At 71.4% G+C, this 55,359-nt stretch carries 47 protein-coding genes and 2 pseudogenes; 31 read left to right on the top strand and 18 right to left on the bottom strand.

All coding sequences use genetic code 11. The annotated features are described in order from the left end of the window. Positions 1 to 140: 140 nt before the first annotated feature. Positions 141 to 668 carry a PH domain-containing protein gene (locus tag AB0M26_RS25960; protein WP_365264421.1) on the top strand — a complete coding sequence of 176 codons (528 nt, stop codon included), beginning with the start codon at positions 141 to 143 and terminating at the stop codon, positions 666 to 668. Positions 669 to 721: 53 nt separating this feature from the next. Beyond that, a complete protein-coding gene (locus AB0M26_RS25955; RefSeq protein ID WP_365264419.1) occupies positions 722 to 2,254 on the top strand; it encodes a PH domain-containing protein in 1,533 nt (510 codons plus the stop codon). Here AB0M26_RS25955 and AB0M26_RS25950 read toward each other — a convergent pair. Continuing rightward, the gene (locus tag AB0M26_RS25950; protein WP_365264416.1) at positions 2,241 to 3,467 is read right to left on the bottom strand and encodes an SAM-dependent methyltransferase; all 1,227 of its coding nucleotides are present in this window, start codon (positions 3,465 to 3,467) and stop codon (positions 2,241 to 2,243) included. The genes AB0M26_RS25955 and AB0M26_RS25950 overlap by 14 nt on opposite strands. Before the next feature lie 131 nt (positions 3,468 to 3,598). Here AB0M26_RS25950 and AB0M26_RS25945 point away from each other — a divergent pair, with 131 nt between their 5' ends. Both AB0M26_RS25945 and AB0M26_RS25940 read left to right on the top strand, forming a co-directional pair. Then, on the top strand, positions 3,599 to 4,780 hold the full coding sequence (locus AB0M26_RS25945; RefSeq protein WP_365264413.1) for a sensor histidine kinase: 1,182 nt from the start codon (positions 3,599 to 3,601) through the stop codon (positions 4,778 to 4,780). 187 nt (positions 4,781 to 4,967) lie between these two features. Further along, positions 4,968 to 5,726 carry a response regulator transcription factor gene (locus tag AB0M26_RS25940; protein ID WP_365264410.1) on the top strand — a complete coding sequence of 253 codons (759 nt, stop codon included), beginning with the start codon at positions 4,968 to 4,970 and terminating at the stop codon, positions 5,724 to 5,726. 96 nt (positions 5,727 to 5,822) lie between these two features. Here the strand turns inward: AB0M26_RS25940 and AB0M26_RS25935 are convergent, their stop codons facing one another. Beyond that, positions 5,823 to 7,103, bottom strand: a complete 1,281-nt coding sequence (locus AB0M26_RS25935) for a beta-eliminating lyase-related protein (protein WP_365264430.1) — start codon at positions 7,101 to 7,103, stop codon at positions 5,823 to 5,825. Between the two features lie 307 nt (positions 7,104 to 7,410). On the opposite strand from AB0M26_RS25935, the gene AB0M26_RS25930 reads away from it, so the two are divergent. From AB0M26_RS25930 to AB0M26_RS25885, 10 genes are all read left to right on the top strand, one after another. Beyond that, positions 7,411 to 8,388: a DUF2520 domain-containing protein gene (locus AB0M26_RS25930; RefSeq protein WP_365264407.1), complete on the top strand. Its 978-nt coding sequence runs from the start codon at positions 7,411 to 7,413 to the stop codon at positions 8,386 to 8,388. After that, on the top strand, positions 8,385 to 9,290 hold the full coding sequence (gene panC, locus AB0M26_RS25925; protein ID WP_365264404.1) for a pantoate--beta-alanine ligase: 906 nt from the start codon (positions 8,385 to 8,387) through the stop codon (positions 9,288 to 9,290). The genes AB0M26_RS25930 and panC overlap by 4 nt, the downstream gene beginning before the upstream one ends. Before the next feature lie 277 nt (positions 9,291 to 9,567). Continuing rightward, entirely contained in the window at positions 9,568 to 11,649 is a 2,082-nt protein-coding gene (locus AB0M26_RS25920; RefSeq protein ID WP_365264403.1) for an L-aspartate oxidase, read from the top strand. Beyond that, on the top strand, positions 11,636 to 12,712 hold the full coding sequence (gene nadC, locus AB0M26_RS25915) for a carboxylating nicotinate-nucleotide diphosphorylase (RefSeq protein ID WP_365264401.1): 1,077 nt from the start codon (positions 11,636 to 11,638) through the stop codon (positions 12,710 to 12,712). Before AB0M26_RS25920 ends, nadC begins: the two co-directional genes overlap by 14 nt. After that, on the top strand, positions 12,712 to 13,509 hold the full coding sequence (locus AB0M26_RS25910) for a type III pantothenate kinase (RefSeq protein ID WP_365264399.1): 798 nt from the start codon (positions 12,712 to 12,714) through the stop codon (positions 13,507 to 13,509). Before nadC ends, AB0M26_RS25910 begins: the two co-directional genes overlap by 1 nt. Before the next feature lie 734 nt (positions 13,510 to 14,243). Then, on the top strand, positions 14,244 to 15,053 hold the full coding sequence (locus tag AB0M26_RS25905; protein WP_365264397.1) for a hypothetical protein: 810 nt from the start codon (positions 14,244 to 14,246) through the stop codon (positions 15,051 to 15,053). Between the two features lie 17 nt (positions 15,054 to 15,070). Beyond that, positions 15,071 to 15,244: a hypothetical protein gene (locus AB0M26_RS25900; RefSeq protein WP_365264394.1), complete on the top strand. Its 174-nt coding sequence runs from the start codon at positions 15,071 to 15,073 to the stop codon at positions 15,242 to 15,244. 167 nt (positions 15,245 to 15,411) lie between these two features. Further along, positions 15,412 to 15,807 (top strand): BlaI/MecI/CopY family transcriptional regulator, encoded by a 396-nt coding sequence (locus AB0M26_RS25895; RefSeq protein WP_365264391.1) that lies wholly within the window; start codon positions 15,412 to 15,414, stop codon positions 15,805 to 15,807. After that, positions 15,779 to 16,336, top strand: a complete 558-nt coding sequence (locus AB0M26_RS25890; protein WP_365264389.1) for an amino-acid N-acetyltransferase — start codon at positions 15,779 to 15,781, stop codon at positions 16,334 to 16,336. The genes AB0M26_RS25895 and AB0M26_RS25890 overlap by 29 nt, the downstream gene beginning before the upstream one ends. A gap of 193 nt (positions 16,337 to 16,529) precedes the next feature. Then, complete coding sequence (locus AB0M26_RS25885; protein ID WP_360847201.1) at positions 16,530 to 16,865, top strand: Lsr2 family protein; 336 nt, start codon at positions 16,530 to 16,532, stop codon at positions 16,863 to 16,865. On the opposite strand, the gene AB0M26_RS25880 is transcribed toward AB0M26_RS25885, so the two are convergent. Continuing rightward, positions 16,796 to 17,497: an SCO3374 family protein gene (locus tag AB0M26_RS25880; RefSeq protein ID WP_365264387.1), complete on the bottom strand. Its 702-nt coding sequence runs from the start codon at positions 17,495 to 17,497 to the stop codon at positions 16,796 to 16,798. The genes AB0M26_RS25885 and AB0M26_RS25880 overlap by 70 nt on opposite strands. A gap of 429 nt (positions 17,498 to 17,926) precedes the next feature. Here AB0M26_RS25880 and AB0M26_RS25875 point away from each other — a divergent pair, with 429 nt between their 5' ends. Further along, the gene (locus tag AB0M26_RS25875) at positions 17,927 to 20,452 is read left to right on the top strand and encodes an ATP-dependent Clp protease ATP-binding subunit (RefSeq protein ID WP_365264384.1); all 2,526 of its coding nucleotides are present in this window, start codon (positions 17,927 to 17,929) and stop codon (positions 20,450 to 20,452) included. 182 nt (positions 20,453 to 20,634) lie between these two features. Here AB0M26_RS25875 and AB0M26_RS25870 read toward each other — a convergent pair whose 3' ends face one another. Next, a complete protein-coding gene (locus AB0M26_RS25870; protein WP_365264381.1) occupies positions 20,635 to 21,030 on the bottom strand; it encodes a hypothetical protein in 396 nt (131 codons plus the stop codon). A 125-nt stretch (positions 21,031 to 21,155) separates the two neighbouring features. Here AB0M26_RS25870 and AB0M26_RS25865 point away from each other — a divergent pair, with 125 nt between their 5' ends. Together AB0M26_RS25865 and AB0M26_RS25860 are read left to right on the top strand one after the other, a co-directional pair. Continuing rightward, complete coding sequence (locus tag AB0M26_RS25865; RefSeq protein ID WP_365264378.1) at positions 21,156 to 21,632, top strand: hypothetical protein; 477 nt, start codon at positions 21,156 to 21,158, stop codon at positions 21,630 to 21,632. Between the two features lie 579 nt (positions 21,633 to 22,211). After that, complete coding sequence (locus AB0M26_RS25860) at positions 22,212 to 23,015, top strand: M23 family metallopeptidase (protein ID WP_365264375.1); 804 nt, start codon at positions 22,212 to 22,214, stop codon at positions 23,013 to 23,015. A gap of 15 nt (positions 23,016 to 23,030) precedes the next feature. On the opposite strand, the gene AB0M26_RS25855 is transcribed toward AB0M26_RS25860, so the two are convergent. Further along, positions 23,031 to 23,609, bottom strand: a complete 579-nt coding sequence (locus tag AB0M26_RS25855; RefSeq protein ID WP_365264373.1) for a helix-turn-helix domain-containing protein — start codon at positions 23,607 to 23,609, stop codon at positions 23,031 to 23,033. A gap of 134 nt (positions 23,610 to 23,743) precedes the next feature. Between AB0M26_RS25855 and AB0M26_RS25850 the strand changes: the two genes are divergently transcribed. The 3 genes and pseudogenes from AB0M26_RS25850 (at position 23,744) to AB0M26_RS25840 (ending at position 26,602) form a co-directional block, all read left to right on the top strand. After that, positions 23,744 to 25,462 carry an MDR family MFS transporter gene (locus AB0M26_RS25850; RefSeq protein ID WP_365264370.1) on the top strand — a complete coding sequence of 573 codons (1,719 nt, stop codon included), beginning with the start codon at positions 23,744 to 23,746 and terminating at the stop codon, positions 25,460 to 25,462. Positions 25,463 to 25,554: 92 nt separating this feature from the next. After that, positions 25,555 to 25,896 (top strand): annotated as a pseudogene (locus tag AB0M26_RS25845) (helix-turn-helix transcriptional regulator); the annotation flags it as partial. A gap of 262 nt (positions 25,897 to 26,158) precedes the next feature. Then, the gene (locus AB0M26_RS25840) at positions 26,159 to 26,602 is read left to right on the top strand and encodes a VOC family protein (RefSeq protein ID WP_365264368.1); all 444 of its coding nucleotides are present in this window, start codon (positions 26,159 to 26,161) and stop codon (positions 26,600 to 26,602) included. A 68-nt stretch (positions 26,603 to 26,670) separates the two neighbouring features. Here the strand turns inward: AB0M26_RS25840 and cseC are convergent, their stop codons facing one another. The 6 genes and pseudogenes from cseC to AB0M26_RS25810 form a co-directional block, all read right to left on the bottom strand. Next, a complete protein-coding gene (gene cseC / locus AB0M26_RS25835) occupies positions 26,671 to 28,008 on the bottom strand; it encodes a two-component system sensor histidine kinase CseC (RefSeq protein ID WP_365264366.1) in 1,338 nt (445 codons plus the stop codon). Between the two features lie 11 nt (positions 28,009 to 28,019). After that, positions 28,020 to 28,730 (bottom strand): two-component system response regulator CseB, encoded by a 711-nt coding sequence (gene cseB, locus AB0M26_RS25830; RefSeq protein ID WP_365264364.1) that lies wholly within the window; start codon positions 28,728 to 28,730, stop codon positions 28,020 to 28,022. An 8-nt stretch (positions 28,731 to 28,738) separates the two neighbouring features. Continuing rightward, complete coding sequence (locus AB0M26_RS25825) at positions 28,739 to 29,371, bottom strand: hypothetical protein (protein ID WP_365264362.1); 633 nt, start codon at positions 29,369 to 29,371, stop codon at positions 28,739 to 28,741. Beyond that, positions 29,359 to 29,916, bottom strand: coding sequence for a SigE family RNA polymerase sigma factor (locus tag AB0M26_RS25820; RefSeq protein ID WP_365264428.1), 558 nt, complete (start codon positions 29,914 to 29,916; stop codon positions 29,359 to 29,361). Before AB0M26_RS25820 ends, AB0M26_RS25825 begins: the two co-directional genes overlap by 13 nt. A 607-nt stretch (positions 29,917 to 30,523) precedes the next feature. Next, positions 30,524 to 31,456 carry an A/G-specific adenine glycosylase gene (locus tag AB0M26_RS25815; RefSeq protein WP_365264360.1) on the bottom strand — a complete coding sequence of 311 codons (933 nt, stop codon included), beginning with the start codon at positions 31,454 to 31,456 and terminating at the stop codon, positions 30,524 to 30,526. A 494-nt stretch (positions 31,457 to 31,950) separates the two neighbouring features. After that, a pseudogene (locus tag AB0M26_RS25810) lies at positions 31,951 to 32,634 on the bottom strand (ATP-binding protein). A gap of 343 nt (positions 32,635 to 32,977) precedes the next feature. Between AB0M26_RS25810 and AB0M26_RS25805 the strand changes: the two are divergent. Beyond that, a complete protein-coding gene (locus tag AB0M26_RS25805) occupies positions 32,978 to 33,703 on the top strand; it encodes a hypothetical protein (protein ID WP_365264358.1) in 726 nt (241 codons plus the stop codon). Positions 33,704 to 33,721: 18 nt separating this feature from the next. On the opposite strand, the gene disA is transcribed toward AB0M26_RS25805, so the two are convergent. Then, positions 33,722 to 34,837, bottom strand: a complete 1,116-nt coding sequence (gene disA / locus AB0M26_RS25800; RefSeq protein WP_365264356.1) for a DNA integrity scanning diadenylate cyclase DisA — start codon at positions 34,835 to 34,837, stop codon at positions 33,722 to 33,724. A gap of 82 nt (positions 34,838 to 34,919) precedes the next feature. Beyond that, entirely contained in the window at positions 34,920 to 36,335 is a 1,416-nt protein-coding gene (gene radA, locus AB0M26_RS25795; RefSeq protein ID WP_365264353.1) for a DNA repair protein RadA, read from the bottom strand. A 234-nt stretch (positions 36,336 to 36,569) separates the two neighbouring features. Between radA and AB0M26_RS25790 the strand changes: the two genes are divergently transcribed. Next, positions 36,570 to 38,213 (top strand): sigma-70 family RNA polymerase sigma factor, encoded by a 1,644-nt coding sequence (locus AB0M26_RS25790; protein WP_365264350.1) that lies wholly within the window; start codon positions 36,570 to 36,572, stop codon positions 38,211 to 38,213. Positions 38,214 to 38,843: 630 nt separating this feature from the next. Here AB0M26_RS25790 and AB0M26_RS25785 read toward each other — a convergent pair. Next, positions 38,844 to 39,578, bottom strand: a complete 735-nt coding sequence (locus AB0M26_RS25785) for a hypothetical protein (RefSeq protein WP_365264348.1) — start codon at positions 39,576 to 39,578, stop codon at positions 38,844 to 38,846. A gap of 535 nt (positions 39,579 to 40,113) precedes the next feature. Between AB0M26_RS25785 and AB0M26_RS25780 the strand changes: the two genes are divergently transcribed. From AB0M26_RS25780 to ilvD, 4 genes are all read left to right on the top strand, one after another. Continuing rightward, a complete protein-coding gene (locus AB0M26_RS25780; RefSeq protein ID WP_365264346.1) occupies positions 40,114 to 41,046 on the top strand; it encodes a Ppx/GppA phosphatase family protein in 933 nt (310 codons plus the stop codon). Positions 41,047 to 41,139: 93 nt separating this feature from the next. After that, on the top strand, positions 41,140 to 41,964 hold the full coding sequence (locus tag AB0M26_RS25775) for a sugar phosphate isomerase/epimerase (protein WP_365264344.1): 825 nt from the start codon (positions 41,140 to 41,142) through the stop codon (positions 41,962 to 41,964). A gap of 5 nt (positions 41,965 to 41,969) precedes the next feature. Beyond that, complete coding sequence (locus AB0M26_RS25770; protein ID WP_365264342.1) at positions 41,970 to 42,581, top strand: TetR family transcriptional regulator; 612 nt, start codon at positions 41,970 to 41,972, stop codon at positions 42,579 to 42,581. Between the two features lie 287 nt (positions 42,582 to 42,868). Beyond that, complete coding sequence (gene ilvD, locus AB0M26_RS25765) at positions 42,869 to 44,710, top strand: dihydroxy-acid dehydratase (RefSeq protein ID WP_365264340.1); 1,842 nt, start codon at positions 42,869 to 42,871, stop codon at positions 44,708 to 44,710. 227 nt (positions 44,711 to 44,937) lie between these two features. Here ilvD and AB0M26_RS25760 read toward each other — a convergent pair whose 3' ends face one another. Next, positions 44,938 to 47,415 carry a PQQ-binding-like beta-propeller repeat protein gene (locus AB0M26_RS25760; RefSeq protein ID WP_365264338.1) on the bottom strand — a complete coding sequence of 826 codons (2,478 nt, stop codon included), beginning with the start codon at positions 47,413 to 47,415 and terminating at the stop codon, positions 44,938 to 44,940. A gap of 301 nt (positions 47,416 to 47,716) precedes the next feature. On the opposite strand from AB0M26_RS25760, the gene AB0M26_RS25755 reads away from it, so the two are divergent. Beyond that, a complete protein-coding gene (locus AB0M26_RS25755) occupies positions 47,717 to 48,001 on the top strand; it encodes an SH3 domain-containing protein (protein ID WP_365264426.1) in 285 nt (94 codons plus the stop codon). A gap of 172 nt (positions 48,002 to 48,173) precedes the next feature. Here AB0M26_RS25755 and AB0M26_RS25750 read toward each other — a convergent pair whose 3' ends face one another. Then, positions 48,174 to 48,554 carry a PQQ-binding-like beta-propeller repeat protein gene (locus tag AB0M26_RS25750; RefSeq protein WP_365264335.1) on the bottom strand — a complete coding sequence of 127 codons (381 nt, stop codon included), beginning with the start codon at positions 48,552 to 48,554 and terminating at the stop codon, positions 48,174 to 48,176. Between the two features lie 351 nt (positions 48,555 to 48,905). Here AB0M26_RS25750 and AB0M26_RS25745 point away from each other — a divergent pair, with 351 nt between their 5' ends. Then, positions 48,906 to 49,433: a hypothetical protein gene (locus AB0M26_RS25745; protein WP_365264333.1), complete on the top strand. Its 528-nt coding sequence runs from the start codon at positions 48,906 to 48,908 to the stop codon at positions 49,431 to 49,433. Positions 49,434 to 49,551: 118 nt separating this feature from the next. On the opposite strand, the gene AB0M26_RS25740 is transcribed toward AB0M26_RS25745, so the two are convergent. Further along, positions 49,552 to 51,069 (bottom strand): M1 family metallopeptidase, encoded by a 1,518-nt coding sequence (locus AB0M26_RS25740; RefSeq protein ID WP_365264331.1) that lies wholly within the window; start codon positions 51,067 to 51,069, stop codon positions 49,552 to 49,554. An 85-nt stretch (positions 51,070 to 51,154) separates the two neighbouring features. Between AB0M26_RS25740 and AB0M26_RS25735 the strand changes: the two genes are divergently transcribed. The 3 genes from AB0M26_RS25735 (at position 51,155) to proC (ending at position 53,786) form a co-directional block, all read left to right on the top strand. Next, entirely contained in the window at positions 51,155 to 51,973 is an 819-nt protein-coding gene (locus AB0M26_RS25735; protein WP_365264423.1) for an ABC transporter ATP-binding protein, read from the top strand. After that, the gene (locus AB0M26_RS25730; protein ID WP_365264329.1) at positions 51,970 to 52,707 is read left to right on the top strand and encodes an ABC transporter permease; all 738 of its coding nucleotides are present in this window, start codon (positions 51,970 to 51,972) and stop codon (positions 52,705 to 52,707) included. The genes AB0M26_RS25735 and AB0M26_RS25730 overlap by 4 nt, the downstream gene beginning before the upstream one ends. Positions 52,708 to 52,976: 269 nt before the next feature. Next, positions 52,977 to 53,786 carry a pyrroline-5-carboxylate reductase gene (gene proC, locus AB0M26_RS25725; protein ID WP_365264327.1) on the top strand — a complete coding sequence of 270 codons (810 nt, stop codon included), beginning with the start codon at positions 52,977 to 52,979 and terminating at the stop codon, positions 53,784 to 53,786. A gap of 40 nt (positions 53,787 to 53,826) precedes the next feature. Here the strand turns inward: proC and trpS are convergent, their stop codons facing one another. Continuing rightward, a complete protein-coding gene (trpS, locus tag AB0M26_RS25720; RefSeq protein ID WP_365264325.1) occupies positions 53,827 to 54,840 on the bottom strand; it encodes a tryptophan--tRNA ligase in 1,014 nt (337 codons plus the stop codon). Between the last annotated feature and the right edge of the window lie 519 nt (positions 54,841 to 55,359).

Here is a 55,359-nt window from a genome sequence, read left to right as displayed (position 1 = left end):
CAGGTAGGGCTCGATGAACTCCCATTCCACGTCCGTAAGTTGCACCTGCGTCATGCATGACGATCTACAGGAACCCGCCCCGCTGCGGGAGCGGATCCCGCAGATTGATCACAACTGGATACGCCCCCTAGTCTGGTGGCATGCACACGGGGACAGGGAAGGGAACGGGCTCCGGCGACGGCGGAGTCGCGGAAGCCGGTGACGACACCGTCTGGACGGGCCTGCCGGGGGGACTGCTGCGGATGCGCCGCATGCTCCTCGTGACGATCCTGCCGTTGCTCACCGTGGCCGCCGCGGCGGTGCTGTGGCCGCTCGCCGGGCCGGGCTGGGCCGCGCTCGCCGCGCTGCCGCTGCTGGCGCTGACCGGCTGGGGCTGGTGGTTGATCGAGCGCAACTGGCGTTCGTGGCGGTACGCGGAGCGCGCCGACGACCTCCTGATCAGTCGCGGAGTCCTGTGGCACGAGCTGACGGTCGTGCCCTACGGGCGGATGCAGCTCGTCGAGGTCACCTCGGGGCCGATCGAGCGGCACTTCGGGCTGGCGAGCGTCCAACTGCACACCGCGGCCGCTGCCAGCGACGCCCGGATTCCCGGGCTGCTGCCGGAGGAGGCGGCGCGGCTGCGTGAACGTCTAACGGAGCTCGGCCAGGCCCGATCGGCGGGACTGTGACGGCGCCGGGGCCCGGGCCGGAAGAACGAGGGCGGCCGAGGTCCGCGGAGCCGGTGTTCCCCGAGCCCGAGCCCGAGCCGCTGTCCGCACCGCCGGAGGCGGTGCCGGAACTCGCTGTCGCGGACATGCCCGAGGCTTCCTCCACCGGTCGGGACACGACCGGCGGGCACTGCACCGGCCGGGACACCACCGCCGGGGACTTCACCGCCGGGGACTTCAGCGGCCGGGACCTCACGGGCGCGGCCCCCGGCGCCGCCGTTCCAACGGACGCGGATGTCCCCGCGGACGTCGTGGAGCGGCGGTTGCATCCCGTGACCCCGCTGCGTCGCGCATGGGCGCCCATCGCCGTCGGCGCCGGTGTGATCGTCCATGACCTGGGCCAGGCGCAGAAGTGGTTCGCCGAACTGTCCGCGGGCGTCGTGCTGCTGGGCCTTGCCGTGCTCATACCAGCGGCGGGCGCGTACGGCTTTCTCTCCTGGTGGTTCACCCACTTCTCGGTCACGAGCACCGAACTGCGGATCCGCACCGGACTGGTCTTCCGCCGGACCGCGCACATCCGCCTCGACCGCCTCCAGGCCGTCGACGTCACCCAGCCCCTCTTCGCCCGCTTCCTCGGGGTCGCCAAGCTCAAGCTGGATGTCGTCGGTGCGAACGAAAAGGATGAACTGTCCTATCTCGCTGAGTGCGAGGCCCGTGCCCTGCGCGCGGAACTCCTGGCACGGGCGGCGGGCATCGCCCCCGAGTCCGCGCAGGAGGCGGGCGAGGCGCCGGTGCGGGAGTTGGCGCGCGTCGCGCCCAAGGACCTCGCCGTGTCCCTGCTGCTGATGGCGAGCGTCTGGAGCGCCCTGGTCATCGCCCTCGCCGCGCCGCCGCTGATGTGGATGCTGACCGGGAGCTTCTGGGCGTCCCTCGCGGTCGGGCTGCCGTTCCTCGGCGGCGTGTGGGCCGGCAGCGCGGGCCGCTTCGTCGCCGAGTACGACTGGAGGCTCGGTGAGTCCCCGGACGGTCTCCGCCTGGACCACGGGCTGCTCGACCGCGAGCACGAGACGGTGCCGCCGGGGCGCGTGCAGACCGTACGGATCGTTGAGCCGCTGCTGTGGCGGCGGCGCGGCTGGGTGCGGGTGGAGCTCGATGTGGCGGGGTCGAAGAACGACGTCCTGCTGCCGGTCGCCGAAGGGACCGTCGCCCAGGGGATCATCGGCCGTGTCCTGCCCGGCGTCGACCTGGGCGCGGTGACGGCGGCCCTTCAGGCGCCGCCGCGTCGAGCGCGCTGGTGCCTTCCTCTCTGGTGGCGCGGCCAGCTCTTCGCCGCGGACGGGCTCGTCTTCGCCGCCCGGCACGGACTGCTGGGACGGACACTGTCCCTCGTCCCGCACGCGAAGGTGCAGAGCGTGCGGCGGACGCAGGGGCCGTGGCAGCGGCGTATGGGTCTGGCGGACGTGCATGTGGACACGGGCGCGGGAAAGAGCGTGCAGGCGGGGTTGCGGGACGCGGCCGAGGCGAGCCGTATCGTCGCCGCCCAGGCGGACCGGTCCCGTACGGGCCGCCACGAGGCCCTCCCGGACCGCTGGCTCACGCGGGGCTGACGCCCCGCCGCGGGGCCCGCTCCCCGCTCGGACCGCCGCTCGCGGTGGCGCGGCCGGTCGGGGCGCGGCCCGCAGAGGCGAGTCCCGTCGCGTCGACAGCCGGTGCGGGGAGCCGCACCGGTTGAACGAGCCATGTGAAGCCGCCAAGCCCCGCGGGGTCGGTGAGCTCCGCCGCGTCCCCGGCCGCACTCAACGCCCGTACGTACGCGGCGGGATCGCTCGACGCGAGGGTCAGCGGTGGGCGCGAGCCCGTAACCCCCAGCGCCCGTAGCGCGTCGCGTTGCGGCAGCAGGAACGGGGCGGGGCCCTCTGCCTGTTCCGTCGCCGCGCCCTGATCAGTCCCCTCGGCCTGTTCGGTCCGCTCGGCCTGTTCCGTCGCCGCGGCCCTTCCCGTCTGCTGCGCAGGGCCCGGCCCCGCCTGCCCCCGGGCCGCCGACGCGCACGCGTCCAGGGCCACATGCGCCGTGATGTCGCACGAGCCGTCCGGGATCGGACGGACCTCCCGGCCCTCGCGGAATCCGGTCAGGGTGCCGAAGCGCGGACGGGTCTCGCGGGTGTGCGCGTAGTCGACGGCAACGGCCAGCCCTCGCGCCAGGGACCGTACGGCGTGGGCCCACGCCTCGTCCCGCGGGCGGCCGATCTCGGCGCGCAGCCCCGGCTCGCCGTGCCGCAGCGGCCACCACCGCTCCAGCCAGTCGGCGTCGGGGCCCGTGACGGCGCCGCCGGGCCGCTCCGAGCCGTCCGCGTCGACGAGGACCGTACGGGGTTCGCCGTCGGGGCCGTTCTCGACGACGTCGACCGGCACGTTGTCGAGCCACTCGTTGGCGAACACGAGGCCGGTGACGGATTCCGCTTCCGGGAAGTCCGGCAGCCAGTCGATGCGCGGATCGAGGTCCCCGGGCCGGGGCGCGCGCTCCACGGCGCACAGCCGCAGCCGCGCGGCCAGGTCCGGTGGCACCACCCGCAGTACGTCCGTCAGCAGCTCACCCCGCCCGGCACCCACGTCCACCAGTGCCAGCGCGCCGGGCCGCTCCAGGGCTCGGTCCAGCCGCCCCAGCAGTTCGGCGACAGCACCGGCGAAGAGCCGGGACGCGTGCACTGACGTGCGGAAATGCCCCGCCGGTCGCTCCCGTACGAAGAAGCCCCCCGACCCGTACAGCGCTTGCTCGGCCGCTTCGCGCCACCCCCGCCGGGGCACTGTGTCCTTACTCACGCCCCCACCGTACGGGCGGGCCGCCGAGGGCCGGCCACGGGCATCGTCCACCTTGCGGAGTACGTGTGCGGCGCCGGGATCGGCCCTCCGGTTGACCCCGGCACGTGCGTGACCTACCTACGCTGGGTGACGTGCAGCGCCTATACGACTTCCTCCGCCGGCACCCGACAGGGGTCGACACCTTCTGGGCCGTCATCCTGTTGGGGCCCGCCGGGCTGTGGGTCGTCCAGGAGCAGCGGCTGACGGCGCTGGTCGTCGTCGTGCTGCTGTGCACCGTTGTCGCGTTGCGCCGCAAGGCCCCCGGGCCGATGCTGCTGCTCGCCGCCGGGACGGGCGTCCTGCAGCTCATCACGGACACGCCGCCCAACCCGGGCAACTTCGCGATGCTCGTGATCATCTACACCAATGCCGCGAGCGGGCCCGTCTGGTCCTCCAGATTCGCCCTCGTCGGCGGTCTCGCGGCCTCTCCGATCGCGAACACCCGGTGGTCGGACGACTACGCGTCGGGGTTCGACACCATCGCGGCCACCGTCCTCATGACCGTCCCGTTCGCTCTGGCCTGGGTCCTCGGCGACTCCATCCGCACCCGCCGCGCGTACTACGCCCAGCTCGAGGAGCGGGCCGCCCGCCTGGAGAAGGAGCGCGAGGCGCAGTCCAAGATGGCCGTGGCCGCCGAGCGGGCGCGGATAGCCCGCGAACTGCACGACGTCGTCGCCCACAACGTCTCGGTGATGGTGGTGCAGGCCGACGGCGCCGCCTATGTCCTCGATGCCGCGCCCGAGCAGGCCAAGCAGGCCCTGGAGACGATCTCCGGCACGGGCCGCCAGGCGCTGGCCGAGATGCGCAGGCTCCTCGGTGTGCTGCGCACCGGTGAGCCGGGGGAGGCGGGCGACTATGTGCCGCAGCCCGATGTGGGGCAGCTCGACGACCTCATCGAACAGGTCCGGGGGGCCGGACTCCCCGTGCACTTCACGGTCGAGGGGAGTCCGCGCCCGCTGCCCAGCGGCGTCGAGCTGACCGCATACCGCATCGTGCAGGAGGCGCTCACCAACACCCGTAAGCACGGCGGCCCCGACGCGGGCGCGACCGTCCGGCTGACGTACGGCGACAGCGAGCTCGACCTGCTCGTCGAGGACGACGGGCGCGGCGCGCGGCACGAGCTGTACGAGGACGGCGGGGCGGACGGTCTCGGGCAGGGGCTCATCGGGATGCGCGAGCGGATCGGCATGGTCGGCGGGCGACTCGACGCGGGTCCGCGGCCGGGCGGCGGCTTCCGGATCAGTGCGGTGCTGCCGCTGAAACAGGCGGGCTGAGGGACGGCTGATGGAAGTGTCGAACGGACCGGGGGACGGCCGCAGGAACGGCCCGGGCAACAACTGAGGAACGGTCTGACGAACGGGCAACAACTGAGGAACGGTCTGACGAAGGGGATGGGCTGCTGAGGGCGGGGCGGCCGTCCACCCGTACCATCCAGCAGACCAGGGAAGGGAAAGTGCGCAGATGGCGATCCGCGTGATGCTCGTCGACGACCAGGTGCTGCTCCGCACCGGATTCCGCATGGTGCTGCAGGCCCAGCCCGACATGGAGATCGTGGCCGAGGCGGGGGACGGGGTGGAGGCCGTCGAGGCGCTGCGTTCGACGAAGGTCGACGTGGTCCTCATGGACGTCCGCATGCCGCGGATGGACGGGGTGGAGGCCACCCGACGCATCTGCTCGCCGGGAGGCGCCGGGGCGCAGGGGCTCGCGGGGGGCGATACGGCTTCCGGTGACGGTTCGGACTCTCCCCGGGTGCTGATCCTCACGACCTTCGACCTCGACGAGTACGCCTTCTCCGCCCTGAAGGCCGGTGCGAGCGGCTTCATGCTCAAGGACGTGCCACCGGGCGAACTGCTCACGGCGATCCGGGCGGTGCACAGCGGCGACGCGGTGGTCGCGCCGACCACGACCCGGCGTCTGCTGAACCGCTTCGCCCCGATGCTGCCGAGCAGCGCCGCCCAGCCCTCGGACTCCCAGCTCAAGCGGCTCACCGACCGCGAGCGCGAGGTGTTGCTGCTGGTCGCCCAGGGCATGTCGAACGGCGAGATCGCGGGCCGGCTCTTTCTGTCCGAGGCCACGGTCAAGACGCATGTGGGTCGCATCCTCACCAAGCTGGACCTGCGCGACCGCGTCCAAGCCGTGGTGCTGGCCTACGAGACGGGGCTGGTCCGGGCGGGTAGCGGTGGCGGACTCGGCGGGAGCGGTGGCGCGGAGGCGAAGTAGCCCCTCTGCCGCGCGTCCGGGGAGAGTGCGGACGGTATGACCGGACGGGCGCGAACGCTCGTACGGCGCACCACCTGCTGCTGCGCGCCGCGGCCCCTACTGCGGGTCCGTACTGGCCCCTGCGACCGGGGTTTTCGGCTCGGTTGTGCTCGAATTTGCCCCGGACGTCCGCGAGTTCGATCCTGGCACCTTCGACTTCGGGACAGTTCCTTTCGACTCCAGGCCGGTTGCCTTCGACTGCTCGGACTTCAGCCGCTCCACGAAGCCCGCGACCGCATCGGCGACATCCGCCTTCGTCCAGTCCAGACCCGGCGCCCCGACCGTCACCTCGGTCGTGGAGAGGCCGGGGCCCCTGGCATGCCAGCGACGGAACAACGTCGTCCGGGTCTCCTCCGCCAGCCGCACGCTCGCCTCGTCGAGTACCTCCGGCGGATACGGCAGCCACACCTGGAACTCGTGCGTGTGCGGCACCGCCGGGTGGATCCGGTGCCAGGGGACGCCGGACGCCGCCAAGGATTCCCCCAGCGCCTCGGCCACGACCTTGGCGTGCGCCACGTACTCAGGGAGCCGGGGCAGCTCACGGTCGAGGCCGACCAGCGCGGCGAGGACGCTGGGCCACTGCTGGAAGAGTTGTCCACCGTACCGGTGGCGCCATGCCCGGGCCTCGTCGATCAGCGTCCGCGGACCGGCCAAAGCGGCGCCGGAGACCCCGCCCAGGGACTTGTAGAAGGAGACGTAGACGCTGTCCGCGAGCGCGGCGATCTCCGGGAGCGTACGTCCGAAGTGAGGGGTGCACTCCCACAGGCGTGCGCCGTCGAAGTGCACCACTGCATCGCGTTCCCGCGCCGCCTCCACCACAGCGGTCAGCTCGTCCCACGACGGGAGGACGAAACCCGGCTCGCGCAGCGGCAGTTCCAGCATCAGCGCCCCGAACGGCTCATCCAGCTCCCGTACTTCCTCTGCTGTCGGCAGCCGCGGCTTCGTCGTCGGGTGGACCGTGCGCAGTCCGCTGAGCACGGAGAACGCGTCGCGCTCCCACATCTCCGGATGCGCCAGTGGATGGATCGCCACGGCCTGATCGCCGGTCCGCCCCGCCCAGCAGCGCAGGGCGACCTGCTGGGCCATGGTGCCGGTGGGGAAGAAGGCCGCGGCCTCCGTCCCGAGCAGCCCGGCGACCCTGCGCTCGAGCTCGCACACGATGCCGTCGCCGTAGGTGTCGACCCAGTCGTCGAGGTCGTACGCGCCCGGGGCGTGTGCGGTCAACGCGTCGAGCCGGTCGCGGATGGTCGCGTTGTTCGCGCCGCGCACGAGGCTGCGCAGCGCTCCGCGCCAGGCCGCGAGCCGACGGGCCCGCTGCGGGTCCTCCTGTGCGTCCATGGCTCCGTCCGTGCCTTCGTCCGTGGAGCCGTCGTCCGAGCCGGCCTCCCGGGCCGGCTGCACACCGCCCCCCGTACCGGCGCCGATGCCGCCCCCCGTGCCGGTGCCTGTGTCGTCGCCTGCGCCATCCGTCTGGGTCATGGGCCGATGATGGCCTACGTCCCGGGCACAGGGCGCGGTGTTTTCCGTGGGTGGGGACGGGGTGCAAGGCTCCTATGACGCGGTGGGCGCTCCCCTTCGGGCGGCCCGGCGGCAGTTGTCCACAGCCGGTGGACAGCCGGGCCGTGCCCCGAAGCACTCGCGTAGCATGGCGGGGATACGTCCGGTACCCGTGGCGGACTGGAACGGAAGGCCGTCCCGCGTGAACGCACCACATCACCCAGAACCCAAGGACCGCCCTGCGGACCGACCCGCCCGCCTCGACGTCGGTGTGGTCGGTGCCGGTCGTGTCGGGCCTGCTTTGGCCGCCGCGCTGCAGTTCGCCGGCCACCGCCCCGTGGCGGTCTCCGGCATCTCCGAGGCCTCTGTCCGGCGTGCGGCGGAGCTCCTCCCGGACGTGCCGGTCGTCACCCCCACCGCCGTGCTGGAGCGGTCGGAGCTCGTGCTGCTGACCGTGCCGGACGACGCTCTTCCGAGCCTTGTCGAAGGGCTCGCCGAGACCGGCGCCGTGCGCCCCGGGCAGCTCCTGGCGCACACCTCGGGCCGCTACGGAACAGCCGTCCTCGACCCGGCCACGCGCGCGGGCGGCCTGCCGCTCGCCCTCCACCCCGTGATGACCTTCACCGGCACGAGCGTCGACGTCCAGCGCCTGGCGGGCTGCTCGTTCGGGGTCACCGCGCCCGAGGAGCTGCGGCTCGCGGCGGAGGCGCTCGTCATCGAAATGGGCGGGGAGCCCGAGTGGATCGAGGAGCAGGCCCGCCCGCTCTACCACGCGGCGCTGGCGCTCGGCGCGAACCACCTGGTCACACTGGTCGCCCAGTCCATGGAGCTGCTGCGCGCCTCAGGGGTCGGCGCCCCGGATCGGATGCTCGGCCCGCTGCTCGGCGCGGCGCTGGACAACGCCCTGCGCTCCGGCGACGCAGCGCTGACCGGACCGGTCGCGCGCGGCGACGCGGGCACGGTCGCGGCCCATGTCACCGAACTGCGGGAGCACGCGCCACAGGCCGTCGCCGGCTATGTGGCGATGGCCCGCGCGACCGCGGACCGCGCGCTCGCCCACGGAATGCTGAAGCCCGAGCTGGCCGAGGACCTGCTGGGCGTCCTCGCGGACGGAGGAAACGCATGACGGTGCAGCTCGTGCCCGACGCCGACGGTCTACGGGCACTCGCGCGCGCGGGAGAGCGCGCCGTGGTGATGACGATGGGTGCCCTCCACGAGGGACACGCGGCGCTGATCCGCGCGGCCCGGGAGCGGGTCGGCCCGGAGGGGCAGGTCGTGGTCACCGTCTTCGTCAACCCGCTCCAGTTCGGGGCGGGCGAGGACCTCGACCGCTATCCGCGCACGCTCGACGCCGACCTCGCGGTGGCCGAGAAGGCCGGGGCCGACACCGTCTTCGCCCCGTCCGGTGACGAGGTCTACCCGGGCGGCGAGCCGGAGGTCCGGATCACCGCGGGAGCCATGGGCGACCGGCTCGAAGGCGCGTACCGCCCGGGGCACTTCGGCGGTGTCCTCACCGTCGTCGCCAAGCTGCTCCACCTCACGGATCCCGATGTGGCCTTCTACGGGCAGAAGGACGCCCAGCAGCTCGCGCTGATCACGCGCATGGCGCGCGATCTCGACTTCCCCGTCGAGATCGTGGGCGTGCCCACCGTCCGGGAGGACGACGGGCTCGCGCTCTCCAGCCGGAACCGCTACCTCACGGCGGAGGAGCGGCAGACCGCCCTCGCGCTGTCGCGGGCCCTGTTCGCCGGGCACCGGGCCGGTCTCGCCGCGGCGGGGGCGCAGGGCACGGAGGACGGGCCCGTCGCCGACCCGGGTGCCGTACGGGCCGCCGCGCAGCGGGTCCTGGACGAGGCCGTGGGTCTTGTGCCGCCGCTCGCCCCGGACTACCTGGCACTCGTCGACCCGGCCGACTTCACCGACGTGCCCGCGGACTTCACCGGTGAAGCCGTCCTCGCGGTCGCCGCCAGAGTCGGTACGACCCGCCTGATCGACAACATCCGTCTGCAGTTCGGAGCCGCCCGATGACGCAAGCGCTTCTTCGGCAGCGGGTTGCCCGGCTCCAGCGAACCGATCCGGTGGTACGCGTCGAGCAGCCGGGCCGGGGCCGCCGACATGGCCTGGCGGCGCTCGCCGTCCGGGCCGGCAGCGCGCCGCCGGCAGCTGGTGGCCAGCACTCCGGGGTGGTGGTCGCCGTGTCGGCGCTGCTGCACCGGGCGGCCCGCCCCGCGCCGGTAACGGCCGCTCGTTCGTCGCGCCGCCCGTGCACCACCCCAGGAATCGGCCTCGGCAACAGGAGCCCCAGATGACCGGCGCCCCCATAGCCGACGCGCAGCAGTCCCGTGCCGTGATGAATGGCGAGCGTCCTGACGCAGCGGACGCCGCCGCGGCCGGGGTTGCCGGGTCCCGTGCCGTGATGATTGGCGAGCGTCCTGACGCAGCGGACGCCGCCGCGGCCGGGGTTGCCGGGTCCCGTGCCGTGATGATTGGCGAGCGTCCTGACGCAGCGGACGCCGCCGCGGCCGGGGTTGCCGGGTCCCGTGCCGTGATGATTGGCGAGCGCCCCGATCCCACCGCCGCCACGCACGCCGCCGAGGCCGCGCCGCCCTCCGCCGTCACCGACGGCGGGCGCCCCGGGCCGTCCGCTCCCCAGCCGGGCACCCTCCGCGCCCCTGCCCCCGGCTGGGCCATCGAGGCGGATGTGGTCGTCGTCGGATCCGGCGTCGCGGGGCTCACCGCCGCCCTGCGCTGTGCCGCCGCCGGACGCAGGACCGTCGTGGTGACCAAGGCGCGCCTCGACGACGGCTCGACCCGCTGGGCGCAGGGCGGCATCGCCGCCGCGCTCGGCGAGGGCGACACCCCGGAGCAGCACCTCGACGACACGCTCGTCGCGGGCGCCGGGCTCTGCGACGAAAAGGCCGTACGCACCCTGGTCACCGAAGGCCCCGACGCCGTACGGCGGTTGATGTCCACCGGGGCCCGCTTCGACACTTCCGCCGAGACCGGTGCGATCGAGCTGACCCGCGAAGGCGGCCACCACCGCCGCCGTATCGCGCACGCGGGCGGCGACGCGACCGGTGCCGAGATCTCCCGCGCGCTCGTCGACGCCGTACGGGACGCGGGCATTGAGACCGTCGAGAACGCGCTCGTCCTGGACCTGCTCACCGACGCCGAGGGTCGTACCGCAGGTGTCACCCTCCATGTGATGGGCGAGGGGCAGCGCGACGGCGTCGGTGCCGTTCACGCCCCCGCGGTCGTCCTCGCCACCGGCGGTATGGGCCAGGTGTTCTCCGCGACCACCAACCCGGCCGTCTCCACCGGTGATGGCGTCGCGCTCGCGCTGCGCGCCGGAGCCGAGGTGAGCGACCTGGAGTTCGTGCAGTTCCACCCCACCGTCCTCTTCCTCGGCCGCGGCGCCGAGGGCCAGCAGCCGCTGGTCTCCGAGGCGGTGCGCGGCGAGGGCGCGCACCTCGTCGACGCCGACGGTGTGCGGTTCATGCTGGGGCAGCACGAGCTGGGCGAGCTGGCCCCGCGCGACATCGTCGCCAAGGCGATCATGCGGCGTATGCAGGAGCAGGGTGCCGAGCACATGTACCTGGACGCCCGCCACTTCGGCTCGGGGATGTGGGCCACCCGCTTCCCCACGATCCTCGCCGCCTGCCGCGCGCACGGCATCGACCCGGTGACCGAGCCGATCCCGGTCGCCCCCGCCGCGCACTATGCGTCGGGCGGCGTACGCACCGATCTCGCCGGCCGTACGACCGTGCCGGGCCTGTATGCGTGCGGCGAGGTCGCCTGCACCGGCGTCCACGGGGCGAACCGCCTGGCCTCCAACTCCCTTCTGGAAGGGCTGGTGTTCGCCGAGCGGATCGCCTCCGCCATCGCCGCCGAGCCGCCCGCGCGCCCGGTGCCCGTACCGCGCGCGCCCGCGCGTACCCCGCTCCTCGCGCCGGAGTCGCGCTTCGTGATCCAGCGCATCATGACCGCGGGAGCGGGCGTCCTGCGCAGCGACCGGAGCCTGAACGCCGCGGCCGTGGCGCTCCAGGCCCTGCACACGGAGGCCGTCGCCGAACTCGACCGGAACGGCAAGACCGCCGAGCCGTGCGTGGAGACCTGGGAGGCCACCAACCTCCTGCTCGTCTCACGCGTGCTGGTCGCCATGGCACGGGAGCGCGAGGAGACCCGCGGCTGCCACTGGCGCGAGGACCGTCCCGAGCGCGACGACGAGCACTGGCGCCGTCACCTCGTCGCCAGGCTCGCGCCGGAGTGCTCGCTCGCGCTGCGCCCTACGGCCACGGCAGAATTCCCGCCCGTACAGCGGTCCGCAACCTCCGTGAGCGGCGGCCGAACCACCCACCCTGAAGGGGGCACACGTGAACACGCCTGACCGTCCACAGCCTGTGGATCTCCCTCTGCTCCAGATCGGCGGTCCCGCCGCAGGCGCGGACGCGGGCGGTTGCGGCGACGGTTGCGGCTGCGCGGGCGGCGACGAGATGGGATTGCCCATGCCCGAGGCCGGCGGAGCGTACGGACTGGACCCGCTGCAGTGCGGCCTCGACCCCCACCTCGCCGAGCTTCTCGCGGACGCGGGCCTGGACCCCGTCCAGGTCGAGGACATCGCCCATCTGGCGATCGAGGAGGACCTCGACCACGGTGTGGACGTAACCACGGTCGCCACCATCCCCGAGAATGCCGTCGCCATCGGTGACTTCACCGCCCGCGAGGCCGGCGTCGTCGCAGGACTGCGCATCGCCGAGGCGGTCCTCTCCGTCGTCTGCACCGACGACATGGAGGTCGGGCGGCACGCCGAGGACGGCGACCGCGTCGAGCCCGGCCGGAAGCTGCTCTCCGTCCGCACCCGTACGCGCGACCTGCTGACCGCCGAGCGCAGCGCCCTCAACCTGATGTGCCGACTCTCGGGCATCGCCACCGCCACCCGCGCCTGGGCGGATGTCCTGGAGGGCACCGGCGCCGCGGTCCGTGACACCCGCAAGACGACTCCTGGGCTGCGCTCCCTGGAGAAGTACGCGGTGCGCTGCGGCGGCGGGGTCAACCACCGTATGTCGCTGTCCGACGCCGCGCTCATCAAGGACAACCACGTCGTCGCGGCGGGCGGTGTGGCGGCCGCCTTCAAGGCCGTACGGACCGAGTTCCCCGAGGTGCCCATCGAGGTCGAGGTGGACCGGCTGGACCAGATCGAGCCGGTGCTCGCCGAGGGCGCCGATCTCCTCCTCCTCGACAACTTCACCCCGGAGCAGACCCGCGAGGCCGTTGCCCTCGTCGCCGGCCGGGCCCGCCTGGAGTCCTCCGGCCGCCTCAGCCTGGCCAACGCCCGTGCGTACGCGGAGACGGGCGTCGACTATCTGGCGGTCGGCGCGCTCACCCACTCCTCGACGATCCTCGACATCGGCCTCGACCTCCGCGAGGGGCCGGGGGAGGAGTTGGGCTGATGCTGCTCACGATCGATGTCGGCAACACCCATACCGTCCTGGGCCTGTTCGACGGCGCGGACATCGTCGAGCACTGGCGGATCTCGACCGAGGCCCGCCGTACGGCCGACGAACTCGCCGTTCTCCTCCAGGGCTTGATGGGCATGCACCCCCTGCTCGGCGAGGACCTGGGCGACGGCATCGACGGCATCGCCATCTGCTCGACCGTCCCCTCCGTCCTGCACGAGCTGCGCGAGGTCACCCGCCGCTACTACGGCGACGTACCCGCCGTCCTCGTGGAGCCGGGCGTCAAGACGGGTGTCCCGATCCTCATGGACAACCCCAAGGAGGTCGGCGCCGACCGGATCATCAACGCCCTCGCGGCCGTCGAGCTCTACGGTGGTCCGTGCGTCGTCGTCGACTTCGGCACGGCCACCACGTTCGACGCGGTGTCGGCCCGCGGGGAGTACGTGGGCGGTGTGATCGCCCCCGGCATCGAGATCTCCGTGGACGCCCTCGGTGTGCGCGGCGCGCAGCTGCGCAAGATCGAACTGGCCCGTCCTCGCAGCGTGATCGGCAAGAACACCGTCGAGGCGATGCAGTCCGGCATCCTCTACGGCTTCGCGGGCCAGGTCGACGGCGTGGTGGAGCGCATGGCGCGCGAACTCGCCGACGACCCGGACGACGTGACCGTCATCGCCACCGGCGGCCTGGCCCCGATGGTGCTCGGCGAGTCCTCCGTCATCGACGAACACGAGCCCTGGCTCACGCTGATCGGCCTCCGCCTGGTCTACGACCGCAACGTCTCCCGGGGTTGATCCGGCCCGCTGTTCCGGTCTTCACCACGGGCAACCAAGGTCGCGCGGGAGCGCTCCACTTCCACTGCAAGAGCTGGTCGGACACCTCCGCGTACTGCCTGTTCGACACCCCGCTGGAGCCGGGCGCCGCGTACGGGTTCTCCCTGCCGTTCCGCTGCACGGGCTCCGACGAGTTGGTGCACTGGCACTCGGCTACCACGCCTGGGCCTTCGGCAGCGGCAACCCGTAGGAGTACGAGGATCCCGAGGACTTCGACCAGCAGGGCACCGGTGCGCCGTGACCCCGAAGACCGTCGAGCCCCCCGGCTCCGAGAAGTTCGACGGTGACACGGACACCGTCAGCTCGCAGAAAGCCGACTACCAGGCACAACGACTCGGCCGCGATCTGAACCCGGATCAGCGGCGGCGACGTCACCTCCGGCGGGTTCGCGGACTCCGGCGGTTCGTCGTCCGATGGCCCCGGCTCCTCGGGCGCCTCGGGGACGGACGGTGGTTCGGCGTCCGGAGGTCGCAGGCGAGCGGCTCCATGGCCGGTACGGGCGCCGGGGGGATCGGGCTCGCCGCGGGTGTCTCGGCGGACGGCCCGGCCGTGGAAACGCCGCGATGGTGCTCGCCGCGCGCCGGCGCAGGGTCGCGTAACACGGTCTTCGACGGGCTATCGGAGCTGCGGATTCCGACACCCCCGGATATGTATCCCTGAGCGAAATTTGTCCGCTTAGCACTTAAAGTCGGTTCATGCCCACGCCATACGGTTCCCGCGGCGCCATGGCGTTCAGCGCCGATGAGCTGCGCGTCCTGCGCCGCGCCCTCGCCATCGCCCTGCGGCCATCCCCCGCGCCTTCCGCAGAAAGCAGGGAGGAGGAAATCCAGGAGCTGTGCCGCCTCACGGAAGCCGTGGAGGTGGCCGTCGACGAAGGAGAGCGGCTACGCGCCTTTCTCTTCGCCGACCTGGCCCGATATCGCGCGGCCCTCCCCGGTGCCGCGTCCGGCTTTCTGGAACGCCTCGTGGACGCACTCTCGGCCGGGTACACCCCCGGCGCCGACGACCTCGCCGCCCTGCGCTCGCTCTGCGCCGCCGCGGCGCCCGGTCCGGACGCCGCGCGGCGGCGTGCGCTGCTTCGCCGCTGCGAAGCCCTGGCCGAGCAGGAGCTCTCCAACCGCCTCGCCGGTCGCGCCCGGCGCGCGCATCCCGCGGAGTCCTCGGTCGTGAAGGCCGTGACGCCCGTGCCCTCCGCGGAACCGGCGGGGGTACAGGTCGCCCGTCTCGTCGCGCTGCCGGGCGGCCGCGCCGCCGACGACGAACCGGAGAAGCCGGCGCCGAAGCCGAAGGCGAAGCCCGCGGCCGAGCCCGAGCGGGAGCCGGAGCGGAAGCCCGAGCAGCAGCCGGGGGCCAGACCCAAGCAGGAGCCCGAACGCCGTCCCTCATCACCTTCCGAGCAGCCGGGCCGTCATGTGCCGACTCCGGCCGAGGTGTTCCCGCCTCGCAGGCGCAAGACCCCGCCGGAAGGGCCACCGCCCCGCCCCGAGCAATTGGTCGCGGTCTGACTGGCTACCCTTGAGTCATGGATTATGTCTCCGCGCTGCTGCCGCCCGTGGTCATGGCCGTCGCATTCATCGCTCTGGTCAGGACCATCGTGAAAAGCCAGGGCGGTGCCAACAAGGCCAAGGAGGACGCCGCCGTCGACGCGGCGCTGGCTCGTGGCGAAGGTGGGAGCCGACCGGCCCAGGAGCGGTAGAGCCCGCCTCCTCGGCGCCGGACGCGGCCTTCACGGCATCCCGCCGACCGGACACACGAAGGGCGTACGACTGGGAACACGTGTCCCCGGTCGTACGCCCTTTTTTGCTGTGGGAAATGGGCCCCACGTGAACCGGCATTCAGGACATCTCCCACTATTATTCCAATGTGGTTCGACGATTGGGTGACCTCGAAGACGCGGTGATGACGCGCGTCTGGGAGTGGAACCGGCCGGTCACCGTTCGGGAAGTCCTGGAGGACCTCCAGCAGGAACGCTCCATCGCCTACACCACGGTCATGACGGTAATGGACAACCTGCATCAGAAGGGCTGGGTGCGCAGGGAAGCCGAAGGCCGCGCCTATCGATATGAGGCGGTCTCCACCCGCGCCGCCTACTCGGCCGCACTGATGCACGAGGCTTGGCACACCAGTGACAACGCTGCCGCCGCACTGGTCGCGTTCTTCGGCATGATGTCCCAGGAACAGCGGGAAGCCCTCCGGGACGCCATGCGCGTCGTACAACTCTCCGATCCCGATGACGACGAGGGAGAGTCGGGGCGATAGCGTCCCGCACATGTCCCCGGTATCAAATGAGGTCACTGTCCGCAGGGCGAGGACGAGCGATGTCTCCGCCGTACGCCGTCTCATCGACGCGTACGTGCTCGAGGGCATCCTGCTCGACAAAGCGACGGTCACGCTTTACGAGGACATCCAGGAGTTCTGGGTCGCCGAACGGGACGAGGACGGGCAGGTCCTCGGATGCGGGGCTCTTCACGTGATGTGGGAAGACCTCGCCGAGGTCCGGTCCCTGGCCGTGGACCCGCAGATGAAGGGGGCGGGAGTCGGCCATCAGATCCTGGCCAAGCTCGTTCAGACCGCCCGCTGGCTCGGTGTGCGACGTATTTTCTGCCTCACCTTCGAAGTCGACTTCTTCTCGAAGCATGGGTTCGCGGAGATCGGGGAGACGCCCGTAGATGGGGATGTCTACAGTGAGCTGCTGCGTTCCTATGACGAGGGCGTGGCCGAGTTCCTCGGTCTCGAACGAGTGAAGCCGAACACCCTCGGCAACAGCCGGATGCTTCTGCACCTGTGATCCCTCCCGTGCTTCTGCAACGCCTGATGCGGACTGCCGGGGATGGCTATGACGTACTTAGGGCGATCCCTATGTCCGAATCGCGCACGTTTCCCGTACGCATGCGCTACTCAACCTCACCCAGGGGTTTGTGTTTTTCCGAGAAAGGCGGTTTCCTTTCCGTCGTACTGCTTTTTCGATGAAAGGGAATCCGGTGGCACAGAAGGTTCAGGTCCTTCTTGTCGACGACCTCGACGGTGGCGAGGCCGACGAGACCGTGACGTTTGCGCTGGACGGCAAGACCTACGAGATCGACCTCAAGGCTTCCAACGCGGACAAGCTGCGTGGTCTTCTCGAGCCGTACACCAAGAGCGGCCGTCGCACGGGTGGCCGTGCCGCGTCCGGTCGCAAGGCCCGGGCCGCGGCGTCCGGCGGCTCCCAGGACACCGCGAAGATCCGTGCCTGGGCGAAGGAGAACGGCTACAGCGTCAACGACCGCGGCCGCGTCCCCGCCGAGATCCGCGAGGCGTACGAGAAGGCCAACGCCTGAGCGCGCGAGGCGTTCAGCAGGCGGGCCCGGTGGACCTGTGTGGCCGCCGCGCCCACGAGCCGTACGAGGTCGGGGGCCCGCTCCCCGTCGGCCTCGTGCCCTTGGGCGGAACCCCCCAGGGTCGCCACGGGCAGCGTCGGTTCGATCTCGCACCCCGGCTCGGGAGGCCGCAGCCACACAGGCTGTGGTCCGGTGCACGCGGCCTCCCATGAGCCCCCCGGCCGGCAGGCCGATTCCCCGGGCGGGGGAGCCGAGTCCCCGCGCGGGGGAGCGGAGCCTCCGGGCTGGGGAGCGCGCATCCGGTCGCCGGGTCCGAGAGCGGTCAGATCCAGGGCGACTCCGCCCCACTCCAGCCAGTCCAGCAGCTCCGGGAGCTGTTCCGCGCCGCCCGCGGCGATCAGGAACCGCATCCGGTCGCCGTCCAGCGCGACGGGACCCGTGCGAGGCACGCGCCGCAGCACGGCGGCCCCGGCGTCGGCAGGCAGCTCCAGCGCGTCGAAACGCACTCCGGTGAGCAGGTTCACGGGGCGCCCGGCCGGCTGCCCGCCCGTGACCGGCCAACCCAGTACGCGCTCGTACCACAGGCGGACGTCACACGTTTCGCGCCGGGGGCGCGGGAATGCGGTTGCCATGACCGGACAACTGCCGAACCCCGGGAGAGTTACGCACAGTTGGCATGTGGGTACGGAACGTGGTAAGGGCGACGCAACGGAGAGAATTTCCGGAGCGGAAGGATGTTCGCCCTTAGCTGAGGGAACCGCCCCGCGCCGCATGGAGTATCAGTTCCAGCGGGTAGAAATTTCCTCGTGGGAGGGGCGACGCGCGCGCTCGGCCGGGATGGCGTTCGCCATCGGCGTAGTGGTATCGAGGGTATACGCCTGGCCTGCGGGAACATCGTCTCGCACCATCGGGTTGGAGCTGTTGTCGGCTGTCCGGGGCAGGAGGCCAAGGACGGGTGTCGGCAGTTGGAATGAGCTGTCCCCCACAGCGGGACTAGCATGCGGAAGGACAGGGAGGGGATCGTCCCCGATCTTTCTGACCGCTCTGAGGAGCGATTAACGATGTTCGAGAGGTTCACCGACCGTGCGCGGCGGGTTGTCGTCCTGGCTCAGGAAGAAGCCCGGATGCTCAACCACAACTACATCGGCACCGAGCACATCCTCCTGGGCCTGATCCACGAGGGTGAGGGTGTCGCCGCTAAGGCCCTGGAGAGCCTCGGGATTTCGCTCGAGGCGGTCCGCCAGCAGGTGGAGGAGATCATCGGGCAGGGCCAGCAGGCCCCGTCCGGGCACATCCCCTTCACCCCCCGTGCGAAGAAGGTCCTGGAGCTGTCGCTCCGCGAGGCACTTCAGCTCGGCCACAACTACATCGGTACGGAGCACATCCTGCTCGGCCTGATCCGCGAGGGTGAGGGTGTCGCCGCCCAGGTCCTCGTGAAGCTGGGCGCCGATCTGAACCGGGTGCGGCAGCAGGTCATCCAGCTGCTCTCCGGCTACCAGGGCAAGGAGGCCGCCACGGCAGGCGGTCCGGCCGAGGGCACGCCCTCGACCTCCCTCGTCCTGGACCAGTTCGGCCGCAACCTCACGCAGGCCGCCCGCGAATCCAAGCTCGACCCGGTCATCGGTCGCGAGAAGGAGATCGAGCGGGTCATGCAGGTGCTGTCGCGCCGTACGAAGAACAACCCGGTGCTCATCGGCGAGCCCGGCGTCGGCAAGACGGCGGTCGTCGAGGGCCTGGCCCAGGCCATCGTCAAGGGCGAGGTGCCCGAGACCCTCAAGGACAAGCACCTCTACACCCTCGACCTCGGTGCCCTGGTCGCCGGCTCCCGCTACCGCGGTGACTTCGAGGAGCGCCTGAAGAAGGTGCTCAAGGAGATCCGCACCCGCGGCGACATCATCCTGTTCATCGACGAGCTCCACACCCTGGTGGGTGCGGGTGCCGCCGAGGGCGCGATCGACGCCGCCAGCATCCTCAAGCCGATGCTGGCCCGCGGCGAGCTGCAGACCATCGGTGCGACGACGCTCGACGAGTACCGCAAGCACCTGGAGAAGGACGCGGCCCTGGAGCGCCGCTTCCAGCCCATCCAGGTCGCGGAGCCGTCGCTGCCGCACACCATCGAGATCCTCAAGGGCCTCCGGGACCGGTACGAGGCGCACCACCGCGTCTCGATCACCGACTCGGCCCTCGTGGCGGCGGCCACCCTGGCCGACCGGTACATCTCCGACCGCTTCCTGCCGGACAAGGCGATCGACCTGATCGACGAGGCCGGCTCCCGGATGCGTATCCGCCGGATGACCGCTCCGCCGGACCTGCGCGAATTCGACGAGAAGATCGCCGGGGTCCGCCGGGACAAGGAGTCCGCGATCGACTCGCAGGACTTCGAGAAGGCGGCGTCTCTCCGCGACAAGGAGAAGCAGCTCCTGGCTGCGAAGGCCAAGCGGGAGAAGGAGTGGAAGGCCGGCGACATGGACGTCGTCGCCGAGGTCGACGAGGAGCTGATCGCCGAGGTCCTGGCCACGGCCACGGGCATCCCGGTGTTCAAGCTCACCGAGGAGGAGTCCTCGCGGCTGCTGCGCATGGAGGACGAGCTCCACAAGCGCGTCATCGGCCAGAAGGACGCCATCAAGGCCCTCTCGCAGGCGATCCGCCGTACGCGGGCCGGCCTGAAGGACCCGAAGCGCCCCGGTGGCTCGTTCATCTTCGCCGGCCCGTCCGGCGTCGGTAAGACCGAGCTGTCGAAGACGCTGGCGGAGTTCCTCTTCGGCGACGAGGACGCGCTGATCCAGCTCGACATGTCCGAGTTCAGCGAGAAGCACACCGTCTCGCGGCTCTTCGGCTCGCCTCCCGGCTACGTCGGCTACGAGGAGGGCGGCCAGCTCACCGAGAAGGTGCGTCGCAAGCCGTTCTCCGTGGTCCTCTTCGACGAGGTCGAGAAGGCACACCCGGACATCTTCAACTCGCTGCTGCAGATCCTGGAGGACGGTCGCCTGACCGACTCCCAGGGCCGGGTCGTGGACTTCAAGAACACGGTCATCATCATGACGACCAACCTCGGCACCCGGGACATCTCCAAGGGCTTCAACCTCGGCTTCGCGGCCGGGGGCGACCTCAAGACCGGCTACGAGCGGATGAAGGCCAAGGTCAACGACGAGCTGAAGCAGCACTTCCGGCCGGAGTTCCTCAACCGTGTCGATGACACGGTGGTCTTCCACCAGCTCTCGCAGGACGACATCATCCAGATCGTCGACCTGATGCTGACCAAGGTGGACGAGCGGCTCAAGGACCGCGACATGGGCATCGAGCTCAGCGGCGAGGCCAAGAAGCTGCTCGCGAAGAAGGGCTACGACCCGATCCTGGGCGCCCGGCCGCTGCGCCGGACGATCCAGCGGGAGATCGAGGACATGCTGTCGGAGAAGATCCTCTTCGGCGAGCTGCGCCCCGGTCACATCGTGGTCGTCGACACCGAGGGCGAGGGCGACGACGCGACGTTCACCTTCCGCGGCGAGGAGAAGTCGGCGCTGCCCGACGTCCCCCCGATCGAGTCCGCGGCGGGCGGTTCGGGTCCGAACCTGACGAAGGACGTCTGATCGTCGGCGCTCCCTGTCCGGTGAGGCCCGTTTCGACTGCCCGACGGTGAGCCAGAAGGGCCCGGCCCGGAACCGTACATACGGTTCCGGGCCGGGCCCTTTGCGCGTCGGTGACCGGACTGCGGCGGGGTGCGACGGCCGGGTGCCTTCCGGTACCGCGGTTGCGGTACCCCCGGCCGGTGTCAGGCCGAGTTGATGATCTTGACTTCCCCGGAGAGCCGGTTCAGGCCGAGGACCGGCGCCTCGCCGCGCGGCAGCACGATCTGCTCCAGCCACGGCAGTCCGGCCAGGGGCATGAGATCCAGGGCGTAGCGCGCGGCCTCGTCGCCGACGACTTGGAGCCGGGCGAGGCCGGGGAAGAGCCCGGGCACGGGCCCGAGGGGGTGCGCCGTGGTGTCGGCATGCAGCAGGACGAGGTCCGAGACCGAGGGCAGGGCGAGGAAGTCCGGACAGGTGCTGAAGGCGGCGAAGGACAGTCGCAGAACGGACAGGTTGGGCAGAGCGGCCAGTTCGGCCCAGTCGGCAGGGGACAGCCGGCTGGTGAAGTGGCTGAGGAACAGGGCATCGACCCGCTCCAACGGCTCAGCCCTTGCAGCCCGCCCTCGGGCATGGAGGCGCGGGAGAGGTCGAGCACCGCCAACGGAGCCTCGCGGGGGAGTGAGTCGAGGCTCCGCGGGGCGCCGTAGCGGGTGCCCAGACCGAGGTGTTCGAGACGGGACAGCCCGGACAGTCCCTCGAGGCCGGCCGGTGCATCGAACTCCAGGGAGCGGAGCGGCAGTCCGGCCATGGAGGACAGGTCCCGGACCTGTCGGCATGCGCTGATGGCGAGTTCGGTGAGAGTGTCCTGCCCGCGCAGGAACGAGAGGTCCGTCAGTGCGTCGTTGTCCTGCACCTTGACTTCGGTGAGTGCCCGTGCTGCGTACGCGGCCAGCCTGCCTGGGGCGATGGTGCCTCGCGCGTCGAGCATGGGCCGGGTGCCCAGTCCGCGCAGACCGTCGAGCTGTTCGTCGGACCTGACGGTGAGACAGAGGTCCCCCGGATCGAGGCGGGCGATGACCTCGTCCGCGTACGCGGCGGTGTCGAACCGCGACCAGCCCCAGACGAGTTGGGACCGGACGGCGAGCGAGTTTGTTCCGCCGTTGAGTCCACCGCCGAGAGCGACCGCGCCGTCGAACAGTGAGGTGACGACATAGCGCCGATGATCGCGGGATCCACGTCCCAGCCCCCCGGCGGCAGTGGCGCACGCCGTGACGGTGCGCGGCCCGGCTGTGGTCGGCGGGGCGTACGCGCCCCGTGGCACAGCGTAGGGGGAAGCCGTCCGAGACGGCATCCGGCGCTTGCGTCCGGGACCCCGACTCGAACGATGGCGACCTTAATGTCCCTTTTGTTCTCGGCGGCTGGTGATGTGTCGCACGTGGTGCGGCTCACTTACTAGGCGCATTAGGACTCACCTACGGCGGAATGTCCAATTTGCCCGTGGAATGGCAAGCGCTCCGCTGCGGCCGGGCCTTCGCCGGCCTTGGCTTCCCAGGGAGTCGCGCCCCTGGGTCCGGGGCTCCATATGAACGTGTTCATCCTCCGCGGACATCAGAGGCCCTTCGGTCGGGCCCAGTGTCGTTTCCGGTTGGGATTCATCCCTCTTTGCTACGACTTCACCTAGTAGGGACGGCGCTTGGCTGCTCGGAGAAGGCGGGTTACCAAGGTGGGGCGATCCCGGACGCACTGCCGGGATTCATTCACTTCTTGGAGGAAAGCCCGTATGACGAAGCACGACCGGAAGCCCGCCATCACGAGCAGGACCGCCCTTCGCCGCCGCGCCGGCATCCTGGCCGTGGGCACGGGAGCCTCGCTCGTGGTGGGGACCGGGGTCGCGCTCGCCGCAGGGGGCGGCTCGGCTCCTCAGGGTGGCGAGCTCTTCGCCCTGAACACCGCCAACGCGCTTTCCAAGGCCGTCCACGGCCAGGCCGACGGCCAGAAGAAGGCCGCGGACACCAAGGCCGAGGCCGCCGCCAAGGCCGACAAGGGCGCCGAGACCGCGAAGGCCAAGACCGCCAAGGCCAAGGCCGACGCCGCCGAGCGCGCCGCCGAGCGCGCCGCCGACAAGGCCGCCGCCGACCGCAAGAAGCGTGCCGTGTTCAAGGCCGCCGCGCCGAAGCCGGCCTCCTGGGTCAAGCCGGTGGACCACTACACCAAAGGCTCGACCTTCGGCCTCGGTGGCTCGATGTGGTCCAACAAGCACTCGGGCCAGGACCTCGTCGTGCCGAGCGGCACCCCGGTGAAGGCCGCCCACGGCGGCACCGTCGTCGAGGCGGGCTGGGGAGGCTCGTACGGCAACAACATCGTGATCAAGCACGGCGGCCGTACGTACACCCAGTACGGCCACCTGTCGCAGCTCGGCGTCTCCGCCGGCCAGACCGTGAAGACGGGCCAGGTCATAGGCAAGTCGGGCAGCACCGGCAACTCCACAGGCCCGCACCTGCACTTCGAGACCCGTACGGCCCCGGTCTACGGCTATGCGGTCGAGCCGCTCAAGTTCATGCACAGCCACGGCGTCGCCCTGTAAGCGGGCTTCGTCACCTCACGGCTGCGGGTGATGCGCCGACGTCACCAGCTCCAGGGCGACCTCGAGGGCGGCATCCTGCTTGTCCTCGGGGTCGCCCTCGATGTCCCGCAGCGCGAACATCCCGGCGTGGATGGTGAACAGCGCGCTGATCCCACGCACACGGTCGGTCAGCGTCCAGTCCTCTTCCTTGACTAGGTCGAACATCGAGAACATGCGCTCCTTGAAGCGCTCGCCGATGCTCAGCTCGCGCACCGTCGCCTGGTTCTCCTGGATGAAGCGGAAGAGCGGGGCGGCGTCGTGCAGGGCGGCGCTGTAGCGGCGCACCAGTTCCTGCTTGGATTCCAGCGTGCGGGGCTGCTCCCGCCCCCACTCGATCAGCTCGTCCAGCGGTCGGCAGCCGTCGTCGAAGATGCTGATGATCAGGTCTTCCTTGGTCTTGAAGTGGTAGTACAGCGCTGCCTTCGTGACCTGGAGGTGTTCGGCGATCTCGCGCAGCGAGGTCTTCTCGTAACCGCGCTCGGCGAAGAGCGACAGGGCGACGTCCTGGATGCGCTGGCGGGTGCCGCCGCGACTCGCCTGTGCTGTGCTGCCCATGGTGCTGCTCTCCTGCGCTCAGTCCGGGACGGACCCGTTGGGGCACCCAAACTTACTTGACGCCCGGCAAGCCTCCGACTTACCTTCTGCAAGTGTAGCCACTAGCCGGTCGGCAAGTAAGCAGGAGTTCCGCCATGTCCCAATCCCCGTCCACCACCGGAGAGCCTCCGGCGGAGACCTCCGTCCCGAAGGAAGGTCCGCTCGAGGGGCCCCCGGCGCGCAGCGTCCGGGTGGTCCTGCTCGCGCTCATGATCGCGATGCTGCTCGCCATGCTCGACAACATGATCGTCGGCACCGCGATGCCCACGATCGTCGGCGAACTGGGCGGGCTGGAGCACCTCTCCTGGGTGGTCACCTCGTACACCCTGGCCACCGCGGCCTCCACGCCGATCTGGGGCAAGCTCGGCGACATGTACGGCCGCAAGGGCATCTTCCTGTCCTCGATCGTGGTCTTCCTGCTCGGTTCGGCGCTCTCCGGCATGTCCCAGACGATGGGGCAGCTCATCGGCTTCCGCGCCGTCCAGGGACTCGGCGCCGGCGGGCTGATGGTCGGTGTGATGGCCATCATCGGCGATCTCATACCGCCGCGGGAGCGGGGCCGGTACCAGGGCATGATGGTCGGCGTCATGGCGCTCGCCATGATCGGCGGGCCCCTGGTCGGCGGCACCATCACCGACCACCTCGGCTGGCGCTGGAGCTTCTACATCAACCTGCCGCTCGGCGCCGTCGCCCTGATCATGGTGACTGCCGTGCTGCATCTGCCGAAGAAGCGGGTGCAGGGCCGGATCGACTATCTCGGGGCCGCGCTGCTCACGGCCGCCATCACGGCGATGGTGCTGGTCACGACCTGGGGCGGTACGGAGTACGCCTGGGGCTCGGCCACCATCATCGGACTCTCCGCCGGGGCCGTGGCCGCGCTCGGCGTCTTCCTCGTCGTCGAGCGCAGGGCGTCGGCTCCCGTCCTCCCGCTGGGGATCTTCCGCAACGCCAACTTCTCGCTCATCACCCTGATCGGCTTTCTCGTCGGCTTCGTGATGTTCGGCGCGATGACGTTCCTGCCGCTGTTCCAGCAGACCGTGCAGGGGGCGTCGGCCACCAATTCGGGGCTCCTGCTGCTGCCCATGCTGCTGGCGATGATGGCCGTGTCCCTGATCGCGGGCCGGGTCACCACGCAGACCGGCAAGTACAAGGTCTTCCCGATCATCGGCAGCGCCCTGATCGTCGTAGGGCTCTTCCTCCTGGGCCAGATGGACACCGGGACCTCCCGTTTCACCTCGGGCGTCTACATGGCGGTGCTCGGCGCCGGCATGGGCTTCCTGATGCAGATCACGATGCTCGTGGCGCAGAACAGCGTGGAGATGAAGGACATGGGCGTCGCCTCCTCCACCTCCACCCTCTTCCGTACGATCGGCGGCTCCTTCGGCGTCTCGATCATGGGCGCTCTCTTCACCCACCGTGTGCAGGAGGTCATGGCCGAGGGGGGCGGCGCGGCGGCCTCCGGTCTGGCCTCGGGGACGGCCCAGCTCGACGCCGCGAGCCTGGCGAAGCTGCCGGACCCGGTGCGCGAGGCCTACCAGCACGCGGTCGCGGGCGGTACGGAGATCGTCTTCCTGATCGGCGCGGTCATCGCGGTGATCGGGTTCGTGGCCGCCTGGTTCATCAAGGAGGTGCCGCTCAGGGGCGCCGGTCCTCAGCCGGGCGCGGGCGAGGGCGACGAGATGCCCGGCCCCGACCCGGAGGCCGCTGAGGACGCCGTCCCGCAGGGCGGGGGGAACGGGGGCCCGCAGGGCGGGAAGCAGGGCCGTGCAGGGCAGGAGCCCTTGTCAGTGGGGCGTGCCAGCATCGACACATGACCACACCGCCGGGCCCTGCCGCACCCGGGCCCACGCCTCCCGGCACGGCGCACCTCGCCCATCTGCGGCAGTTGCGCCGTGCCAAGGACGCGATGGACCGCGACTGGGCCGAGCCGCTCGACCTGGACGCGGTCGCGGCGCATGCGGGCTATTCGCGGTTCCACTTCGTCCGCGCCTTCAAGGCTGTATACGGTCAGACCCCCGGCCAGTACCTCAGCCGCCGCCGCATCGAACGCGCCGAGGAGCTGCTGCGTACGGCGGATCTGTCGGTCACCGAGATCTGCACGCTGGTCGGGTTCAGCAGCCTCGGCACCTTCTCCGCGGGCTTCAAGAAGCAGACCGGTCTGACCCCGAGCGAGTACCGCAGGAAGCACGTGGGGCGCGGCGCGGCCCTCATACCGGGGTGCTATGCCCTGCTCTGGTCGGGCGGGTTCAAGGGGCTGGAGCAGCGCGGTTACCGGGAGGGCCAAGGCCGCAGCGAGGGCGGAGGCCGCCGGGAGGGCCAGAGCCGCCAGGGCGGCGATGACCGCGAGGACCGCAGGGAGGGCCCTGAACATCGGGAGGTCCGGGGGCGCGAGCACCGCAATTCTGGAGAAGCCCCCTGACTCCCGCGCTGCCTACGGTGGCAGGGCAGCGGGGGAGCAAAGCCCCCGCGCCGTCCGTCCCACCACACCTTCAGGAAACGTGGAGAGTGCCATGATCAAAGGAATCGCCATCACCACCGTCTGGGTCCTCGACCAGGACCGGGCCAAGGAGTTCTACACCGAGAAACTCGGCCTCGAGGTGCGGACCGACATGACCATGGGCGACGGCGGTATGCGCTGGCTCACCGTCGGCGCGAAGGACCAGCCGGACGTCGAGCTCACGCTGATGGTGCCCGGCCCGCCCGGCCTCGACCCCGAATCCGCGGAGGCCGTGAAGACGCTGATCTCCAAGGGCGTACTCGGCGCCGGTGTGCTCGTCACCGACGACGTCCACGCGGACTACGAGACGCTGAAGGGGCGGGGCGTGGAGTTTCTGCAGGAGCCGCAGGAGCGCCCGTACGGCATCGAGGCGATCTTCCGCGACGACTCGGGCAACTGGTTCTCGTTCACCCAGCGCAACGAGCAGCTCGACCTGGACAAGGAGTGGGCCAACTGAGGAGTGGGCCAACCGAGGGCCCCTCAAGCCAAGAGGCTTGATCGGGGACGTCCGGCCCGCCGGGACGCTCAGGCCCTGCCCCGCCCCGCGGGATTGATGATCGGGATGCTGCCGGTATCCGTCGGGGCGGATTCCGGCAGCCAGAGCACGGCGATGGCGCCCCCGTCCGTGCGGGGCTCGGTCCCCTCGCCGTCACTGCCCGGCTGAGGGGCGGCGTTGCGGAACGTGAGCCGTGCACCCAGCACCCGCGCCTGGCCCGTCGCGATGGTCAGCCCCAGACCGTGACCGAGCCCGGCCCGGTCGTCGCGGCCCGTGCGGAACCTGCTCGGCCCGTCGGCCAGCAGCTTCACGGGGAAGCCCGGCCCGTGGTCGCGTACGCGCAGCACCCGTCCGTCGATCGTGACGACGACCGGCGGCCTGCCGTGCCGGGCGGCGTTCGCCAGGAGATTGCCCAGGATCCGTTCGAGCCGCCGAGGGTCGGTGTGCGCATTGGCGTCCCGTAGGACCCGTACCGTGGCCTCCGGGGCGAAGGCCTTGACCCGGCGGGTGACGAACTCGCCCAGCGCGACCTCCTGCAGCTCGGCACGTTCGGTCGCGCTGTCGAGACGGGCCACTTCGAGGACGTCCTCGACGAGCGTGCGCATGGCCTGCGCCCGGTCCCGTACGAGCTCGGTCGGGCGGCCCGGTGGCAGCAGTTCGGCCGCGGTGAGCAGCCCGGTGACCGGGGTCCGCAGTTCATGGGCGATGTCGGCCGTCACCCGGCGCTCGGCTTCGAGCCGCTGCTGCAGCGCGTCGGCCATGGCGTCCACGGCCCGGGCCAGATCGTCGGTCTCGTCCCGGACCCGGCCGCCGATCGCGTCCCGGACGCGGACACCGGTGTCGCCATCGGTGATCTTGCCGGCGGCGGTGGCGGCCCTGCGCAGGCGCCCGGAGAGCTTGCCGCCGACGAACACGCCCACCGCACAGCCGCCCAAGAGGACCGAGACCGAGCCGATCACCAGCGTCCTGTCGAGGTCGGCGAGGTCGGCTGCGCGGTTCTCCGCGACGTCGTGGTTCGAGAGCACATCGCCATTGGGCAGCGGGACCGCGGCCCAGACCACCGGCATCCCGTCGCCGTTGTACTGCAGATAGGTGGCGAGGTGCCCCTTCTCCACCGCTTTCCTGAGCGCCTTGGGCAAGGCGGGGTCGTTCACCCTGGACTTGGCGAAGGGCTGGTTGAATTTCTCGTAGTAGTACCTGGCATGTGTGATCCGCTCGACCTGCACATCGCGGCTGCCGTCGAGCATCGACACCCGCGCGGCGTTGTGCACCACCAGGCTGATCACGATCGCCACGAGCGTGCTCACCGCGGCGATGGCGATGCTCAGCTTCCAGCGGATACCGGTGCGCAGGGAGAGCGTTACCACGAGTCGTCCGTTCAGCTCTTGAGCTTGTAGCCGAAGCCGCGGACCGTCTCCAGGCGGTCCTGGCCGATCTTCGCGCGGAGGCGCTGCACATGGACGTCCACGACGCGGGTGTCGCCGCCCCAGCCGTAGTCCCAGACCCGTTCCAGCAGCCGGTCCCTGGACAGTACGGTGCCGGGCGTGGCGGAGAACTCCAGCAGCAGCCGCATCTCGGTCGGGGTCAGGGCGACGGGTTCACCTCCTTTGCGGACCTCCATGCCCTCCGTGTCGATCTCCAGGTCGCCGAAGCGCAGGGGTTCGCCGTCGTCGCCTGTGCCGTCCCCGTCGGCGGAGGCGTCGCCGGGGCCGCCGCCGGCGTTCCCGAAGCGGCGCAGCACGGCCCGGATGCGGGCCATCAGCACGGCGCCGTCGAAGGGCTTGGTCACGTAGTCGTCGGCCCCGGCCTCCAGGCCCAGCACCACGTCGATGGAGTCGGCACGCGCCGAGAGCATGATGACGGGGACGGTCGACTCGTCCCGGATCCTGCGGCACAGGCTCACGCCGTCCATGCCGGGAACCATCACGTCCAGCAGCGCGATGTCCGGCGGATCCGTGCGGAACCGCTCCAGCGCCGCCAGCCCGTCCGGCACCGCCGTGACGACGAATCCGTCCCGCTCCAGGGCGAGTTGGGTCGCTTCGCGGATGACGTCGTCGTCCTCGACGAAGAGCACATGCGTCACTGCCACTGCTGCTGTCAGCCCTCCTCGGCGGCGCCGCTCGGATCGGCGCCGTCGACCGTATTGCTGTAGTCGTTGTGCGTACGTTCCGACTCGTCGAACCTCTTGCCGTTCCAGTGGTAGATGATGACGTCCTCGCCCGAGGGGAAGTCCACCTCGTCCCCGGGCCCGTAGACCTGTCGTATGACCTCGAGGTCACCTTTGGAGATCTGGGCGTAGACCGGCGGTTGCTCATTGACGAACGCGGCCTCGTACCGCTCGCCGTCCCCGTCGCGGCGGTAGACGTACGTCCCGATCCCAATGGCGTCGTCGCACGTCAGGACATTGACGACGACGTCGGGTGAGCTGCTCCCCGTGAGGTTGCCGTAGGAGACGTCAACGGGATACTCGTGGCCCGACCCGCAGGGCTTGAGCTTCCTGCGGACCACGTCGCTCACCTTCTCGTCCCGCTTCAGCAGCGCGACGGCATTGACTTTCGACGACTTGGTGGCTTTGGGGGCGTCGGAGGACACCTTCGCCGGCGTGGCGGGGCCCTCGGTCCGCACGCCCTCGCCGCCGGCGGCGCATCCGCCCAGCGCGAGGCCGACGGCGACCGCGCCCGCGACCGCCGTACCGGCTTTGGAGAAGTCAGCCCTGTTCAGGCCGCGCACTGCTCGGGCCCCCGCTTTTCTTCACGTTCCGTCTCCCGTGCGTCCAGCTCACGGCTCTCCAGCTCCTGGCGCAGCCGGGCCAGCGCCCGGTGCAGCGTGCTCTTCACGGTTCCGGTGGACATGCCAAGGGCCGCCGCCGTCTCCTCCGTGCTCATCTGCTCCCAGTGTCGCAGGACGACGACACTGCGCTGCTTGGGGGCCAGAACGCTCAGTATGTCCATCAGCAGCGCGCGGTCGGCGCGCTGCTCGGTGCCGTCCTCGACCGCTGCCTCGGGCAACTGCTCCGTGGGGACCTCGTCCAGCTTCCTGGCGCGCCACCACTCCGTACGCGTGTTGATCATCACCCGGCGCAGATACGCGTCCGCGAGGGACTTGTCCGCTATACCGTCCCAGCGCCCGTAGGTCCTGACAAGAGCGGTCTGCAAAAGATCCTGCGCCTCGACCGGATCCGGAACCAGCCGCCGAGCGCTCCGCAGCAGTGCCTCCTGCCGGGTCCTCACGTACTCCTCGAACTCCAGGACCTTGCCGACCTCGCTGCTCGCCATCTCGACTGCCTCCGTTCCGCGCATCCGCCCGTTTCTTCGCCGGTCTTCCCGGCACGGGGAAGAAGCTACGGAGGGGCTGTAACGGAGCAGTCCGCGCCGGCGCTCGGGCGGCGCACGGCTATCCGTCGGTTGTGTAACAACGTCACGCCGAGTGGTGCGTCAAGCAGGCAAAACCAGGGCATAGCCGGGCTAATTCACGCCTGTGAACAGTGACGAACAGAGCGTGCTGTGACGGTTGTTGACAGTCGAAGTGTCCGTACGGTGGGTAACGGGAAGAGTGCGGCGCGCAGTGACCCGAGGTGCCACGTGCCTTCCTTTGGACCTCTCGCGAGGCCCTTTCGCTGGCCGTCCGCGGCCCGGCGAGCGGTTCCGGATCTGCACGCGTGCGCCGGGCCGCTGGGACGGGCGCCGGGGGGACGGGAAGCCGGGGGAGGGGTGGGAGACCGGGGGACGGGAGGCGGGGGACGGGGGACGGGGGACGGGGGACGGGAGACCGGTCAGCCGACGGCTTCATCGGTGGCTTCGCCCTCGGCTTCGCCGGTCACCGTTGATGATCCCTGCCGCCGGTCTCCGTTGCCGATCCCTGCCGCCGGTCTCCGTCGCCTGTTCAGGTCAGCGGAAGCCGGTATCTGCCTCCGTCGAGTGGCTCGACGAGACCGTCCGAGACAAGACCGTCCAGCGCGCGCGCCCGCTGCACCGGCTCCTCCCACACCGCGTCCAGCACCGCCTGGGTCACGGGTTCGACCGCCTCGCGCAGCACCGCGAGGAGCTTCCCGCGCACTTGGCGGTCCGTACCCGCATACGTCTGCCCTCGGCGCGGTGGACCGTCGTGCGCGGGCGCGCCAGCGACCTGCCAGGCACATCGGTCGGCGATGGGGCAGCGGCCGCAGGCGGGGGAGCGCGCGGTGCACACGAGCGCACCGAGTTCCATGGTGGCCGCGGCCCACGCGGCCGCCGTCCCTTCCTCGTCGGGGAGGAGGGCGCGCGCGAGACGGCGCTCGGCCGCGGTCGTCGCGGTCGGCGGGTACTGGGTGCCGGCGACCGCGCGGGCGAGGACCCGGCGGACGTTGGTGTCCAGGACGGCGTGGCGCTGGCCGTAGGCGAAGGAGGCCACGGCCGCCGCGGTGTACTCGCCGATGCCGGGCAGGGCGAGGAGCTTCGCGTGGTCGCGCGGCACTTCGCCGCCGTGCCGTTCCGCTATGGCGGAGGCGGCGGCGTGCAGGCGCAGGGCGCGGCGCGGATAACCGAGCCGACCCCAGGCGCGTACGGCCTCGCCCGGCGCCTCCTTGGCGAGGTCGGCGGGGCGCGGCCAGCGCGAGAGCCAGTGCTCATAGACGGGCAGGACCCGGTTGACCGGGGTCTGCTGCAGCATGAACTCGCTGACCATCACGCCCCAGGCGCCGGCCTCGGGGCGGCGCCAGGGGAGGTCACGGGCGTTCGTCCGGAACCAGTCGATGACCGGGGAGTGGAGTGCGGCGGGCGCCTGCGCGCCCTCGGAGTCCGCCTCCTGCGGGGTGCAATTCGGCGTCGTCGTAGTCATGGCACCTCCGATCCTGACACGAGACCGCTCGCCGAGGCGGCCGCTCGCGCGGTACGCGCGTGGCGTCACCCGTCGGCGCTGCTCGTCGCCGCCCGAATCGCCCCGCGCGCGACAGAATCCGGGACCCGTCTCAGTCGCGGGCGCGGGAGGGCCTTCCGGTACGGAGTCGCGACGGAGTGTCCTCGTACGGGGTGAGGCCCGGGTCCGGGGCCAGGCAGGGCTTCGGGGGAGCCGTCGTGCAGGCACGGCCGTGAACGGGGCTGTGACTTCTCATGACGCTTCTCATGAGGCTTCTCATGGGCCGCGCACACCGAGCCGGCCGAAGACCCGCGGCGTAGGGGAGGGCGCAGCGCCGCTCCGGCGCGGGCGCGAGGTTACCAGCGCGGGCGCGAGGTCACCGGCGCGCCGCCCCCGCGCCTTTCGCCGCCCGCCGGCCGCCGGGGGGATCGCCGGGCCACGGCCCGCCGCAGCCACCGCCTCGACTCTCGCGGAGGTCACCCGGGCGGCGGACCCCTCTCGAACGGCCGGCGCTCGTCGAAGCGGATGTGGCCGGCCCGGTCCATGCTCGCCGCAGCCGCCCCCGCAGCGCGCTGTCCGTGTTCGGGGCGAGGGGCAGCCCGGCCGAGGCGGCGCTGTGTTCGGCGACCTCCGGGACGGTGAGGCGGCCGGTCCGCACGTGTTCGGCGAACTCGCCACTGCACAGCCGCTCCAGGCACAGATCGAGCGTCGAGACGGCAAAGCTGCCGCCGGGCCGGCGGTCCGGCGTTTCCCGCGGCGCGCCGCAGGAGATGTCCGAGTCCGCGATCGCGCAGCCCCGCGGAACTGTCGAGCGGTCGGCAGACAGCGTGAAGTGCCGTACCTCATGGCCGCGTTCGCGCAGCCGACCGACGGTCTCCCGGACGTCCGAGGGCCTCGCGACCGTCATCGGGACAATCACGGGTGCCCGGGCCCCCGGTGGCCTCGTTGCGGGTGAGGGCCAGGTCCAGCACCTCGTACACTCCGGCCGCCGGGCCGGTAGGTCCCGGGAGTCTCTGCGGAGCGGCGGGGGGCAGCGTGCGGTGCAGGCCGAAGCTGAGGCGTTCGGGGTCGCGGTTGACGCTCCCGGGGAGCCGCCGGTGGATCTCGTACGCGGTCTGCGTATTGCCGCCGCCGGAAGGGCCGTTGATCCACCCGCACACGGCCCCGACCTCATGTCCGGCGCGCCAAAAGGGAGCGTTGTGGCAGCGCTTGAGCAGGGGCTTCCCAAGTCCGGGGCGCCGCCCGGAAGATCGGCGCAGGACAGGGCCACCGACCGTACGGAGCACGCCCGTTCGGTCACGGCGGGCGACGGTGATCGAGCTGTGCGCGCACATCTGACGGCTCGGCAGCCAATGCGGGATGATGATCGTCAAAAGTTGCGCGGAATGGCGGCGGGTACTGGCCTGTCCCCACCCGGTTCTCTCGTAAGGTTTGCGCGTGGGATCACTGCGCAATCCGGTCGGACCTCTCCCCTCCTCCATCTATTGGCGCCGGAGGGCAGTTGTGCTGTCCGTGATTGCGCTGCTCGCCCTGCTGATCGTCTGGGCCGTCGCCAACGGCGGCTCCGGAGGCGACGACGGCAAGGGCAACGGCGCCGGCGGTACGGGCCCGGCCGAAACCATCACACCGGGACCGTCCTCCTCCGGCCCCGCGATCTCCGAACGACCCGGCGGCCGCGACGCGTCGGAGGGCGGAGGCAGCGGGTCCGGTGGCAGTGGCGGGGCGGCCGACGGCGGAGCGGACGGCGAAGACGGCAGCGCTGAAGGGGCATCGGGTGGCGCGGGGGGCCCGGGCAAGGGGGGCGATGGAGTGCCCGCCGGGGCGAGTCTGCCCGACTGCGCCCGGAACTCCCTGGAGTTGAGCCTGCGCAGCGCCGAGAACTCCTACGCCCCCGACGAGGAACCGAAGTTCGAGATCGTCGCGAAGAACTCCTCCGCCAACGCGTGCAAGCTCGACTTCGGGTCGAAGGCGGCCGTCATGAAGATCACCTTCGCGGAGGACGACGACCCGTTCTGGGCCTCGGACGACTGTCCGGCGAAGAGCGAGCGGATGCTGCTGCGGGTCCCGGCCGAGGGGGAGGCCACACAGAGCGTGGAGTGGGACCGCAAGCCCAGCGAGCCCAAGTGCGCGACGCCGTCCGGTGGTTCGGCGAAGGCGGGCACGTATCTCGTCGAGGTGAAGGCGGCCGGTTCGACGGCGCGCGTGTCGTTCTCGCTGAAGAAGGACTGACCGGCCGGGCCCGCGACCCTAGACGTATCGCTCGAGGATCGAGGATTCCGCGAGCCGGGACAGCCCTTCCCGTACGGACCGGGCCCGTGCCTCGCCGACACCCTCGACCGTCTGCAGGTCGTCCACGCTCGCGGCCAGCAGCTTCTGCAGACCGCCGAAGTAGTCGACCAGGCGCTCGATGACGGTGTTGGGCAGCCGCGGCACCTTTGCCAGGAGCCGGTAACCGCGCGGGGAGACCGCCGAGTCGAGGGCCTCGGGGGAGCCGCTGTAGCCCAGCGCCCGGGCGACGGTGGGGAGTTCGAGCAGTTCGGCATGGGTGAGCGCGTCGAGGTCGGCGAGCGCGTCGCCCACCGTACGGGCCCGCTTGGCCGTCGGCTCCGGCACATAGTCCCGCGCCACCAGCTCGCGCTCCGGTTCGACGCCCGCGATCAGCTCGTCGAGCTGCAGGGAGAGGAGGCGGCCGTCGGTGCCCAGCTCGACAACGTACTCGGCGATCTCGGTCGCGATACGACGGACCATCTCCAGCCGCTGGGCGACGGCCGACACATCGCGGACCGTCACCAGGTCCTCGATCTCCAGGGCGGAGAGGGTGCCGGCGACCTCGTCGAGCCGCAGCTTGTAGCGCTCCAGGGTGGCCAGTGCCTGGTTGGCACGGGAGAGGATCGCGGCGGAGTCCTCCAGGACACGGCGCTGCCCGTCCACGTAGAGCGCGATGAGCCGCATCGACTGGCTGACCGAGACGACGGGGAAGCCCGCCTGGATCGAGACGCGCTGGGCGGTGCGGTGCCGGGTCCCGGTCTCCTCGGTCTGGATCGAGGCGTCCGGCACGAGCTGCACACCCGCCCGCACGATCTTGGTGATGTCCTTGTCGAGGATCAGTGCGCCGTCGAGCTTGCACAGCTCGCGCAGACGGGTCGCGCTGAACTCGACGTCGAGCACGAATCCGCCCGTACACATCGATTCCACGGTCTTGTCCATGCCGAGGACGATGAGACCGCCCGTGTTGCCCCGCAGGACCCGCTCGAGGCCGTCACGAAGGGCCGTGCCCGGCGCGACCGCGCTCAGCGAGGCACGCATCAGGCCATCGGCGCTCCCGGACTTGCCGGGACCCGCCGTCCGGTCGCTGGCTGCCACTGAACTCCTCCGGTCGCAGATGGGGGCCCGGGTGCGTACGTACGGGCGAGACCAGGGCAAAGTCTACCGGCGCCCGGACCGCTTATGTGGGGCGTCCGGAGTGCGACGCTTCACGGCTCTCGCGCCGGGGCAGCACCCGGAGCGCGTCGCCCATGTCCGCCACCTCGGTGACCTTCATACCGGGCGGCACCTTTCCCGGGTCCGTGGGGACGAGCGCATGGGTGAACCCGAGGCGGGCCGCTTCCGCGAGACGCCGCTGCACACCAGTGACCCTTCTCACCTCCCCCGCCAGGCCCACCTCGCCGATGGCGACGAGGTTCTTGGGCAGCGGTGTGTCGCTCGCGGCGCTGGCCAGGGCGAGGGCCACGGCCAGGTCGGCGGCGGGCTCGGACAGCTTCACCCCGCCGACCGTGGCGCTGTAGATGTCCCTCTTGCCGAGCTGAGAGATCTTCCCGCGCTGCTCCAGCACCGCCAGCATCATCGAGACGCGGGAGGTTTCCAGACCCGAGGTCGTGCGGCGCGGGGAGGGGATCTGCGAATCGACGGTCAGGGCCTGGACCTCGGCCACGAGCGGCCGGCGCCCCTCCAGGGTGACGGTCAGACAGGTGCCGGGGACGGGCTCGTCGCGCCGGGTGAGAAAGAGCCCGGAGGGGTCGGCAAGGCCGGTGATGCCCTCGTCGTGCAGCTCGAAGCAGCCGACCTCGTCCGTCGCGCCGTAGCGGTTCTTCACGCCCCGGACGAGACGGAGGCGCGCGTGCCGGTCGCCCTCGAAGTGCAGCACCACGTCGACCAGGTGCTCCAGCAGGCGGGGCCCCGCGATGGCCCCGTCCTTGGTGACATGGCCCACCAGCAAGGTCGACATCCCGCGCTCCTTGGAAGCGCGGATCAGGGCACCGGCGACCTCGCGCACCTGGGCCATGCCGCCGGGTGCGCCGTCGATCTCGGGTGAGGCGACGGTCTGCACGGAGTCCAGGACGAGCAGCGAGGGCTTCACCGAGTCGAGGTGCCCGAGGACCGCGGACAGGTCGGTCTCGGCGGCGAGATAGAGGGTTTCCGAGAGTGCGCCGATCCGGTCGGCCCGCAGCCGCACCTGGCTCGCGGACTCCTCGCCCGTCACATACAGCGTCCGCTCCTGGTCCGAGGACGCCTTCGCGGCGACGTCCAGCAGGAGCGTGGACTTGCCCACTCCCGGCTCCCCGGCGAGCAGTACCACGGCACCCGGCACGAGGCCCCCGCCCAGCACCCGGTCCAGCTCGGCGACACCGGTCGACCGAGCAGTGGCCTGCCGGCCGTCGACCTGGCCGATGGGCAGCGCGGCGGAGGTGACCCGGCCGGGCGCGGTCGTGCGGACCGCGGGTGCGCCGAACTCCTCGACCGTGCCCCACGCCTGGCACTCGGGGCACCGCCCGAGCCACTTGGCCGTGGTCCAGCCGCACTCCGTGCAGCGGTAGGAGGGACGGTCCTTGGCGGACGAGCGGGACGTACGGGCGGCAGCCATGCGGTCACCGTAGCGCCGTGGTCCGACAGCCCCACGCGCGCGGTCGCGAACCCCACGCGCGCGGTCGTGCGACCCGAGCGCGAGACATGCCCGCGCGCAACCGGCCTTATAGCAGACCGCCGTCATGGCAAGAGGAACGCCTGTCCTCTTTCGAGGGTCATCGTCACCCGTAGGGGTTAAACCTGCCCAAGTAGGGCGAGCGACCCGGCATCATCCGCCTACCGTCGGCGGGTGATGAGCAGCAGGGAGCATCCGACGCACACCACCGGCGCACACCGGGCACACCGTCGTGCGCAGAGCTCCGTGCGGAGCGCCGAACCATCCACGCCGGGCACGGAACAGGAACGGTTCGCCACGAGCTACGGGACGTATCTGGACGGCCTGTTCACGTACTGCCTCTCGGTCCTCTGCGAGCACGATGCCGCCACCACGGTGCTGGGCGAGGTCCTCGCCATCGCCGAGCGCCAGCGCGGTCGCCGCCCGGCCGACGAGGACCAGCGCAGGCCCTGGCTCTACGCGCTGGCCCGCTGGGCCTGCCTCCAGCGGCTCTCCGAACAGCACCGCGCCCCCGGCACCCAGCCCGGTCTGTCCGAGGCCGCAGCCACACAGCGGCGCCGCGAACTGAGCGCCCTTGCCTGGCCGGAGGCCGCGGGCATCACCCCGGAGCAGCGCGAAGCGCTCGAACTCGCCGTCCGCCACCGGCTGAAGACCGATGAGGTCGCCGCCGTCCTCGGCATGGACAACGACGCGGCCTGCGCCCTTCTCTCCGCCGCCGCCTGCGAAGTGGAGCGGACCCGCGCCGCGCTCGTCGTCGTCGAGCGCGGCCACTGCCCCGTCGTCGCCCGGCTCACCGGCGACAGCCAGGTCCTCCTGGGCACCGCGCTGCGCCGCGAACTGGTGCGGCACGTCGACGAATGCCCCGAGTGCCGCCGCACCGCCGAGTGCGCCACCGCGGGCACGCCTTGGCCCGGGAGCACCGCACTGCCGGGCACCCTGCCCGTCCTCGAAGCGCCGCGCGCCTCGGCGTACGCCGCGATGACCCGCGCCCTGCGCGCCCGCGGCGGCGCGCGAGGAGGCCCGCGCTACGACCGCTCCGGCTACCCGGTCGACCCCAAGGACCGCGTCGCCCGACGCCGCAAGCTGCGTAGCAGGGCCGTGACCACCACGGTGGTCGCGACCGTGGTCGCCGCACCGGTCCTGGCCCTGTGGGCGGCCTACCGCGGCGCTCCGGTGCTCGGCGAGACGGAGGCCGGGAATCCGGTGGCCGCCGCCGAGGCGGAAACCCCCGACGGCCTCGCTGGCCGCCCGTACGAGAAGGCCGGCAACGCCCGCACGGGGCCGGACCCGCGCTTCACCTCGGACCGCCACGACGTATCGGTGGAGGTCGTCGACGCCAAGGGCGAACGCCATCACCGCGGCGACCGGGACCGTGACGTCGCCCGAAGAACCGCGCCGCCGAGCCACTCTTCGACCACGCGCCCGCACCGCCCGACCCACGGCCCGGGGCGGCTCACTGTCTACGCACAGCCGAGCGGCGACACGACGCTCATCACCCTGAGCGCGTCGGGCGGATCGCCGGTCCACTGGTCGGCCCGCACGGACGCGCCCTGGCTCCAGCTCAACCGCACGGCAGGCATGCTCAGGCCGGGCGAATCCGTGACGATCACGGTCTCCGTCGACGAGGCGCGGGAGCCGCAGGGGGCGTGGACGGCGCATGTGGCGGTCGACCCGGCCGGAACGGTCGTGGCGATCCAGGGCAGCGGAGCCACCCCGGACCCCACGCCGACCCCGACTGACCCGACGCCGACTCCCACTCCCACGGAGACATCGGGCTCCCCTACTCCGACCCAGTCGAACTCGCCGAGTCCGAGCGGCTGATCCCCGCCGCATTCCATGGAGGCCGCGAGTGAAGCGGGCGGACGGTTCGGGCTCCCCGACTCCGCCGCAGCCGACGTGCTCGTCCTACCGTATGAATCGCATCGAGGACCGGTGGCAGCGCCGCAGGGACGAACAGACTTCCCGTTCGGGGATCGCGCTCCAGGGCGGTCGGTGGGCCACCGGGAGGGCGGGGGTGGAGCGATCTTCTCCCGGCGCCGAGGCGTGATTTGTGCGCCGGCCTGCAAGTGGCCTGTACGTCTGCGACGACCGTGCCGGACTTGGTCATGCCGCCGGCGGAGGGCCGCCCCACCCTTCGGCAGGGCCGCCCAACCCTTCGGCGGAGGGCCGCCGCACCCTTCGGCAGGGCCGCCCAACCCTTCGGCAGGGCCGCCCAACCCTTCGGCGGAGGGCCGCCGCACCCTTCGGCAGGGCCGCCCAACCATTGCCCCGGCAGCCCAACGCACAGGGCCGGTCGGCCACCGCGTCAACGAAATCCGCTCCCGCGGGGCCCTACGGCGGTCCGTCCACGCCGGATCCGGCGACGGCAATCCGTCAACTCCGGACCGTTGTTACGGCGGTCCGTACCCGCCTGACCCCGTTGCGGCGATCGACCCCGGTGCGGCGATCCGCCTACGCCGGATCCGCCGGATGCGGCGCCAACGGCAGCTCCGCCGCCATCCGCTCCTCGCACAACTCGGCCAGCCGGTCGTACGCCTCCTTGCCCATGAGCTCCGTGAGCTCCGGCCGGTACGAGACGTACACCGGCTCCCCGCTCCCGTGAGCCGAGCGCGCACTCGTGCACCACCAGTGCAGGTCGTGACCACCGGGCCCCCACCCCCGCCGGTCGTACTCGCCGATGGAGACGACGAGCACCTGGGTGTCGTCCGGGCGGTCCACCCACTCGTACGTCCGCCGGACCGGGAGCTGCCAGCAGACGTCGGGCTTCGTCTCCAGCGGCTCACGGCCTTCCTTCAACGCGAGGATGTGCAGGGAGCAGCCCGCGCCGCCCCCGAACCCCGGACGGTTCTGGAAGATGCACGACCCCTTCCAACGCCGCGTCTGCCGATCACCGTCCTCGTCGGTCTCGATCCAGCCCGATGCGGTCCCGATCTCGTGGAACTGCCAGATGTCGGGCGTGAGTCGGGCCGCGTGCTCCGCGACGCGCTTCTCGTCGTCCTCGTCGGAGAAGTGCGCACCGAGCGTGCAGCAGCCGTCGTCGGCCCGCCCGGCCTGGATGCCCTCGCAGCCTTGTCCGAAGATGCAGTTCCAGCGGGACGTCAGCCACGTCAGGTCGCAGCGGAAGACCTGCTCCTCGTCCGCGGGGTCGGGGAATTCCACCCAGGCGCGCGCGAAGTCGAGCCCCACCTCGTCGGGCTCGGGCTCCGTCCCCGCCGTCCCTGCTGCCCCCGACGGCGCCGAGGAAGCTGAGGCGGACGAGGAAGACGAGACGGACGAGGTGGCACGCGCCCCCCGCTCCCCGCGTCGCCGCGCAGCCTCCGTCCCGGTCTTGCCGGAGTCGCGGCGAGCCGGGTCCGACTCCCGCGCTGCCTGCGCGGAGTCCTGTGCAGCGGAGTCCTGCGAAGGGGATTCCTCGGAAGGGGATCCCTGTGCAGGGGATTCCTCGGAAGGGGATCCCTGTGCAGGGGACGCTGACACCGGTGCCGGCACCTTTGCCGACACATGCGATGATTCCAGGGCCGCGTCCTGCACGGAGCCCTCCACGGAACCCTGTGCAGGGCTCTGCGCGAGCTCCCCGTTCCGCGCGGCCTCAGCCGCCTGAGAAGTGCGCCGATTCTTGGCGATTTTCTGCTGCTTGGCCTTTTTGGTCTTTGCCACGCCCCCAGCGTAAGCGGCACAGGCCCCGTACGTGCGTGCTCCCCGCCGCAGTAGCGTGCACCGTATGAGACTCGGTGTCCTCGACGTGGGTTCGAATACGGTTCATCTGCTGGTCGTGGATGCGCACCCCGGTGCGCGCCCTCTCCCCGCCCACTCCCACAAGGCGGAACTGCGGCTGGCCGAACTCCTCGACGGGGACGGCGCGATCGGCCCGGAGGGTGTGGGCACGCTGGTCGCCACCATCCATGACGCCCTGCAGGCCGCCGAGGACAAGGGGGTCGAGGAGGTGCTCCCTTTCGCGACGTCCGCCGTCCGCGAGGCGTCCAACGCCGATGCCGTTCTGGCGCGTGTCGCGGAGGAGACCGGCGTCGACCTGACCGTGCTGTCGGGCGAGGAGGAGGCCCGGCTCACGTTCCTCGCCGCGCGCCGCTGGTTCGGCTGGTCCGCGGGACGGCTGCTCGTCCTGGACATCGGCGGCGGTTCCCTGGAGATCGCGTACGGGCTCGACGAGGACCCGGACAAGTCCGTGTCGCTGCCGCTGGGCGCGGGTCGGATGACCACCGGCTGGCTGCCGAAAGACCCGCCCGACACCGGCGACGTACGGGCGTTGCGCCGCCATGCGCGGGCGGAGATCGCCCGGACTGTGGGGGAGTTCACACGGCTGGGCGTTCCGGACCATGTCGTGGGAACGTCGAAGACCTTCCGTCAGCTCGCCAGGATCGCGGGCGCGGCCCGCTCGGCGGAGGGGCTGTACGTCCAGCGGAACCTGTCCCGGAAGGCGCTCGAGGAGTGGGTGCCGCGGCTGGCCACCATGAGTTCCAGGGAGCGCTCCGAGCTGCCAGGAGTCTCCGAGGGTCGGGCACCTCAGCTCGTCGCCGGGGCCCTGGTCGCGGAGGCCGCGATGGACCTGTTCGGGGTGGAGGAACTGGAGATCTGTCCCTGGGCTCTGCGCGAGGGGCTGATCCTCCGCCGCCTGGACCACCTGCCCACGTCCTGACGGGCGGACCGGCCGTCCCGAGCGGCGCCACGGGGGTGCCGGGGCGGCCGCTGCCCTCTTTTGCGCCCCGCGGCACGCCGTACGCTGTCTCCCGTGGCTCAACCAGTGGTGCGCATCCCGGACGCGAAGGTCGCGCTGTCCACCGCCTCCGTGTACCCGGAGTCGACGGCGGCGGCGTTCGAGATCGCCGGGCGGCTGGGCTACGACGGCGTCGAGGTCATGGTGTGGACGGACCCGGTGAGCCAGGACATCGACGCGCTGCGCCGTCTCTCCGACCACCACGGGGTGCCGATCCTGGCCGTGCACGCACCCTGTCTGCTGGTCACGCAGCGGGTGTGGTCCACCGACCCGTGGACCAAACTGCAGAGGGCACGTGCGGCCGCGGAGAAGCTCGGCGCATCCACGGTCGTCGTCCACCCCCCGTTCCGGTGGCAGCGCACCTACGCGCGGGACTTCGTCCGCGGAGTCTGGCGGATGGCCGGCGAGACGGACGTACGGTTCGCGGTTGAGAACATGTATCCGTGGCGCTACCGCGACCGGGAGATGCTCGCCTACGCACCCGACTGGGACGTCACCAAGGACGACTACCGCCACTTCACGGTCGATCTGTCGCATACGGCGACGGCCCGCTGCGACGCACTGGCCATGGTCGACCGCATGGGCGACCGGCTCGCGCACATCCACCTGGCCGACGGCTCCGGCTCCGGCAAGGACGAGCACCTGGTGCCGGGGCGCGGCAGCCAGCCGTGCGCCGAGCTGCTGGAGCGGCTGGCGGTCACCGGGTTCTCGGGTCATGTGGTCGTCGAGGTCAACACACGGCGGGCGATGTCCGCGGCCGAGCGCGAGGCCGACCTGGCAGAGGCGTTGGCCTTCACCCGGCTGCATCTCGCCTCGCCCACGGGCGCGGGAAGGCAGTGACCGGAGTGACCACGCACTCACCGCGCCGCCGGGGCCGCCCGGCGCGTACGGAGGCCGAGAACGGGCCGGGCGCGCGGGAGCGCATCCTCGCTGCCGCGCGCACGGAGTTCGCCGCCCGCGGCTACGACAAGACCTCCATCCGCGGCATCGCAAAGGCCGCGAGCGTGGACCCCGCCCTGGTGCACCACTACTTCGGGACGAAGGAGCAGGTCTTCGAGGCGGCGGTCGAGGTCTCCCTCGAGCCCGCGCTGGTCGTCCCTGACGTGCTGGCCCAGGGCAGCAAGGGGGTCGGCGAGCGGCTGGCCCGCTTCTTCTTCGGCGTGTGGGAGAACCCGGTGACCCGCGCCCCTCTGCTGGCGGTGATCCGGTCCGCGGTCACCCACGAGGCGGCGGCAGGCGTCCTGCGGAACTTCCTGCTGCGGAGGCTGCTGGAGCGGGTGGCGGGCGAGCTCCGGGTGCCGGACGCGAAGCTCCGGGCCGAGCTGGCCGCCTCGCAGATGGTCGGGATCGCGATGCTGCGGTACGTGGTAAAGGTCGAACCGCTCGCGACGGCGGACATCGAGGAAATCATCGCGATGGTGGCGCCCACGCTGCAGCGGTATCTGACCGAGTCCTGATCGTGCCGAGTCCTGATCTGCCCCGCCCGATCCGCCGAGGCCCGATCCGCCGCTCCCGATCTGTCGGCCCGGTCCGCCGAATCCTCATCCGCCGGCCCGGTCCGCCGAGTCCTCATCCGCCGAATCCTGATCCGACCCGCTGACTGCACCTGACAGGACCTGACCAGGGCCGACGGGCTCTGACCGAAAGGTGATCCGTTGATCCCGGAATGCGGACAGACTGTCCAGATCTTGGAGCAGGGGCGTAGGCTCGATGGATCATCCACATCACGAGGGAGTGGAGCCCGATGCCCGAGCTGAGGTCCCGCACAGTCACCCACGGCCGCAACATGGCAGGCGCTCGCGCCCTGCTCCGGGCCGCTGGCGTAGAGCGCGAGGACTTCGGCAAGCCGATCATCGCCGTGGCCAACAGCTTCACCGAGTTCGTCCCGGGCCACACCCACCTCCAACCGGTGGGCCGGATCGTCTCCGACGCGATCAAGGCGGCGGGCGGTGTCCCGCGCGAGTTCAACACCATCGCGGTCGACGACGGCATCGCCATGGGTCACGGCGGCATGCTCTACTCGCTGCCCTCCCGTGACCTGATCGCCGACTCCGTCGAGTACATGACGGAGGCGCACTGCGCCGACGCCCTGATCTGCATCTCCAACTGCGACAAGATCACCCCTGGCATGCTCATGGCCGCCATGCGCCTGAACATCCCGGCGGTCTTCGTCTCCGGCGGCCCCATGGAGGCGGGCAAGGCGACACTGGTCAACGGCACGGTCAGGACCGGTCTCGACCTGATCAGCGCCATGTCGGACGCGGTCGACGAGTCGGTCTCCGACGACGACCTCGCCCTGATCGAGGAGGCCGCGTGTCCGACCTGCGGCTCCTGTTCCGGCATGTTCACCGCCAACTCGATGAACTGCCTCACCGAGGCGATCGGCCTCTCCCTGCCGGGCAACGGCTCGGTCCTGGCCACGCACACCGCCCGCAAGGAGCTGTACGAGGCCGCGGGCCGCACGGTCGTCGAGATCACCCGCCGCCACTACGAGCAGGACGACGAGACGGTTCTCCCGCGCTCGGTCGGCTCGCGCGCCGCGTTCGAGAACGCCATGGCCCTCGACATCGCGATGGGCGGCTCCACGAACACGATCCTGCACCTGCTGGCCGCCGCCCAGGAGGCCGGAGTCGACTTCACCATGCAGGACATCGACGAGCTCTCCCGGCGGCTGCCCTGCCTCTCCAAGGTCGCCCCCAACGGCACGTACCACATGGAGGACGTGCACCGGGCCGGCGGCATCCCGGCCATCCTCGGCGAGCTGTACCGCGCGGGTCTGCTCCGCGAGGACGTCCACACCGTGCACAGCCCCTCGCTCGCCGACTGGCTCAAGCAGTGGGACATCCGCGGCGGCTCCCCGTCGGCCGAGGCCGTCGAGCTCTTTCACGCCGCACCCGGCTGCCGGCGCTCGGCCTCGGCGTTCTCCCAGTCCGAGCGCTGGGACTCCCTCGACACCGACGCGGCCGGCGGCTGCATCCGCGCTGTCGAGCACGCGTACTCGACCGAGGGCGGCCTCGCCATCCTCTACGGCAATCTGGCCGAGGACGGCTGTGTCGTGAAGACGGCAGGCGTCGACGAGTCGATCTGGACGTTCGAGGGCCCGGCCGTGGTCGTGGAGTCCCAGGAGGAGGCGGTCGACGCCATCCTCAACAAGCGGGTCAAGGAGGGCGACGTGGTCGTCGTCCGCTACGAGGGGCCCAAGGGCGGCCCGGGTATGCAGGAAATGCTCTACCCGACGTCGTTCCTCAAGGGCCGTGGTCTGGGCAAGAAGTGCGCGCTGATCACCGACGGCCGCTTCTCCGGGGGCACATCGGGCCTGTCGATCGGCCACGCCTCGCCCGAGGCGGCCTCCGGCGGCACGATCGCGCTCGTCGAGGACGGCGACCCGATCCGGATCGACATCCCGAACCGCACCATCGAACTCAAGGTCTCCGACGAGGAGTTGGCGGCCCGGCGGGAGGCGCGGGGCGGGACTTACGCGCCGAAGAACCGCGATCGCAAGGTCTCGCAGGCCCTGCGGGCGTACGCGGCGATGGCGACGAGCGCGGACAGGGGCGCGGTGCGGGACATCAGCAAGCTCGGCTGACCCGCGCAGGGAGCGGTCTGTCCGCTGCCGACCTGCTTCTCCGACATCCGCAGCACGCACTGCGCGACGCCCGTCTCGCATGACGTACTTGACACCTGCCTCGCACGTACTCAACGCCCGTCTCGCATGCACGTACTCAACGCCCGCCTCGGGCCGCAGTGTTGTCCGTACCGAAACACGGGCACGCGTTGGTGCGCGAGGGCTGCTGCGCTCCGGCTGCTGCGCCGTCACCAGTCGGCGGGCCCGTCCCCGTCAACCGCGAAGAGTGTCCCGTCCGGCGCCGCCCCCGTGATGCTGCCGTTCGCCACGACGGGCGCCGGCACAGCCCCCGCGTAGCCCCTGTTCTCCGCGTTCATCCGGGCGGGGGTCGCTCCGGCGAGGACGCCGCGGCGGGCGTCGATGGCCAGCAACCGGCCGTCGGCGGCGGTGAAGTACAGCCGGTCGGATGTCTCGGCGATCGGTGAGGCGTTGCTGACCGAGGTCTCCATGCGCCAGAGTTCCGCGCGATCCGGGTCCGTGCGGCGGGTGTCGACCGCCATCAACGTGCCCCCGTGGGCGAGCAGATGCACCGTGTCGCCGTTGACGCCGGTGGTCACCGAGTCCAGCGCCAGCGCCAGCGGTGTGCGGCTCTCGCGGCGGGCGCCCGGGTCGTAGCGGACCACCGCGTCGGTGCGCTGCTGCAGATCGGCCGAGGTGAGCAGGAGCGTACGGCCGTCGGCCGCGGTCCCCGCGGGCGTGAGGTTGCCGGTGAGCGTCCGCTGCCAGCGCGTACGGCCCGTCGCCGGATCGATGGCCGTCACGTAGGTGTGAGAGCCGTCGTCCGAGACCGCTGTGCCGTATCCGGTGCGTCCCGTGCCGAACGCGCTGAACACCGGCTCCCCGCGCCCCTCGTACCGTTTCCGCCACCGCTCCTTGCCCGTCGCCCCGCGCAACCCGCGGATCGTGCCGTCACCTGGGACCAGCAGGACGGTTGCGCCGGCGTGATAGACGCGGCCCTCGTACGCAGAGACGTTCTTGCTCCAGCGGATCGCGCCACTGGCGGGGTCCATGGCCTCCAGACGCGCAACCCCGGACGCCACGGACAGGACGTGGACGAGGCCGTCGCAGACCACTGGCGTCTGGGGCGGTATGTCCGAGCCGTCGGCTCCGTCGCCGCCGATGCCCCCGGCCTCCCGCGACCAGACCTTCCGGCCCGTCGCCGGATTGATCCTCGCGGCCTTCACCCCGCGCGCCGCGCAGTACAGGGCCCCCTTCCCGTACGTGCAGAAGGGCGCGCCCGCTTCGGACTTCGCGCTGCCGCCGGGGGTCACGGACGCCGTCCAGGGGTGGAATGACGCGGCGGTGGTGCGCGTCCTGGCCTGCCGCTGCTCGTCAACTCCCGTGTGGCGCTGGGCGACGGCCACGCCTGCCCCGATCAGCACGGCGGTCGCCGCCGCGACGGCCACCCAGCGTGCGCGCCACCGCCGTACGGCCGAAGGGGGTGTCGTGGAATGGGCGGCGTCGCGCGTCGTACCGTCGTCGGCGGAGCCGTTCGGGGCAGTGGAGCCGTGCGCGGAACCGGAGCCGGTGGGGGTGGAGGGGGTCGCGGCGGTGGTACGCGCCCCGCGCATCTCCTCCCAGAGCGCCGCGACCATCCGGTCCGCGGCGTCGGTCGGCCCGACGTCGGAGGACCTGATGTGCGTGGGGTCTTCAAGACCGGCCCCCCGGTCGGCGCCGTTCTGCCCCGGCCCGTCCCCGTCCGCGGTGTCCGTTCCTGCTGTGTCCGTTCCTGACGTGTCCGTTCCCGGTGTCTCCGTCCCCGCAACGCCCGTCTCGACCGCGGACGGCCGGCGTTGGGCGGGCACGCGCGCGCGAGCCCCGTCCTCCGCGCCGTCCTGCTCCGCCGTCGCCCGCAGCATGGCCATGACCGCGTCCGGCGTCGGCCGGTTCTCGGGGTCCTTGGCGAGGCAGGCGCGTATCAGCGGAGCCAGGCTCTCCGGTACGCCCGTCAGGTCCGCCTCGTCGTGGACCACTTGATACGCGACGATGTACGGGCTGTCCGAGTCGAACGGGCCCCGCCCCGTCGCAGCGTGCACCAGGACGGACCCGAGCGCGAAGACGTCCGCCGCGGGACCCACCGAGCGCGGCCGCTGGAACTGCTCGGGTGCCATGAACGGCGGCGTGCCGATCAGCTTCCCCGTCTCCGTCCGCAGCGCGCTGTCGGACGGCCGGGATATCCCGAAGTCGATGACCTTGGGCCCGCCCTCGGACAACAGGACGTTGCCGGGCTTGAGATCGCGATGCACGACACCGGCCCGGTGGATGTCGCGTAACGCCTCCGCGAGCCCGGCCGCCAGTCTGCGCACCTCGGCGAGGCTCAGCGGGCCGTTCCGCTTCACCTGCTCGGCGAGGGTCGGGCCGGGGATGTAGAGGGTGGCCATCCAGGGCCGTTCGGCGTCGGGGTCGGCGTCGACGACCGGAGCCGTGAAGGCGCCGCTCACGCGCCGGGCCGCGGCCACCTCCTGACGGAAGCGTGCCCGGAACTCGTCGTCCGCGGCGAACTCGGCGTGGATCACCTTCACCGCGAGACGAAGTCCCGAGGCGGAGCGGGCGAGGTGGACGACGCCCATGCCGCCGGAGCCGAGGGGTGTTTCGAGCCGGTACTGCCCGGCGAAATCCGGATCCTCCGCTTCCGGGCCCGTCCCGGTTCCTCGCAGCGGCGGCATGGCCCACCCCCGTCTTTTCAGCCCCGTTGCGACGCGGAGGAGCCTAGTCGATGACGCGTACCGGACAGACGGGGCTGTTAGCCTGCGCATGTCGTTCAAAGCTTCAGAAATCGGGGGAGGGGCCCAAATGGCCACGGAGGAGATTCTGACGGACACGGGGGGTGCAGGCGCCGGGGCTCCGGTCGCGCCCGGAAAGGCAGGATTGTCCGAGAAAGTGGACCTACCGGAGGCGGCTGACCTCCCGGAGGCGCCACCGCTGGAGAAGGACATCCTGGAGGCGGAACTCCTGGACGCCGAGCTCCTGGACGCGGAGTTCGCCGCCACGACATCCGCGTCCGACCAGGCCACCTACCCGGTCGCTCCCGGCTACCGCCTGAACGTCCGCAGCGGACCGAGCAGTTCAAGCCGCCTGGTGAAGATGCTGCCGTACGGGGCGCGAGTGCGGATCCACTGCCAGAGCCCGGGCGAGAGGGTCACCGGCCCGTACGGCACGACGCGGATCTGGGACAACATCGGCCCCGGGCAGTATGTTTCCGACGCGTACGTGAAGACGGGCAGTGACGGCTACGTGGCCCCGCGCTGCTGAGCGGCATGTGGCCCCGCGCTGCTGAGCGGGCCCACCGCAACCATGCGGGCGCCTGCACGACTCGCCCCGCAGGAACGGTCGTTCGCCCGCCCCACAGGACCCGCCGTACGCCCGCCGCGCAGGGGCGGTCCACAGCGGACGGTCGTTCGCCCGCCGCGCAGCGGACGGTCGTTCACCCCGCGCCCTTCGGTGCTCCGGAGCCGGTGCCCCCTCGCGAGGGGTTCAGGGAGTCCAGCGCGAACAGGGTGTTGTCGGCCGCGCTCACGTACAGCGCGCGGCCGACCGCAAGCACGCGCGGCGAGCGGTCCGGCAGGGCCAGTGCCCCGCCCGCCCGTGGTCCGGTGTGCCACAACTCCTCGCCCGTGCGCCGGTCGAGGGCCAGCACCCGCCCCGTCCCGGTGCTGAAGTAGAGGGTGTCGCCGGAGACGGCCGGGCCCGACGCCCCGTCGAGCGTCGTGGTCCTCGCCCACCTGACCGCTCCCGTGCGCAGGGCGACGGCGGTGATCCGCCCGTTGCCCCCGGTGAAGTAGAGGGTGTCGCCCCGGAGTTCCACACCGCTCCGTGGGATGCGCGCAGCGGTACGACGGACTTCCGGTCGCTCCGCAGATCGACCGTGACCGCGCGCATGCTGCTCAGCGCGCCGTCGTCCGTGTACCGCTCCTGGATGAACACGGGAGCACCGTCCGCGTCACCGACCAGCCGCAGGGTTCCCTCACCGAGTGCATCTGACGAAGTCCCCGCTGTCCGGGTCGAGTTCCGGGGCCCCGTCCCATCGCCTCCGAGGCTCCGCCCGATTCGTCCCGGGCCCCGTCCCGTCGCCCCGGAGGCTCGGCCGCACCGACCCGGAGACTCCCGCCCACCGGCGGCCGGGGCCCCGCACCCCCGCCGGGCCATAATCGACGGCATGACTGAAGCGCAGCAGCCCGCGGGGCCCCGTCCGGAACCGCTCCGGTTCTTCGGTACGACGTGGGTGGACCGGAGCGGCCCTTATGCGCTGCGGCGCGCCGGCGTCGCAGCCGTATCGCTGCTCGCCGCCGTGGCGGGCGCGCTCGTGCTGGTCGTCGGCTATCAGGGCCTGGCCATCGCGGAGGTCAGCGGTTTCGTGACCGTGCTGGTGGCTGTGATGTTCGCGGTGTGCACCGCGCTGGCGTTCCGTCGTACCTGGGAGGGGTTCGTCCGGGAACCGCAGTCCGTCGCGGACGCCTCGGTCGAGCGGTCGCTGCAAAGCCTGCGAATGATCGGCTTCATCGGCGTACTGCTCGCCTGGTTCGTCCGCAGCCTGATCGACGCCCCGGGCGAGAAGCCCGCGCGTGCCGCGTACGATCGGGAGCGCGAGGCGTACGAACGACGCCGGGCGAGCCGCGCCGGCAACCCCGCGGCGCGTACGGCGAGCCGCGCGGGCGCCGCGGGCAAGAAGCGCAAGCGCCGCTGACGGGCGGCCCGAGGGCCGACGGCCGGCGGTGCCGCGCGGTGTCGGGCCCGGGGCACCGCGCAGGTCCGTCGACCGCGGGCAGCAGCGGCGGAGGTGAGGCGTTCCTGGCGCAAGCCCGCTAGCGTGCCTTCTTCGGTCGGCCGTCCTCGTAGATCCACGTGCGGAACAGCCCGCCCAGATCGCGGCCGGTCAGCTTCTCGCAGAAAGCGATGAAGTCGGCGGCGTCGGCATTGCGGTGCCGGTACGCCGACGTCCACTCCTTGAGGAGGCGGAAGAAGTCCCGCTCGCCGACCGTCAGCCGGAGCTGGTGCAGCGCCATCGCCGCGCGCTCGTAGACCGGATCGCCCGAGATGTTCTCGGCTTTGCCCGGGTCGCCCGGTGGAAACGCCCAGAGCCCCTCGTCGGCGTCCTTGGCGTACAGCGCGTCGAAGGTCTTCTGCGCGGAGTCCCCGCCGTGCTGCTCGTGCCACAGCCACTCCGCGTACGTGGCGAAGCCCTCGTTGAGCCACATGTCCCGCCAGGTCTTCGGCGTGACGGAGTTGCCGAACCACTCGTGCGCCATCTCGTGCACGACCGTCGACCGGTCAGGCGCCTCCGGGTACGCCGGTTTCGTCTGGATCTCCAGCGCGTAGTCCACGCCCTTCGGCTTGTGCTCGACGAGGGCGCCGGAGGAGGAGAAGGGGTACGGCCCGAAGACCTTGGTCTCCCACTCCAGCACGTCCGGGATGGTGGCGAGCGGTTTCCGGCTCTTCGCCGCCTCGCGCGGGTCGACGGCGACGTAGAGCGGCAGCCCGCTCTTCGTCCTCGACCGGTCCACCTCGAACTTCCCGATGGTGGCGGTGGCGAGGTATGAGGCCATCGGCTCGGCGCTGCGCCAGACGAAGGTGGTGCGGCCCGCGCGCGTCCGCTCGTCGTGCAACTCGCCGTTGGAAACGGCGGTCCAGCCGCGCGGGACGGTGATCCGTACGTCGTACGTCGCCTTGTCGCTGGGATGGTTGTTGACGGGGAACCAGGTCATGGCGCCGGCGGGCTCACCGACCACGAAGGCCCCGTCGTCGGTCGGCACCCAGCCCTCGGTGGAGCCGTCGGGGTCGGTGAGGGTGCGGGGACGGCCGTGGTAGTCGACCGCCGTACGGAAGGTGGCGCCCTTCCCGATCTCGCGCGCGGGCCGGACGACCAGCTTGTTCCGTTCGCGCCGCACCTCCGCCTTCCGTCCGTCGACCGTCACCTTGCGGACCTTCAGCCCGGAGAGGTCGAGGCTGAAGCCGCGCAGGTCCTGGGTGGCTTCGGCGGTGACGACGGCGGTGCCATCCAGTCGGCGGCTCTCCACGTCGTAGTCGAGTCTCAGCGCGTAATGGCCCACGTCGTAACCGCCGTTGCCGAGGCGGGGGAAGAGAGGGTCGGCCGCGTTCTGCGCGCCCGTCCCGCCGCCGTCGTCCCCTCCGGACGAGCAGGCGGTACCGGCGACGAGCACCGGCAGCAGGACGGCGGCGACAGCGGCGCATGTGCGACGCCCGCCGCGGGAGGGCGTCCCGCGGAAGCGGGTGCGGCGGGAGGGCGTGCGGCGCTCCTCGATGGCGCGGGCACGGCGCCGCGCACGGCGTCCGTCACCGGCGCGGAACGGAAGACGAGTCACACGGCCGACCCTACGGCGGGCGGGCACTCCTGAGGAGCGGATCCCTTGACTCCGCTCGGTGACCCGGAGCATTATTCAACGCATGATGAATAAATTCGGTGAACGCGTCGGCGGACGCGGGGACGATCACGTGGCGGCGGGCCCGACCGGGCCCGCCGGGCCTGTCATCCGTGCCCGCGGCCTCACGGTCGTGCGCGGTACCCGTACGGTCCTCGACGGCCTCGCCTTCGACATCCCGAGGGGCCAGGTCACCGGTCTCCTCGGTCCCAGCGGCTGCGGCAAGTCGACGCTCATGCGCGCCATCGCCGGAACTCAGGCCAAGGTCACCGGAACGCTCGAGGTCCTCGGACGCCCGGCCGGCTCCGCCCCGCTGCGTTCCCTCGTCGGCTACGTGACCCAGGACCCTTCCGTCTACGATGACTTGACGGCACGTCAGAACCTGGACTACTACGCAGCGGTCCTCGATCCCCGCCTGAGCCGCGCCGACCGGCGCGCCCAGGTCGAACGAGCACTCACCGAGGTCGACCTCGCCGACCACGCCGCAGCCCTCACCGGAAACCTCTCCGGCGGCCAGCGCTCGCGCGTCTCCCTGGCCGTGGCCCTGCTCGGAGGCCCCCAACTGCTCGTCCTCGACGAACCGACGGTCGGCCTCGACCCCGTACTCCGGCGCGAGCTGTGGAACCTCTTCCACCGCCTCGCGGCGGAGCGCGGCACCACGCTGCTCGTCTCCTCTCACGTCATGGACGAGGCCGAGCGCTGCGAGCGACTGCTGCTCATGCGCGCGGGCCGGATCCTCGCCGACGACACCCCGGACGCTCTGCGCGGGCGCACCGGCACCGAAACCGTCGAGGACGCCTTCCTGCGCCTCGTCGACGCCGCGAAGCAGAAGGAAGCCGTCCGATGAACCTCACCAGGACACTGGCCACCGCCCGCCGCGTTCTGCGCCAACTCGGCCACGACCCGCGGACGATCGCGCTCCTGCTGCTCGTACCGTGCCTGCTGCTCGTGCTGCTCTACTACGTCTTCGACTCCGACCCGCGGGAGTTCGACAGCATCGGCGCCTCACTGCTCGGCATCTTCCCGATGGTGACGATGTTCCTGGTCACCTCCATCGCGACACTGAGGGAGCGCACCTCGGGCACGCTGGAACGGCTGCTCTCCATGCCGCTCGGCAAGGCCGACCTGATCCTTGGCTATGCGCTCGCCTTCGGCCTGCTGGCCATCGTCCAGGCCGCGCTCGCCACGGGACTCGCTCTCTGGGCCCTGGACCTCGACTTCGCGGGCTCGGCCTGGCTGCTGCTGCTCGTCGCCCTGCTGGACGCCCTGCTCGGCACGGCACTGGGGCTCTTCGTCTCGGCCTTCGCCGCCTCGGAGTTCCAGGCGGTCCAGTTCATGCCGGCAGTGATCTTCCCGCAGATCCTGCTGTGCGGGCTGTTCGCGCCCAGAGACACGATGCAGCCGGTACTGGAGGCGATCTCCGACGTTCTGCCCATGTCGTACGCGGTCGACGGCATGAACGAGATCCTGCTGCACAGCACGGTCTCCGACGACTTCGTGCGTGACGCTATCGTGGTTGCGGGCAGCGGGCTCCTGGTCCTCGTCCTGGGAGCGGCGACCCTCCGCCGTCGTACTCCGTAGCGCCGGGCGCAGGGGGGCGGGGATGTGAGGTGCGGATGTGAGGTGTGCCCCGGCCGCCGCGGGGGAGGGCGTCCGCGGGGACACGCGTACCGCGGGGGGCGGGTCTCGCCGTGTACGGCGGGCGCGGGACTCGCGTACGGGGCTGGCTTCCGTCTCCCGCCCGCTGCTGAGGGTGCGGCGCGGCGAGGGCCCGCCGCGGGTGCCAGGATGGACACGCATCATGTGCGCCCGCGCGCACACCCCGCACCCCCTATGAGGTGAGCGACACCATGACGCAGAAGGTTGCCGTTCTCGGCGCCGGCAAAATCGGCGAGGCCCTGCTCAGCGGCATGATCCGCGGCGGCTGGTCCCCGTCCGACCTGCTGGTCACCGCGCGCCGCAGCGAGCGCGCGGAAGAGCTCCGCAGCCGGTACGGCGTCGAGTCCGTCCCGAACCCCGAAGCGCCCAAGGTCGCGGACACCCTCATCCTCACCGTCAAGCCCCAGGACATGGGCACGCTCCTCGACGAGCTCGCCCCCCACGTCCCGTCCGACCGCTTGGTGATCAGCGGCGCGGCCGGTATCCCCACCGCTTTCCTCGAGGAACGGCTGGCCGCCGGCACCCCGGTCGTCCGCGTCATGACGAACACGCCCGCGCTCATCGACGAGGCGATGTCCGTCATCTCCGCCGGCAGCCATGCCACAGCCGAACACCTCGCCCACACCGAGGAGATCTTCGGCGGGGTCGGCAAGACCCTCCGCGTCCCCGAAGCCCAGCAGGACGCCGCCACCGCCCTCTCCGGCTCCGGCCCGGCCTACTTCTACTTCCTCGTCGAAGCCATGACGGACGCCGGCATCCTCCTCGGCCTACCCCGCGACAAGGCCCACGACCTGATCGTGCAGGCCGCCATCGGCGCGGCCGTCATGCTCCGCGACAGCGGCGAGCACCCGGTGAAGCTGCGCGAGGCCGTGACCTCGCCCGGAGGCACAACGATCAACGCGATCCGCGAGCTCGAGAGCCACGGCGTAAGGGCCGCGTTCCTCGCCGCCATCGAAGCGGCCCGCGACCGCAGCCGGGAACTGGCCACGGGCAAGGGCTGACGCCGGGACCGCCGCCCCGGCGTCCTTCCGGGGCAATCGCTCACACCGGGGGCAGGAGCCCGATCGCCCGGTGAGCCGCGTCCACCCTCGGGCGCGCCAAGGCCCGCGCCCGCGCGGCTCCCGCCCTCAGCACCCCGTCCACGTACCCCGTTTCGGCGCTCAGCGCGGCGTGCCGCTCCCTCAGTGGCCGCAGCATCTCGATGACCGCCTCGGCCGTGTCCTTCTTCAGCGCACCGTACGAACCGAACTGCCCGGCCAGCTCCTCCGGACTCTCCCTACCACCCATTGCCGCCGACAGGATGTCCAGCAGATTCGCCACCCCGGGCTGCGCCTCCCTGTCGTAACGGACCTCGCTCCCGCCGTCCGTCACGGCGCGCATGATCTTCCGCCGTACCGCGTCCGGCTCGTCGAGCAGATGGACGATGCCCGCCGACCGGGCTTGCGACTTACCCATCTTCGACGTCGGGTCCTGAAGGTCCATGACCCGCGCGGCCACTGGCGGGTGGGTGGCCCGAGGGACGGTGAAGACGTGCCCGTACCGCTCGTTGAAGCGCCGCGCCAGGTCGCGCGTCAGCTCCACGTGCTGCGCCTGGTCGTCGCCGACCGGCACTTCGTCCGTCCCGTACGCCAGGATGTCCGCCGCCATGAGGGCCGGATAAGTGAGCAGGGACAGCCGTACGCCCCCACCGCCATCGGCCCGCTCGCGCGCGGCCTTCTCCTTGTACTGGATCATGCGGCGCATCTCGCCGTCGGTGGCCGTGCACTCCAGCAGATACGAGAGCCGGGTGTGCTCGTCGACATGACTCTGCACGAAGAGCGTGCACCGATCGGGATCGAGCCCGGCCGCCAGCAGCACCGTCGCCGCCTGGCGACTCAGCCTCCGTACGCGGGCGGGGTCGTGTGCCACGGTCAGGGCGTGCAGGTCGACGACGCAGAACACCGCGTCCGCGCGGTGCTGATCCACCTCCGCCCAACGGCGCACGGCGCCAAGGAAGTTGCCCAGGGTCAGATGCCCTGTGGGCTTCACCCCGCTGAAGATCCTCGTACTGCTCATCTCTTTCGACTCCCGCTGATCGGAGGACCGCCGTGCCCGCCGGCCGGAGCGAGTCGAGAAGTGCTGAAAGACGCGAACGGCCGCCGGGAGCGGCGGCCGTATGGGTGCATGCGCTGGTCCGGCCGCCGTCAGGCGGCCCACCACAGAAGGGTCTGCGCATGCTTCGTCATACGGCTGACTGTACGCCCCAGGGCGCCCACCCACCACGCGTTTTGGAGGGCGGCGGCGCGTCGTGTACAGTCCTGCGGGTTGCCACGGAGCCGGTGCGGTTCTGTGGCTTCACTCGCGCCGCTCGTCGGCATCCACTGATGCGTGATCCTCTCGGGGTCGATTTCGGCATGCCGAATTTCGAACCGAATGCTCGATTATGAGCGTGACGGGAAATGCGTTACCGTGGACGCCGCGCCGGAAGGTGCAAACCCCTTCCAATCGGGGACCGGGAATCGAATCCGAACCGGGAACGGAACGGAAAACGAATCTGGTACGGTTGGAAACACCGAAGGGAAGCGCCCGGAGAAA

Origin of the sequence: Streptomyces sp. NPDC051776, from assembly GCF_040681345.1 — a bacterium.
In the GTDB taxonomy this organism is placed as follows: Bacteria; Actinomycetota; Actinomycetes; order Streptomycetales; family Streptomycetaceae; genus Streptomyces.
Note: the sequence above shows the minus strand (reverse complement) of the source record. Positions and strands in the feature narration are given on the sequence as shown.

Bases quoted from the DNA above. Each gene is read 5' to 3' on its own strand.
- AB0M26_RS25890 (WP_365264389.1), top strand. From the start codon at position 15,779: ATGACGACGAGGGAGAGTCGGGGCGATAGCGTCCCGCACATGTCCCCG.
- AB0M26_RS25940 (WP_365264410.1), top strand. From the start codon at position 4,968: ATGGCGATCCGCGTGATGCTCGTCGACGACCAGGTGCTGCTCCGCACC.
- AB0M26_RS25860 (WP_365264375.1), top strand. From the start codon at position 22,212: ATGACGAAGCACGACCGGAAGCCCGCCATCACGAGCAGGACCGCCCTT.
- AB0M26_RS25780 (WP_365264346.1), top strand. From the start codon at position 40,114: ATGAGACTCGGTGTCCTCGACGTGGGTTCGAATACGGTTCATCTGCTG.
- proC (WP_365264327.1), top strand. From the start codon at position 52,977: ATGACGCAGAAGGTTGCCGTTCTCGGCGCCGGCAAAATCGGCGAGGCC.
- AB0M26_RS25905 (WP_365264397.1), top strand. From the start codon at position 14,244: ATGCCCACGCCATACGGTTCCCGCGGCGCCATGGCGTTCAGCGCCGAT.
- AB0M26_RS25880 (WP_365264387.1), bottom strand. From the start codon at position 17,497: ATGGCAACCGCATTCCCGCGCCCCCGGCGCGAAACGTGTGACGTCCGC.
- AB0M26_RS25815 (WP_365264360.1), bottom strand. From the start codon at position 31,456: ATGACTACGACGACGCCGAATTGCACCCCGCAGGAGGCGGACTCCGAG.
- AB0M26_RS25760 (WP_365264338.1), bottom strand. From the start codon at position 47,415: ATGCCGCCGCTGCGAGGAACCGGGACGGGCCCGGAAGCGGAGGATCCG.
- AB0M26_RS25820 (WP_365264428.1), bottom strand. From the start codon at position 29,916: ATGGCGAGCAGCGAGGTCGGCAAGGTCCTGGAGTTCGAGGAGTACGTG.
- AB0M26_RS25730 (WP_365264329.1), top strand. From the start codon at position 51,970: ATGAACCTCACCAGGACACTGGCCACCGCCCGCCGCGTTCTGCGCCAA.
- radA (WP_365264353.1), bottom strand. From the start codon at position 36,335: ATGGCTGCCGCCCGTACGTCCCGCTCGTCCGCCAAGGACCGTCCCTCC.
- AB0M26_RS25910 (WP_365264399.1), top strand. From the start codon at position 12,712: ATGCTGCTCACGATCGATGTCGGCAACACCCATACCGTCCTGGGCCTG.
- AB0M26_RS25930 (WP_365264407.1), top strand. From the start codon at position 7,411: ATGGCGGGGATACGTCCGGTACCCGTGGCGGACTGGAACGGAAGGCCG.
- AB0M26_RS25745 (WP_365264333.1), top strand. From the start codon at position 48,906: ATGACTGAAGCGCAGCAGCCCGCGGGGCCCCGTCCGGAACCGCTCCGG.
- AB0M26_RS25840 (WP_365264368.1), top strand. From the start codon at position 26,159: ATGATCAAAGGAATCGCCATCACCACCGTCTGGGTCCTCGACCAGGAC.
- AB0M26_RS25855 (WP_365264373.1), bottom strand. From the start codon at position 23,609: ATGGGCAGCACAGCACAGGCGAGTCGCGGCGGCACCCGCCAGCGCATC.
- AB0M26_RS25790 (WP_365264350.1), top strand. From the start codon at position 36,570: ATGAGCAGCAGGGAGCATCCGACGCACACCACCGGCGCACACCGGGCA.
- panC (WP_365264404.1), top strand. From the start codon at position 8,385: ATGACGGTGCAGCTCGTGCCCGACGCCGACGGTCTACGGGCACTCGCG.
- AB0M26_RS25875 (WP_365264384.1), top strand. From the start codon at position 17,927: ATGTTCGAGAGGTTCACCGACCGTGCGCGGCGGGTTGTCGTCCTGGCT.
- AB0M26_RS25850 (WP_365264370.1), top strand. From the start codon at position 23,744: ATGTCCCAATCCCCGTCCACCACCGGAGAGCCTCCGGCGGAGACCTCC.
- trpS (WP_365264325.1), bottom strand. From the start codon at position 54,840: ATGAGCAGTACGAGGATCTTCAGCGGGGTGAAGCCCACAGGGCATCTG.
- AB0M26_RS25900 (WP_365264394.1), top strand. From the start codon at position 15,071: ATGGATTATGTCTCCGCGCTGCTGCCGCCCGTGGTCATGGCCGTCGCA.
- AB0M26_RS25735 (WP_365264423.1), top strand. From the start codon at position 51,155: ATGAATAAATTCGGTGAACGCGTCGGCGGACGCGGGGACGATCACGTG.
- AB0M26_RS25960 (WP_365264421.1), top strand. From the start codon at position 141: ATGCACACGGGGACAGGGAAGGGAACGGGCTCCGGCGACGGCGGAGTC.
- ilvD (WP_365264340.1), top strand. From the start codon at position 42,869: ATGCCCGAGCTGAGGTCCCGCACAGTCACCCACGGCCGCAACATGGCA.
- AB0M26_RS25935 (WP_365264430.1), bottom strand. From the start codon at position 7,103: ATGGACGCACAGGAGGACCCGCAGCGGGCCCGTCGGCTCGCGGCCTGG.
- AB0M26_RS25920 (WP_365264403.1), top strand. From the start codon at position 9,568: ATGACCGGCGCCCCCATAGCCGACGCGCAGCAGTCCCGTGCCGTGATG.